Source organism: Nonomuraea sediminis, assembly GCF_018531495.1.
Taxonomy (GTDB): domain Bacteria; phylum Actinomycetota; class Actinomycetes; order Streptosporangiales; family Streptosporangiaceae; genus Nonomuraea; species Nonomuraea sediminis.
The window spans coordinates 1-56,497 of sequence record NZ_JAHDTI010000028.1; the positions used below are offsets into that span (position 1 = coordinate 1).

Genomic DNA, 56,497 nt, shown 5'->3' on the forward strand with positions numbered 1-56,497 from the left:
GACTCCGGGATACCGGGGCCTGTGAAGCGTCAAGCATCCTGTCCCACAGTCTCGCCCGCGCCCGCGCTGCGAGCTGCTGCGTAAGCAGCACAGGAATCCTCCACATTCATGCGGAGGAGCACGTCAAAAGCGGCAACTGCTGTCCATGCTGGACGTCCACCCCGGGCACGCGGTGCTCGACGTCGGCTGCGGGCCCGGCACCGACCTGGGCGAGCTGGCCGACGCCGCCGGCCCGACGGGTTCGGTGATCGGGGTCGACCACGACCTGGTGTCGGCGGAGACGGCCCGCGAGCGGCTCGCCGTACACGAGATCGTCGATGTGCTCGTGGGTGACGCGCACGCGTTGCCGCTGGAGGACGGGTCGGTCGATCGGGCGCGGACCGATCGGGTGCTGCAGCACGTGGCCGATCCGCGGCGGGTGCTGTGCGAGATCGGGCGCGTGGCCCGGCCGGGGGCGCGGATCGCGCTGGCCGAGCCGGACTGGGACGGGCTGCTGATCGACTCGGCGAACCTGACGGCCGGCCGTACGCTGACGGGCTTCATCACCTCGCAGGTGGTGCGTAACGCCACGATCGGGCGGGCGCTGCCGCGCCTGTGCGCGGAGGCCGGGTTCTCCGTCACCTCGGTGGTGGCCTCGGCGCCGGTCATCACCGACTTCGACGCCGCCGACCAGCTCCTCGGCCTGCGACGCAACGCCCGGCGCTGCCTGGGCGCCGCGGCGGAGGACTGGCTGACCGAGCTGGCCGCCGGACCGTTCCTGGCAAGCTGCCTGATCTTCCTGGTGGTCGCGGTCAAGGCCTGAGGCCGCGGACAGGCGAAGCAGGTGATCTCCGCCATAGCTACTTTCCCATGAGGAAAGTGGCATGCTACTTTCCTCATAGGAAAGTACTTCGACGCTCAGGGGAGCTCATGCACCCGCACGATGCCCAATCCGCGCTCGATGACATCAACAGGCTCCAGGGCAGGACTCGCGACGAGATCGTCCACCACTACTTCGCTCTCCCCTACGTGCTTCTCAGCGCGCTCATCTTCTTCATCACCTACGCGTCGTTCGACTTCCCTCGGCCTTGGCACGACATCACCATGGTGGTGGGGCTGGGACTGTGGGCTGCGACGGCGATCCTGCAGCGCCGCCGATCCTCCGTCCGCAGGAAGTCGCCGATCTCCGACCTCGAGTTGGTCTTCTACATCGGATGGGGGCTCGCTTTCGCCGGCCTCTTCTTCGCTTTCCGTCTCGGCGCCGAGGCCGTCGGCCTGCCGTTCCACAACACCATCGGCGCCGCCGCGGCTGCCGCGGTATGGGTCCTGGCGATCCCGCCCTCCCGTCGCATCCTCACCGTGATCATGAACAGGAACAGGGGAAGTTGAGGGTTCAGGGTAGGAAGGCGTGCGCGTTCTCGGTCGCCCACTGGGCGAAGGTGAGTGCCGGTCGACCGGTGACCTTTGTCACCGCGTCGGTCACGGTCCGGCCGATCTCCTGATCGCCGCCGTACACCCGTAGCAGGAACTCCACCTTCGTCCGTGCGTCGACATCGCCCATCACCTGGAGCAGCAGCAGGTCCGGCGGCGTGCCCTCCTCGATCCACTCCCGCCGCGTCTGCTCCGGCGTCAGCTCGACGAAGGCCAGGTCGCGGCCCGTGGCCTCGGCCAGGATCCGGATCTTGTCACGCGGGGTCAGCACCTCGGGCCCCGAGATGCGGTACGCCTGCCCGCCGTGCCCGCCCTCCGCCAGTGCCACCGCCGCGATGGCCGCGATGTCGGACTCGTGCACCGGCGCGCTCTTCCGCCCGCCGTACGGCTCGCGGATGACGCCCTCGGCGCGCAGCCTGGGCGCCCAGTCGTTGAGCGTGTTGCTCATGAACTCGATCGGCTGCAGCTGCGTCCACTCCAGTTCGCTGGCCCGTACGGCAGGCTCCAGCGAACCCTCCTCCCAGCCGCCCAGTATCGTGACCCGCCGGATCCCGGCCCGCACGGCGGCGTCCGCGATCTCCTGCCCGATGCCGAGCGGCCGGTACCCGTCGCCGAAGTTGATCAGATGGGCGGCGGTGACCCCCTCGAACGCCTCGGCCATGCGCGCCGCGTCCGTCATGTCCCCCGCGACGACCTCCACCCCCTCGGGGAACCGCGCGACGTCCGGCCGCCGGGTCACGGCCCGCACCTTCTCCCCCGCGTCGAGCAGATGCCGCACGACGAACCGCCCCACGGTCCCTGTCGCGCCGGTAACCAGAATGGTCATCTCGAACTCCTCTTGGTCGGTGACACATCCCAAGAGAGCCGCCCGCCGCGAAGTGTGACGCGTTGAGACCTAAGTCACATGAAGCAGCCGGCAGGTCGGTCCTTCGGCCGATACTCATGATCGAGTTCGCGGGGCATCGTTGCCTGGCATGAACCATGCCCTCCTGGCACTTCTGCTGGCGTTGTCTCCGACTCCGGCGCCCGCCTCGCCGTCCATCGCGTGGCACGCCTGTGGCGAGCATCAGGCGGAGTGCGGCGCCGTCGAGGTCCCGCTCGACTGGGACTCTCCGACTGGCCCCACGATCAAGCTCTCCGTCGTTCGCCACAAAGCCACCGGCGAACGCCTCGGCACCCTCTTCTTCAATCCCGGCGGCCCCGGCGGCCAGGCCGCGATGGTGGTGCGCGACTACCCGGCCTACGCGGTGAGCAGCGAACTACTCCGCCGGTTCGACGTCATCGGCATAGACCCGCGCGGAGTCGGCGAGAGCTCGGCCGTCACCTGCAAGCTGCCGGTCCACGACCCGGCCGTGTCAGAGTTCCCCAAGACCCCCGCCCAATACCGCGAGCTGGTGGCGCACAACCGGGCCGTCAGCTCCAGCTGCCTGGCGGGGACCGGTCCCCTGCTCGGCGAGATCGACACCACGAGCGTGGCTCGTGACTTCGACGCGGTCAGAGCCGCGTTGGGAGAGTCGAAGATCAGCTTCCTTGGCAAGTCGTACGGCACCATGCTGGGCGCCGAGTACGCGCGGCTGTTCCCCGGCAGGGTCCGGACGATGGCGCTCGACGGCGCCGTGGACCACAGCCTCGACTCCGAGCGGCTGGTCACCGACGCCACCGTAGCCGTGGAGGACTCCTTCGAACGCTTCGTGGACTGGTGCGCCCAGGAGCAGACCTGCGCGCTGCACGGCCGCGACGTGGCGCGGGTGTGGGACGACCTGGTGGCCGAAGCCGAGCGGGAGCCGATCCCGGTCAAGAACGGTCGTCCGATGACCGCGGAGGAACTGCGCTACGTCGCTTACGTCTTCCTCGATCAGCTTCCCGAGTACGGCGGAGGCCTGGCCACCGGCATCGTCCAGGCCGAGAACGGCGACGCGCAGATCCTCGCCTCAATGCGTGGCGCCGCCCTCGACGACGCGGCGAGCACCGCGGCCTATCGGTCCATACTCTGCCTCGACATCGCCCACGGCATCGACGGCTATCGTGACCTCCGCGCCAGGCTCGACCGCGTCAGGAAGCTGTCGCCACACATGAAGGGCACCTCGGAGTTCTGGGACATGACGGCAGGCTGCCTCGGCTGGCTGATCCCGCCGACGAACCCGCAACGCCCGCTGGAGGTCCGCGGCGTGCCGCCGGTGCTCGTGGTCGGCAACACCCACGACCCTGCCACTCCGCTGTCATGGGCGAGGAGCCTGTCGTCCCGCATCCAGGGCTCCGGGCTGCTGACGAACGACGAGAACGGCGGCAACGGCCACAGCTCCTACCTCAGGGCACCGTGCGCCACGGCCCGCATCGACGAGTACCTGGTGTCGGGCAAGCTTCCCCCTACCGGCACCGTCTGCCGATAGAAGGGCGGCCGGCACAAGGCTCCCTAACCGTCTCTTCAAAGGTCAGTGTCGCTTTCCGAAGTCGCCTGCACGGATGCGCGAAGTGGTCTGGTGATCTTCGGCTAGCGGGACGGGCGTGGGCCCGCCCGCGCGGAAATGCTCTTTGGTCGAGAAGCTGCAGATGCCTGGAGCGTTCAGCGTCCTCTACGCATGTAGGCGCGGAGCGACAGCGGGACGAAGATCACCAGCAGCGCGGCCGACCAGAGCAGGACGGCGGTCACCGGATGCGCGAGTGGCCAGGCCGCGTTTCCGGACGGGGCGCCAGGGTTGCCGAACAGCTCCCGTGAGGCGGCGGTGAGCGCGCTGACCGGGTTCCAGTCGGCCAGGAAGCGCAGCCAGCCCGGCATGCCGCCGGTCGGGACGAACGCGTTCGACAGCATCGTGAACGGCAGGCCCAGCGGCACCATCGCGTCGGCGACCTGATCGTTCTTCACCGCCAGGCCCACATAGACGCCCACCCAGCTCAGCGCGTACCGCAGCACGATCATCAGCAGGAACGCCTGGGCCGTGGGGATCAGGCCGCGGTGCGGCTGCCAGCCCACCAGCAGGCCCGTGCCCACCATGATGGCCAGCATCAGCAGGCCGGTCAGCAGGTCGGCGCCGGTCTGCCCGAACGGCACCGCCAAGCGCGCCATCGGCATGGAGCGGAACCGGTCCATCACACCGCGGGAGGCATCGTTGGCCATCCGCGTCATGACCCCCAACCACGCTGAGAAGGTCACCATCGCGAACAGGCCGGGCATGAGGTACTCGCGATAGTTGCCGCTGTCCGGCACCTGGATCGCGCTGCCGAAGACGTACCCGAACAGCACCACCATGACGGCCGGGAAGACCAGCGCGGCGACAATCTGCCCCGGTTCTTGCCGCAGCCGTCCCAGCTCGCGGCCGACCAGGGTCAGCCCGTCGGTGAACGTCCAGCCCAGGCGACGCAGTGGTGAGGTGAGGGCGGTCATCGGACGGGCTCCTTACGGTCGGTGAGGCGCAGGAACACCTCGTCGAGGGTGGGGCGGCGCAGCCGCACGTCGGCCGCGGCGACTCCCGCGTGGTCAAGCTCACGCACGATGTCGGCGAGCCGGAGCCCGCCGACGGGCAGGACGACGCTGAGCCCGTCGGCGCCCGTCGGCGCGGGATCGGTGCCGGCGAGGGCGTTCAGGACGGTCATCGCCGCAGACAGCGCGGCGGGGTCTTCGAGGGTGACGTCGAGGCGGTCCCCGATCGTGGCCTTCAGCTCGTCGGGCGTGCCGGTGGCGATCACCTGCCCGTGGTCGATGACGGCGATGTCGTCGGCCAGGCGGTCGGCCTCGTCCAGATACTGCGTGGTGAGCAGCACCGTGGTGCCATCGGCCACCAGCTCGCGGACGCTGTCCCAGATCTCGCCGCGGCTGCGCGGGTCCAGGCCGTTGGTGGGCTCGTCCAGGAAGAGCACCTTGGGGCGCAGGATGAGGCAGGTGATCAGGTCGAGTCGGCGGCGCATGCCACCGGAGTAGCCGAGAACCGGGCGGTCGGCCGCGTCCATCAGGCCGAAGCGCTCCAGCAGCTCGTCGGCCCGCCGGTGCGCCTGGCGGCGGGATAGGTGGTAGAGGCGCCCGAACATGCGCAGGTTGCCGCGGCCGGTGAGCTTCTCGTCCACGGCGGCGTACTGGCCCGCGAGCCCGATCTGCTCGCGTACTTTGCCGGCCTCGCGGACGACGTCGTATCCGGCGATGCGGGCGTGCCCGGCATCGGGATCGGACAGGGTAGCCAGGATGCGCACTGCGGTCGTCTTCCCGGCGCCGTTCGGCCCGAGCACGCCGCAGACCCTCCCTCTCGGGACACTCAGGTCCAGGCCCCGTAGCGCATGGGTGCCGCCGAAGGACTTGTGCAACCCCTCGGCGACCACGATCGGATCCGTCATGATCCCTCCATTGAGTACCTTGTACGCGATATCGGGAAGGCTAAGCGATTGGGTACCATGTACGCAACCGAGGGGGTGAAGCGGTGACCGACGCCGAGTACGTGAACATCTGGATGCGGCCAGAACGCCTGACCTACGGGCGGAAGCCCTCCTACAGCCGCGCGCAGATCACCGAGGCGGCGATCCGGATCGCCGACGCCGAAGGGCTGGAGGCCGCCACCATGCGGCGGATCGCCGCCGAGATCGGCGCGGGCGCGATGTCGCTCTACCGGTACGTCCCGAGCCGCGACAACCTGGTCGAGCTCATGGCCGACCGGGTGATGGGCGAGATCGACGTCACGGGCATGCCCTCGGGCGACTGGCGCGCCGACCTGACCCGCTACGCCGACGGGCTGCGGGCCATGTGGCTGAGGCACCCGTGGATCGCCACCGTGCAGCGGTCACTCCCCAGCCTCGGCCCCAACCAGCTGCTCTTGATCGAACGGCTGATGGGAGTGCTCGACGCCTTCGTCTCCATCGACGAGAACCTCGGCCTCATGGCCGTGCTGAACGGCTACATCGAGGGCACCGTCCGCGAGGAGATCAGCTCGGCCGAGGAATTCCGCCGCAGCGGGCTCAGCGAGTCGGAGTGGATGGCGCGGAGCTACCCGTACGTCGACCAGCTGGTGAAGAGCGGGGATTACCCGATCTTCACCAAGATCGTGATGGAGGCGCGCCAGCCGCACCTGAGCCGCGACGACCAGTTCCGGTACGGGCTCCAGCGCGTCCTCGACTGCATCGCCGGGGCCCTCCCATCAATGGCTGAGTCTCCGATGTCGGCACACGGAGAGGGGCGGGAAGGTCAGGACGGGCCAGGGCAGAGTCGTAGTCGACCACCCAAGAGGGCATCAAGAGCGAAATAGACTGTCCGCGCGGCAGTGTGACGGCCGCGGTGGCGATGCCTTCGAAGGTGAACCGGTCCAGCGCGGCGACAGCGTCAGGGACCGGGCGAGGGGTTATGAGGGGGTTACTCGGGTTCGCCGATGAGCTCGATCTCGATGGCGAGCACGGCCAGGCCATCGCGACCGGGTGACCACCGCCCCGGACGGGAACGGGCCCTAGCGCGAACTCGCCCGGAGGGGTTTGCGCGTCCTCAGAAGAGCTAGGAGCTGGGCAGTCTTGCGTCATGTCGTGATCAGGTGCGCGGGGCTCACGGGTGGGGCGCCGTGGCCGAGTAGTGCTGGAAGGTCCACCAGGAGGACGTCGCCTCTGCGGCGTGCTGTACTGATCAGATCGGGGTGGAAGCCCTCGAGCGAGAACACCGCCAGGATGGCGTCAGCGGTGTTGTGCTTCTGCTGAGCCAGCAGCGTCTTGACCTGGTCCAAGCGGTCCAGGTCGGCCACGCCTCTCTTGGTGATCGTCGCCTTGGCCTCGCCTAGCAACCGGATCCGTCCGGAGCCCTTGTCGACCGCCACCACGTCGACCTCGTGCCTGGCCTGGCCGCGACCGTCGTTCACAACCGTCGAGGCGACTCGGGTCGCGCCGATGCGCGGGCGGAGCCACTCCCTGGCGCACTCCTCGAAATGCGGTCCGAGGATGCGTGAGGTGAAGGTCGGGCGGCTGTTGAGCCAGGCCTGTCCAGGCAGTCCCGCCTCGACCAGGTCCCGCTGGGCGACCGTGACGAGGTTGTGGAAGCGGACGATGGGGTCTGCCACCGTGATGAGCGGCCGCCGATCCCACAGAGGATCGCTCTCGTATCTTAGGAAGCCCGCGCTGACCAGCGCCTCGATGGGGCGGGCCAAGGAGGTCCTGTCACGTTCGACAAGCCCGCCGATCTTCGCAGGGCTGGTCGCGCCGCCGGCGACCGCGTTGATGATCGCGTAGTGCAGGGCGCTGCCGGTGAACCTCGGGTCCTCCCTCAGCAGGTATTCGGTCTCGCTGCGCGAGTAGAGCGCCTGGCTCGGATCCATGACCGTCGCAGGCACCCACTCGTCCAGCCCGGTGAGGCTCTGCGGCGGCGGGACGTTGGCCAGGTTCCGATAGCCGGGCGAGCCACCGAGAATGGCGTGCAGGCGCAGCGCGGTGCCGGCGTCCTCGATCCCCCAATGGCGAGCCGTCGTGGCCGGATCGAAGGGCTGCAGGCGCAGATCGACGGCCGCCCGCCCACGCAGCGCCTTGGCGCCGGACAGCAGCTCGTTCATGACCGACATGGCCGACCCGCACACGATCACCCGCCCGCCGCCGTCCCTGGCCCTCGACTGCGACCCGTCGTAGAGGTACTGCAGGAGCCCGGGCAACTCCGGGGAGTGCGCCATCCAGTACGGCAACTCGTCGATGACCAGCAGCCCACGGGAGCCCGATCGTCGGACGACCAGATCGATCGCGGTGCTCAGGAGCGTCTCCCAGTCGGCGTCGCCGACGAGCTCGGTCCCGATCCCGGCATACCTGGCGATGTCAGCAGCGAACCGCCGCCGCGCGACGGCGACCCCCTCCTCGGCGACCGCGGTCACATACAGGCCGTCGCTCTCCTGCGCCAGAGCACGCAGCAGATAGCTCTTCCCGACCCGCCGCCGCCCCGACACCACACCCAGCCGCAACTGCGGGTCGACATGGTTGACGAACTGAGCGAGAGCGGCCCACTCGGCATCTCTGGCCAGGACCTGGGCAGGCTTCTGTGCGGGTGTCACCTAATTAGTATGTCACCAAGCATACAAATTAGGTAGCACGCAAGCAGACATGAAATCACCGCAGGTCACGAAGCAAATGCATGTTTCCCACAGTCCGCAGTGGCCTCGCATGTTCGCGCGCCATGCCCACCCCAGCGGCGCCCATCTAGGTGACCGAGGTCAAAGCCCCCGCCAACCGCTACCAGCGGGAACTCGCTGACGCCCCGGGAATCGATCTCGTATCTAGAGCCTGTCTCAAAGTGAGGTCAGCCAGTCGTTGAGAACGGTGATGTGTACGGTGGCCTCGTAACGAACGGCGAGTTTGTCGTAGCGGGTGGCCACGGCGCGGTGCCTCTTGAGGCGGTTGATACCGCACTCCACAGCGTGCCTCAGGCGGTAGTCATCGCGGCTGAAGGCCGGTGGCCGTCCGCCGTGACGGCCTCGGTTCCTGCGGTGCCGGGCTTGGTCGACCTTCACCGGGATCGTGCAGCCGATACCCCGTTGACGCAGATAAGCGCGGTTGGCATGGCAGCTGTAGGCCTTGTCGGCGCGGACCCGATCCGGAATAGTCCGTGCTCGGCCCGCTCCCATCCTCGGCACGTTGATCCTGTTCAGGACGGGCTGGAACTGCGGGCTGTCACCCCGCTGCCCGGCGGTCAGGAGCAGGGACAGCACCTTCTGCCGCTGCTCACACGACAGGTGGATCTTCGTGGTCAGACCGCCCCGCGACCGCCCGAACGCCTGGTCGGCGGTGACGCCGCCCGCCGATTCCTTCTGCGCGAGCAAGCGTGCTCCGGCCGCGTGCTGATGGGCCCGCACGATCGTGGAATCCACACGGACATCCCAGGCGATCAGGCCGACCACATCCGCCCGGACCTGTAACGCGGTGATGATGTGCTGCCACACCCCGCTGCGCTGCCCAGCGGCGAACAACGAGTAGAGCGCCTGCCAAGACCCGTAGCACTCCGGCACGTCCCGCCATGGCGACCCGACCCGCACCCGCCGCCGGATCCCGTCGATCAGCTGACGCTTGGTCCACTGCGATGGCCGCCCCGGACCTTTGGGTGTGGGCAGCAGCGGTTCCAGCCGCGCCCACTGCGCATCGGTCAGGTCGAACCGCCGCGTCACCGCTACGGTGGCCACGAGGTCTCCGGATATGAGGTTCGTCTTGGTCGATGAACCCTCTATCGGAGACCTCCCTGCCTATCCGGCTATGACACGCCGTTGATCGCCTTTGAGACAGGCCTAGGCGCGCTTGGGCCAGATGAGGCCCTGGTCGGTCCAGACGACACCCTTGTTGCGGCAGAGGCAAAAGGGGTGGCCGACGGGGTCGGTGTAGACGCGCCAGCCGTAGCCGTCGGGGCCGATGGAGTCCTGCTGCAGGGACGCGCCGAGGGCCAGGACGCGGCTCTGTTCGGCCTCGATGTCGTCGACTTCGAAGTCGAGGTGGAACTGCTTGGGGTGCTCGCTGTCGGGCCACTGCGGGGCGCGGTAGTCCTCCACCGGGTTGAAGGCCAGTTCGATCTCGCCGAACTGGATACCGGCCCAGTTCTCGTGGCTGCCCTCCTTGACCGGGCGACCCGTCACCTCGGAGTAGAAGGCCGCCAGTTTCATCGCATCCGGGCAGTCGATGATGAAGTCGGTGAGTCGCAGCATCCCGCGATCCTGTCACAAGATCAAATAAGCTGGACTTTGAGACAGACCCTAGGCGTCGCCGTACAACTCTCGCATGCATTGAGCGATTCGGGGCAACCTTCGCGAGCTCTCCTCGTCATCGTCCAGTTCCCATTCCTCGTCGCCCGGGTCGGGGAGCGCACACAACTCGTACCCACGAGCCATGAGGACCTCGGCGAGACCTTCCTCGGCTGTTCCTGTCACTCGTTCCCAGGCTTCGTCAGCCACGTAGTCCAAGCATTCGAACTCCGGCCAGTCATCGTTGGTCCATGTGTGATGCTGCCGCATGATGGCCAGCAGGCGGTGGACCTCCGGTACATCGGCCAGGGCATCTGGATCTTCAGCCACCCGCTCGAACACCTCACGACCCAGGCCCACGAGCCACATCTGGAAGTACCAGAAGCCGTCCCCGGAGCCGCCTCCAAACAAAGCGCGCATGGCGCCCCACATCAACCACGTGTCCACCCGACGCCTGGCCACGAGCAGCCACGACGCGAAATCCACGATCTCCTCGGCTGAACGGCGCTCCAGCCGCTCCCTAAGCCACGCCAGGCGTGCTTTCTTCCCATCCGTCTCACGCCCGGACTGCTCGATCAGGTTCCAAAACTCATCGATGTCCACGCCGAGCGATCATGGCAGTCAACCACCCACCGGCCAAGAGGCCCCGTGACCGCAAAACTCGCCATGATCCGCGCGGGTCAAACCGGCCTTTCTTTACAGGCGGCCAGCCGAGCTGAGCGAGCTTGGCCTGGCCCAGTTCGCGCTCTACCTGATCCACGACCGGAAGGAGTCTGGTGCTCAGCGCTGTCTACTGAGCCGGCAGGCCGCGTCGGCCGATCCAGCCTGCTCGCCGCAGAACACCTCCTTGACGAGCCTCTGCGTCGCCTTCTGGAACGTTTCTGCCAGGGGCAATGCGGCGTCGTCCACATAGTTCAGCGAGGCGGTCAGGGTCTTGTTGCCGTCGGGCGTGCTGTACATCAGCGCCGGACGCCGACCGGGTCAGATTCACAACTGGCCAGGTCCGCGTGAACTCAGCGCGTTCAGCGACCAGACGGCCGACCAGTTGGGAGCCTGTTAGCGAGCGGTTGGGCAAGGGTGGTTCACGTGCCGATTGGGGCAGCAGATCATGCCTACCGTGATGAAGTGGCCACCGCTCAGCCACTCACCCCACTGCACATCCACGCCGCGCGGCAGCAGATCAGTTGCCAGTGCTTCGCGGCTGTCCAGCGGGATCGAATCGCCAGATCCAGCGGGCGGGGCATACTCGCGCGTCATCCATTCCACGGCCTTGTTCAGGTCATCGAACGTCTCCGCGATCCGGCTTGCCGGTTTGGCCAGCCATTCACCGGTCCGCATCGGCGGCAGGAGCGAGGTTATGAAGTCCGGTGAGGTGGGCCGTCGTTCAGCCTCACGAGCCAGGTCAGCACCGTGCCCGAGCCAGGTGTATGCGTGCCAGTGCAACGGTCCCCCGTACAGTCGAATGTGGGACGGCTCCCTGCCTGATTCAGGCGGGCAGGGAGCCGTCTGCGGGTGGCGGTACTAGATGGTCCTCAACCCGGCGGCGCGAAGCTCGGCACCGGTGAAGCGGAGAGTCCCGGCACCGGGGTTCTTCGAGTCACGCAGCGCGAACGCGTCGTTCTCCCCCGGAAGCGGGGCGATCTCCACGCAGGATTCGCCTTCGCCGTCCTCGTTGTTGTTGCCGCCGCACATGCGGCGGAACTCCAGCGGGCCGGGGTCCTTTGTGTACAGGTCCATCTGTCTGCCCTCCTTCACGCTCGGGCCGGATGGCCCGAGGTGGTGGCACGGCTGTGGCCGCGTCCGAGTGCAGCAGCCAGCCGTGCGTCTAGGCGCGCGGCGGACGAGCACGCGCCGCCTGCTCGTCCAGTCGCGCTATAAGTCCGTTCAAGTCCCCCGCGAGAAGCACCGGAAGTAGACCCCGCGCATACTCGTCGGATGACGGGACTCTCCAGCGCGCCGCCGCAACCCCTATGGCCAGGTCGGGGAAGAACTCCCACTGTGAGCCGTACTTCACTTTCAGCTCTTCGAGCGTCACGGCTAGCTCACCGCCCTAGGATGTGCGCGCCCGCGTGGCTGACGGGTGACTAACTGGAGTGGGGTGATCCCCTCGACGCAGGCAATCCGCCGACGCAATGCCTGGGCATCCTTAGCGCATACCACGTTGACCCTGTCGGCTTGGGCGGCGATCCGCATCGCGATGTAGCCCCCACCGGCTCCATCCATCACGATCCAGCCCTCGATCACGAAGGGTTGCGGGTTGTCCCACCGCATCCTCGGATCACCGCCTTGCCCTCGACCTGACGCGAGCCCTTCCGGCTCCTGGTTGGTCATGCACTGGGCTCACGCTGGCGGGCCATCGGCAGGGGTGCCGTGTTAGGCCGCTTCTCCAAGACGCCGAACTCTTCGGCCAGTTCCAGAAAGCCGTCTATACCCAGCGCGGTAGGCGCCGTGGAATCGACGACACCACGGGCGATCAACTGCTCTCGGTACTGCTCCCGAGTCCACGATGGCCGGGGAAGAGACTCAGCGGACGGACCGATCTCGTCCAGCTCGGCGGGCGTGAGGTGACCCACGTAGATCTCAGGGGCTCGAGAAACGGCTGGTGTCGTGTCTCCAGGGGGCATGCATCGACGGTAGGAGCAGGCACTTCGGTGGCTCTACGAACTTGTACGAACTTGCGTGTGTCAGCCCAGACCGGCGATTGCCGCCGTGATCAAAGCGCGCGCCTTTCTCCCATAGACAGCACTGGCCGCCAGTTCAGTGAACCCCTTGATGTAGAGCCCGATCTCGTGTGGTTGGGTGACCGTCACACCCGCAGAAAGGAGCTCAACGAACACCCGCTGGTCGTCGTAGATCGAGAAGGTTTCCATGGTCCAAAGCCTCCGACGTACGTCAGAGGGAATGATCCCCAAGGAGATGGAGGGCAGAGACATTCCCTCCAGGAGCTGGCCAAGCTGACCCGCCATGACATCGTCACCAGCGATTCGATCGTGGAGGACGGACTCCTCCAGGAGGATGGCGAACCGGTGGTCTCCCTCGTACAGGAGACGGCTTCGGGCCGTCCGTGCGGTGATGGCTTCGTCGATGTCGCGGGGAGCATCGTGGAACTCGGCGAAGGCCGTGAGTACGGCCCGCATGTAGCCGGGGGTCTGAAGGGGCCACGGCATGAACTGTGAGCAGTAGAAGCGGAACAGTCGGGTTTGCTCGTACAGGGACACCCGCGTCTCTTGCAGGCGCTTCATGCCGCTGCGCTGTAGCCGCTTCCACTCGACATACATGCTGTCGGCGCTGCGGCTGGCCGCTATCAGATCGGGGATCTCTTCCTCAACGCCGCAGATCTGGCACCACACGCGGATATCGGCGTCGGAAGGGAGCGTGCGGCCGTTGATCAGGCGTGAACACTTGGACTCGTCCCACCCGGCCGCCTGAGCCAGCGCCCGAGCAGTGATGCCGGAGTCACGAAGGATCTCCCGAAGCCGCTTTCCGATTGCCAGGCGGGCCTGCTGGGCGCTGGACGACGGTGAGGTTGCCACGTGCCGAGATCAGCTGGGTTGGTACTCGACGTGTTCGATGCCGCGCTCCCATACGGCCTCGAACGCTGTGGCGCACAGCTTGACCACGGCGGGATCATCAGAGAGTTCGTAACCGGTGGCCTCTCCATTTCCGGAGTGAAGGCCGAACCGCACAAGCTGTTCGTCGAACAGCCAGAAGTCGTTCCCTGGGAGCGCGAGGTCTGAGGCCCGCTGACGGGGGAGCCAGCGAACCAGCTCACCACCGGCCAGATTGGCATGCGGTGTCGCGGAATGCTCGTATCGGACGTAGTCGCTGACGGGCTCTGAAACGATCCGCGCGCGCCGAACTCCTACACCGCGTTCCACTGTCCTCCGGATCAGATTGACCCACGGAGCGTCGAACTCGGTTCTGTCGAAGGGTTTCCCTTCCAGCCAGGCGCGATACCCGGGGCTTGAGTAGCCGTACCCGTCGCGCATTTCGAGGTGCAGCGCCGAGCGCGTGCAGCGCCCGAGCAACTCATCCAACGTCGGGGCCGCGTTCACCACACGCCTCCAGGAGGTAGCCACGCATATGCGCTGGAAGCCTAACGATCATTTCGCCCGGCGCGAGCGGACTTCGTGCGACGACTTGCTCCACCTCAGACGGATCGGTGACCACGATCCCTTGGATGACGAAGCTGCCGTCTTTGTCGTCGACCCAGACCGAGGGGCAACCTCCGTGCTCGCTGGTGCCGTCGATGCCGATGAACCGTAGCGCCATGATGGCCTCCACTGCTCCGGATGTGTGCGAGCTTGCACACAGGCGAGCTTGAACGGCGTTCGCGAGGTCGTCAAGGGCGAGACCTGGACTCGGGTCATCGCGGGTCAGCACAACGTCAGCCCCGGTGCTGACAACAGCCCTGATCAAGCCAGAACAACAAGAAGGGGTTCAGTGGCGGGGTCCGATGTCCTGGACCACCCGGACGTAGGCGCCGGAGGGGCGGCGCCAGCGGTTTGCGCGCCGGCAGGCGCGCCATCAGAAGGGCGCCTGAGCGAAGCGAAGACCTGCAGGGGTCGGGGCTGGGCCCGACTGGAGACACGCCTGAGCAACAAGCGCGAAGCGCCGACCGCGATGACCACGCCTTTGGGAAGAGCGCCTGAGCGAAAGCGAAGACCTTGCCCTTGGGAGTTGTACGGCGGGCCACCCCGGCCCGCCGTACCGGGTGCTACTTGGCGTTGGACTTGAGGTAGTCGGCGTTCATCTGGGCGATCGTGTCCAGGGGGATGCCCTTGGGGCAGACCGCGGTGCATTCGCCGGTGTTGGTGCAACCGCCGAAGCCTTCGGCGTCCATCTGGTCGACCATGGCCTTGGCGCGCGAGAGGCGCTCCGGCTGGCCCTGCGGCAGCAGCGACAGGTGGGTGATCTTGGCCGCGGTGAAGAGGGAGGCCGAGCCGTTGGGGCAGGCCGCCACGCAGGCGCCGCAGCCGATGCAGGTGGCCGCGTCGAAGGCGCTGTCGGCGTCCTCCTTGCGGACCGGGATCGAGTGGGCGTCAGGCGCCGAGCCGGCAGGGACCGAGACGAAGCCGCCCGCCTGGATGATGCGGTCGAAGGCGGACCTGTCCACGACGAGGTCCTTGACCACGGGGAAGGGGGCCGCGCGCCAGGGTTCGATGGTGACGGTGGCGCCGTCCTCGAAGTGGCGCATGTGCAGCTGGCACGTGGTGGTGGCCCGCTGCTCGCCGTGGGCGACGCCGTTGATGACCATGCCGCACATGCCGCAGATGCCCTCGCGGCAGTCGTGGTCGAAGGCGATCGGGTCGTCGCCCTCGAGGATTAGCTGCTCGTTGACGACGTCCAGCATCTCCAGGAAGGACATGTCGGGCGAGACGTCCTTGGCCTGATATGTCACCATCCGACCGGCATCGGATGGGCCGTTCTGGCGCCAAACGCGAAGGGTCAGATTCATCCCAGGGCTTCCTTGTCGTTCGTGCGGTCGGGAAGGGCGGTCACTTGTAGCTCCGCTGGCTCATCTTGACGTACTCGTACTCGAGCTGCTCCTTGTGCAGCACCGGCCCCTCGGCAGAGAACTCCCAGGCCGACACGTGGGCGAAGTGCTCGTCGTCGCGCAGGGCCTCGCCATCGGCGTCCTGGGACTCGGCGCGGAAGTGGCCGCCGCAGGACTCGGTGCGCACCAGCGCGTCCAGGCACATGAGCTCGGCCAGGTCGAAGAAGTCGGCCACCCGGCCGGCCCGCTCCAGTACCTGGTTGAGCTCCTCGGAGGTGCCGGAGACCTTGACGTTGCGCCAGAACTCCTCGCGCAGCGCGGGGATGAGCTCCAGGGCCTTGCGCAGCGACTCCTCGGTGCGCTCCATGCCGCAGTAGTCCCACATGATCTTGCCCAGCTCGCGGTGGAAGGAGTCGGGCGTACGGTCGCCGTTGACGGACAGCAGCCGGTCGATCTTGCGCCGGACCCGGATCTCCGCCTCGGCGATGGCCTCGTCGTCGACCTCACCGTAGGGACCGTTCGCGAGATAGTCCCCAACAGTGGTCGGAAGCACGAAATATCCGTCGGCGAGCCCCTGCATCAGAGCCGAAGCCCCGAGCCGGTTGGCCCCGTGGTCGGAGAAGTTGGCCTCACCGATCACGAAAAGTCCGGGAATAGTGGACTGGAGGTCGTAGTCCACCCACAGCCCGCCCATCGTGTAGTGGACCGCAGGGTAGATCCGCATCGGCTGCGAGTACGGGTCCTCGCCGGTGATGCGCTCGTACATCTCGAAGAGGTTGCCGTACTTGGCCGCGACGGCGTCGCGACCCAGCCGGGAGATCGCGTCACGGAAGTCCAGGTAGACCCCGAGCCCGCCGGGCCCGACCCCGCGCCCCTCGTCACAGACGTTCTTGGCCGCCCGCGAGGCGATGTCCCGCGGGACCAGGTTCCCGAAAGCCGGATAGATCCGCTCCAGGTAGTAGTCGCGCTCCTCGTCAGGGATGTCGCCCGGAGCCCGGGAGTCCCCGGCCGCCACCGGCACCCACACGCGCCCGTCGTTGCGCAGCGACTCCGACATGAGCGTCAGCTTCGACTGGTACTCCCCCGACACCGGGATACAGGTCGGGTGGATCTGCGTGTAGCAGGGGTTGGCGAGGTACGCCCCCCGCTCGTGCGCCCGCCAGATCGCGGTGGTGTTGCACCCCTTGGCGTTCGTGGACAGGAAGAACACGTTGCCGTACCCGCCGGACGCCAGGACCACGGCGTCGGCCAGGTGCCGCTCGATCTCGCCGGTCACCATGTCTCGCACGATGATGCCGCGCGCCCGCCCGTCGGAGACGATCAGGTCGAGCATCTCGTGCCGGGTGTACATGGTCACGGTCCCGGCCGCGATCTGCCGCTCCAGGGCCTGGTAGGCGCCCAGCAGCAGCTGCTGTCCCGTCTGGCCGCGGGCGTAGAAGGTACGGGAGACCTGGGCGCCGCCGAAGGAGCGGGTGTCGAGCAGCCCGCCGTACTCGCGGGCGAACGGCACGCCCTGGGCCACGGCCTGGTCGATGATGTTCACCGAGACCTGGGCCAGGCGGTAGACGTTGGACTCGCGGGCGCGGAAGTCGCCGCCCTTGACGGTGTCGTAGAACAGCCGGTAGATCGAGTCGCCGTCGCCGCGGTAGTTCTTGGCGGCGTTGATGCCGCCCTGCGCGGCGATGGAGTGGGCCCGGCGCGGCGAGTCCTGGTAGCAGAAGGACTTGACGTTGTAGCCGAGCTCGCCCAGCGTCGCGGCGGCCGAGCCGCCGGCCAGGCCGGTGCCGACCACGATCACGTTGAGCTTGCGCTTGTTGGCGGGGTTGACCAGCTTGGCGCCGAACTTCCGCTTCTCCCACCGCTCCTCGATCGGACCGGCGGGTGCCTTGGTGTCCCGGATCTCAGGACCCTCGGTGTAGTTCACTTGATCACTCCGAACGTGACGGCCAGCGGCGGGGCCAGGAAGCCGAGGACGAGGACCGCGGAGATCAGCGCGGCACTGGCCTTCAGCGCCTTGTAGCGGGCGCGGTTGGCCCAGCCGACGGTCTGGAAGACGCTCCAGATGCCGTGCCGCAGGTGGAGGCCCACCATGATCACGGCCGCGATGTAGATGAGGGTCACCCACCAGCGCGCCGGCTCGAACCCGGCGACCATCCGGTCGGCGGGCGCGGCGTCATACCCCTTCGGGTTGACCACGCCGAAGCTGAGGTCGAGCAGGTGCCAGACCAGGAAGAGCGCGATGGTGACGCCGCCCCAGCGCAGGATGTGCGTGGAGTAGCCGGAGGCCTGCGACTTCTTGGCCACGTACTTGACCGGCCTGGCCTTGCGCGCCTGGCGGGTGAGCGAGATGGCCGCCCACACGTGCAGGACGACCGAGGCGACCAGCACGGCCTCGATGATCGTCAGCACCGTCCGGTAGGGCAGGATCGGCTCGAGCAGCGTGCGCAGCGCGTCGGCGTAGTCGTTGAAGGATTCCTTGCCCAGGAAGATCTTCAGGTTGCCGAGCATGTGGAGCAGCAGGAAGGCCACCATGACGGCGCCCGTGACGGCCATCACGACCTTCTTGCCGTTCGACGAGCTCAGGAACCCACGGCGCTTGTGAGGCGTTGGAGCCTTGGCGACAGGTGTCGCCTTCTTGGGGGAGGTAACCGGCGCGGTTGCGTGCCCGCGCTCAATCGTGGCTGTCACATCTTCCGACGCTAGATATCCAGGCATGATCCCGTCCAAGTCATCACACGCCTGGTTTCCATAGCCTCCGGCTATGATGCTTGGTTTGTACGGCCAGCCGTACCAAACCCACCTGGGAGATTGCGACCAAAGTCACATGCAGTTGCAGCAACTCGCCTACTTCGTGGCCGTGGCGGAGGCCCGGCACTTCACGCAGGCGGCCGAGCGCATGCGGGTCGCCCAGCCGTCGCTGAGCAAGCAGATCAAGGCGCTGGAGACCGAGCTGGGCGCCCCGCTGTTCTCGCGGGCCAGGGGCAACGTGATGCTGACCCAGGCGGGCGAGGCGCTGCTGCCGCTGGCGCGCAGGATGCTGGCCGACGCCGACACCGCCAGGCAGGAGGTGGCCGAGCTGGCCGGGCTGCGCAGGGGCCGGGTGCGGCTGGGCGCCACGCCGTCGCTGTGCGCGGGGCTGCTGGCCGACGCGCTGGCCCGCTTCCACAGCGACTACCCGGGCATCGAGCTGCTGGTGGAGGAGGGCGGCTCGCGTGACCTGGTGCGGGCGCTGGCCCGCGGGCAGCTCGACCTGTCCCTGGTGATCACCCCGTTGCAGCACGACGACCCGTCCCTGGTGACCGAGGAGATCCTGCGCGAGAGCCTCGTGGTCGTCGCGCCCACCGGCGGGCAGGAGCCGCGGCGCAAGCACCTGCACGTCGAGGACCTGCGGGGCAAGTCCCTGGTCATGTTCAGGCGCGGCTACGACCTGCGCGAGGCGACGCTCGCCGCCTGCCGCAACGCCGGGTTCGAGCCCCGGTTCGCGGTGGAGGGCGGCGAGATGGACGCCGTGCTCCGCTTCGTGGAGGCTGGGCTGGGCGTGGCGGTGGTCCCGTCGATGGTGCTCGAGGGCCGGCCGGGGCTGCGCGGCACCCCGCTGGCGGGGCTGAACCGCACGATCGCGCTCGCGCATCGCAAGGACGTCGAGCCGACCCGCGCGGCGCAGGCCTTCCGCACGGCCTTGCGGTCATTTCTGGTCGAGGCCGGTAACGACGGCACGCTTCCGGAAGGCGTGGAGCTCATCGCAGAATGACTCCAACGGCGAAATCTCTCTGAAGAGGCGCATGTGACGTCAACCCTTTCCGTACCGCTCACACTGCTCCTCATCGAGGACGACGCCGGTGACGCGTTCCTGGTCGAAGAGCTGCTCAAGGAGGCCGAGGCGCCGCCCAGGATCGTCTGGGCACGCACCCTGACCGAGGCCAGGCCCAGGCTGACCAGCGAGATCCAGTGCGTGCTCGTGGACCTGTCACTGCCCGACGCCAGCGGGCTCGAGGCGCTGGAAGAGGTCCTGCGGCTGGCCCCGCACGCGGCCGTGCTGGTGCTGACCGGCCTGCGCGACCTGCACATGGGCGTGGCGGCGGTGCAGGCAGGTGCCCAGGACTACCTGGTCAAGCAGGACGTCGACGCGCGATTACTGGCGCGCGCCATCCGCTACGCCATGGAGCGCAAGCGGGCCGACTTGGCTCAGCTGCGCCTGGTGGAGGCCGAGCTGACGGCCAAAGAGAACGCGCGGCTGGAGAGCGGCCTGCTTCCGGTGCCGCTGCTGCACACAGGCGCGCTCGAGCACATCACGCGCTACCTGCCGGGCAGCCAGAGCACGCTGCTGGCCGGCGACTTCTACGACACCGTGCAGACCCCCGACGGCTCGGTGCACATCGTGGTCGGCGACGTGTGCGGCCACGGCCCGCAGGAGGCGGCGCTCGGGGTGGCGCTGCGCATCGCCTGGCGCACGCTCGTCCTGGCCGGGCAGACCGGCGACCTGCTGCTGCACACCCTGGACGCGCTGTTACGGGTCGAACGCAAGGCGCCGGAGATCTTCACCACGCTGTGCATGGCCACGATCTCTCCCGACCTGCGCCACGCCAGGATGCGGGTGGTCGGCCATCCGCCGCCGGTGCTGGTCCGCGACGGCGCCGTGGACGTGGTCGCGGAGGCGCCGTCGGGCCCGCCGCTGGGCATCTTCCCCGACGCGGGGTGGAAGGTGCTCGACGTACCGCTGGGCGAGCGGTGGTCGATGCTGCTGTACACCGACGGGCTGATCGAGGCCGCCATGGGCGAGAACGCCGAACGGCTCGGCGTCGAGGGACTGGTCGGCCTGGTGCGCGAACACGGCACGATCGATCTCGACCGGCTGATCCGGCATGTGGGAACGTTGAGCGACGATCTCGCCGCGGTACTCGTGCGCAGGAGTTCACCATGAGCATCGGCCCGCTGCCCCCGCCCAAGGAGCCGACCGGGCTGGGCAGGCTGCCCCTCGCCCGCTGGTTCATCGTCACGGGCGCCCTCGTGCTGGTGGCCTACGCCGTCGGCGTGGTGGTCACGCTGATGATGGTCGGCCGGGTCCGCGACGTCGGCCCGCGCCCTGAGGTCGCCGCCGCGCTCGACCAGGTCACGGTGACGCTGGTCGTGCTGTTCTCGGTGCTGCTGGTGGCCGGGGTGGGGGTCGCGGTGGTGGTGCGGCTCGCCGTACTGAAGCCTCTCAAGCAGCTCACCGAGCAGGTGCGCGCGGTGGCCGCGGGGGACTTCGACCACCGCCTGGACGTCGACAGGCCGGCCGAGCTGGCGGAGCTGTCCAGCCACATCGACTCCATGCGCAGGCGCATCCTCACGGGCTGGCGGCACGCGGAGGAGCAGTCGGACGAGCTGCGCCGCTCCAACGGCGAGCTCGAGCAGTTCGCCTACGTGGCCAGCCACGACCTGCAGGAGCCGCTGCGCAAGGTCGCCAGCTTCACCCAGATGCTGGAGCAGCGGTACGGCGAGCAGCTCGACGACCGGGCCCGCCAGTACATCTCCTACGCCGTCGACGGGGCCAAACGGATGCAGGGCCTGATCAACGACCTGCTCGACTTCTCCCGCGTGGGCAGGGTGACCGGCGAGCGCGTGGTCACCGACACCAGCCAGGCGCTGGCGACGGCCCTGGAGAACCTGTCGGCCAGGATCGACGACACGGAAGCCGTGGTCACCTGGCACGACCTGCCCGAGGTGATCGGCAACCGGGTCCAGCTGACCCAGCTGTTCCAGAACCTCGTCGAGAACGCCGTCAAGTTCCGTTCCGAGCTGCCGCCGCGCATCAGCATCGCGGCCAGGCAGGTGGACGGGATGTGGGAGTTCAGCTGCTCCGACAACGGGATCGGCGTCGAGCCGAAGTACGCCGACCGGATCTTCCTGATTTTCCAGCGGCTGCACCCGCGGGACGTGTATCCAGGCACGGGGATCGGCCTGGCGCTCTGCCGCAAGATCGTCGAGTATCACGGCGGGCAGCTGTGGCTCGACCGTGAGGCGGAGGGCCCGGGCGCGACGTTCCGCTGGACACTGCCTGCCGCAGGAGACGAACGATGAACGACTGGCGCCCGATCGAGGTGCTGCTGGTTGAGGACGACCAGGGCGACATCCTGCTGACCAAGGAGGCCTTCGACCTCAACAAGGTGCGCAACCGGCTGCACGTGGTCAACGACGGCGAGCAGGCGATGGCGTTCCTGCGCCGCGAGGACGGCTACGCCGACGTGCCGCGGCCCGATCTGATGCTGCTCGACCTGAACCTGCCCAGGATGGACGGGATGGAAGTGCTCGAGGCGGTCAAGGCTGACTCCGAGCTGCGCACGATCCCCGTGGTGATCCTGACGACCTCCGAGGCGGAAGAGGACATCATCCGCAGCTACCGCCTGCACGCGAACGCCTATGTCTCCAAACCAGTGGACTTTGAACAGTTCATACGCGTTGTCAGGCAAATAGATGACTTTTTCGTAACAGTGGTAAAGCTTCCGAGTCACCATGATGGTGGGACGTGACAGGAATCACAGTGGGTCATCGAAAAAGTGAGTGACCCTTCTCACAAATACCCATGCCATCGTCGTAACGTATCCCCCACCAACGCGCGCCGGAACCGCTGTGCCGTACGCGCATTCACAGAACGAACCCGGACCCACCCCAGCGCAGGGTCCGCGGGAGGTGGAGAGGTCCGCGATGACCCAGACGACGCCCGAAGCTTCGGTCAGAAGGCAGCGAGCACAAGTCAAGGTGCGCACGCTGCGGACGGACAGATGGTGGCTGGCACCGCTCTTGACATTCCTCGGGCTCAGCTCGTTCCTCGTCTACGGCGTGTGGGCGATCATCAACACGAACTACTACATCGATCCTTATATCGCCCCGTTCTCGTCGCCGTGTCTGGCGACATCCTGTCCCGAAGGGGCGCGCCTGTTCGGCCTGGCGCCCTTCGGTGACTGGTACACGCTGCCGCCGGGACTGCTGATCCTCGGTCTGCCGGGCGGCTTCCGTCTGACGTGCTACTACTACCGCAAGTCCTACTACCGCTCGTTCTGGCTGTCGCCGCCGGCGTGCGCGGTGCAGGAGCCGCACGGCAAGTACTCCGGTGAGACCCGCTTCCCGCTGATCATCCAGAACATCCACCGGTACTTCTTCTACGCCGCGATCGTCATCGGCGCGATCCTGAGCTACGACGCGATCCTCGCGCTCATCCACAAGCCGATCGGCCTGGGCACCTGGATCCTGATCATCAACGCGATCCTGATCGTGACCTACACGATCTCCTGCCACTCCTGCCGGCACATCACCGCGGGGCGGCTCAACCACTTCTCCAAGCACCCGCTGCGCTACAAGGCCTGGACGTTCGTCTCCAAGCTCAACGCCAAGCACCAGCCCCTCGCGTGGGCCTCGATGTTCTCGGTGATGGGCGCCGACCTGTACGTCCGGCTGGTCGCCATGCACGTCATCAACTTCCCGTACGCGTAAGGAAATTCAGGACAGTGGACATCGAGCGTCACGAATACGACGTCGTCGTCATCGGCGCGGGCGGGGCAGGGCTTCGGGCCGCGATCGAGGCACGCCAGCAGGGCAAGCGGACGGCCATCGTCTGCAAGTCCCTGTTCGGCAAGGCGCACACGGTCATGGCGGAGGGCGGCGCGGCCGCCGCGATGGGCAACGTCAACCCCGACGACAACTGGATGGTGCACTTCCGTGACACCATGCGGGGCGGCAAGTTCCTCAACAACTGGCGTATGGCCGAACTGCACGCCAAGGAGGCACCCGACCGCGTCTGGGAGCTGGAGGCCTGGGGCGCGCTGTTCGACCGCACCAAGGACGGCAAGATCAGCCAGCGCAACTTCGGCGGTCACGAGTATCCGCGCCTGGCGCACGTCGGCGACCGTACCGGCCTGGAGCTGATCCGCACCCTGCAGCAGCGGGTCGTCGCGCTGCAGCAGGAGGACTACGAGACGCACGGCGACTACGAGGCCTACATCAAGGTCTACGCGGAGTGCACGGTCACCCGGCTGCTGAAGGATGGCGACAAGATCGCCGGCGCGTTCGGCTACTGGCGCGAGACCGGCAACTTCGTGGTCTGGGACGCGCCCGCGGTGGTGCTTGCCACCGGCGGCATCGGCAAGTCCTACGTGGTCACCTCGAACTCCTGGGAGTACACGGGCGACGGGCACGCGCTGGCGCTGCTGGCCGGGGCCAACCTGATCAACATGGAGTTCATCCAGTTCCACCCGACGGGGATGGTCTGGCCGCCGTCGGTGCGCGGGATCCTGGTCACCGAGTCGGTCCGCGGTGACGGCGGCGTGCTGCGCAACTCGCTGGGCGAGCGCTTCATGTTCAACTACATCCCCGACGTCTTCAAGGACAAGTACGCCACCACCGAGGAGGAGGGCGACCGCTGGTACACCGACCAGGCCAACAACCGGCGCCCGCCGGAGCTGCTGCCGCGTGACGAGGTGGCCCGCGCGATCAACTCCGAGGTGAAGGCCGGGCGTGGATCGCCCCAGGGTGGCGTCTTCCTCGACGTCTCCTCCCGGCTCCCCGCCGAGGAGATCAAGAAGCGGCTTCCGTCGATGCACCACCAGTTCAAGGAGCTGGCCGACGTCGACATCACCGCCGAGCCCATGCAGGTGGGCCCGACCTGCCACTACATCATGGGCGGCGTGGAGGTCGACGCCGACACCGGCGCGGCGGCCGTGCCCGGGCTGTTCGCGGCCGGCGAGGTGTCGGGCGGCATGCACGGCTCCAACCGGCTGGGCGGCAACTCCCTGTCGGACCTGCTGGTCTTCGGCCGGCGCGCCGGGCTGGGCGCGTCCGAGTACGTCGACTCGCTGGCCGCGCGCCCGTCGGCCTCCTCGGAGGACGTCGAAGCCGCGCACGCCGAGGCCCTGGCCCCGCTGGGGCGGACCGGCGAGAACCCGTACGAGGTGCACCACGAGCTGCAGCGCTCGATGAACGACCTGGTCGGCATCATCCGCAAGGCCCCGGAGATTTCCGAGGCCATGGAGGTCATCGAGAAGCTCAAGGAGCGCGTGCAGCTCGTCGGCGCGGCCGGCTCGCGGATCTACAACCCGGGCTGGCACCTGGCGATCGACCTGCGCAACATGCTGCTGGTGTCGGAGTGCGTGGCCCGCGCGGCGCTGCTGCGCGAGGAGAGCCGCGGCGGCCACACCCGCGACGACTTCCCCGGCATGAATCCGGAGTGGCGGCGCAAGCTGCTGGTCTGCTCCACGGCCGACGGCTCGTCGATCGAGGTCGAGGAGAAGATCCAGCCGTCCATGCGTCAGGACCTGTTCGACCTGTTCGACGTGGCTGAGCTGAAGAAGTACCTCACCGATGAAGAGCTGGGGAACGAGAAATGAGTTACAAGGCGAAGTTCAAGGTCTGGCGCGGTGAGGGCGGCGAGGGCAAGCTCGAGGACTTCACCGTCGAGGTGAACGAGGGCGAGGTCGTCCTCGACATCATCCACCGCCTGCAGGCCACGCAGGCGCCCGACCTGGCGGTGCGCTGGAACTGCAAGGCCGGCAAGTGCGGCTCGTGCTCGATGGAGATCAACGGCAAGCCGCGCCTGGGCTGTATGACCCGGATGTCGACCTTCACCGAGGACGAGACGATCACGGTCACGCCGATGCGGACGTTCCCCGTCATCAAGGACCTGGTCACCGACGTCTCCTTCAACTACCAGAAGGCGCGCGAGGTCCCCTCGTTCACCCCGCCCAAGGACGTGCGTCCCGGCGAGTACCGCATGCAGCAGATCGACGTCGAGCGGTCCCAGGAGTTCCGCAAGTGCATCGAGTGCTTCATGTGCAACAACGTCTGCCACGTCATCCGCGACCATGAGGAGAACAAGCCCGCCTTCTCCGGGCCGCGCTTCCTCATGCGGATCGCGGAGCTGGACATGCACCCGTATGACGTGGCCGACCGCCAGGAGTCCGCGCAGAAGGAGCACGGCCTCGGCTACTGCAACATCACCAAGTGCTGCACCGAGGTCTGCCCCGAGCACATCAAGATCACCGACAACGCCCTCATCCCGATGAAGGAACGCGTCGTCGACCGCAGGTACGACCCGTTGGTGTGGCTGGGCAACAAGATCTTCCGCCGCCCCAAGTAACCACCCCGCCGGCGCCTCCTCTCCGCGGAGAGGGGGCGCTTCTTCATGCCCGTACGGCAGGCCCAGCGCGCCCGCTCCGTACGGCGAGCGCCACGAGCCCCCAGGGCCCGCTCCCAGGCGCCGCGTCGGCGGGAAGGTGTACGGCGGGAGCCCGGCGCCCTGTACGGCGGCGAGCCGAGGCCTGAGGGCCACGACAAGCGGGCGGCGTGACGGCGAGCAGGTGGCACCGACTCGCCGGAAGCGCCGGTCTCAGGCCCTCATCGCACGACGGCGGGCGGCCGGTGGGGCGGCCTGCCGTACAGAGGCTTCAGGAAAGATCCTGCGGGCGTTCGGCGACGATTGTGGAGTCGTGCTCGCCGATCGTCGGGCGTTCGGCGACGATCGTGGAGTCGTGCTCGCCGACCGACTGCCAGGGCTCGGAGTCGCCGGATTCGGCGGCGGAGGCGGGGCCGAAGGGGTGGTCGTCCCAGGGCTCCTGATCGGCGGGGATCAGCGGCTCGAACGGCGCCCGGTACTCCGGCTCGGCGGCCGGCTGGGTCGGGGTCTCGTGGCTGTAGGAGTCGAACTCGTCCGGGTGCAGCACGACGGGCGGCTCGGTGGGCGCCGGCGGGTAAGGGTCCGGATAGGTCGGATACTGCGGCGGCTGCGCCGGGTAGGTCTGCACGGGCACGAAGCTGATGATCGGCGCGTAGGCCGTGCCGCCCGGGTAGCCGGGCGCCTGGAAGCCGGCGGTGGTGTAGCCGGGCCCGGCCGGGTAGCCGTTGGGCTGCTCAGGTCCCGGGTAGTGCGGACCCGCCTTGCGGATCGCCGCCGCGTGGGCCATACGGCGCAGCCGGCCCTCGAAGATGAGCACCGCGAACAGCACCAGCAGGACCAGCACCAGCGCCGGGATGCTGAGCTTCTGCGCCAGCGTCCGCTGGTCGAACTCCGGCGTCGCCGCGTGCAGTTCGAGCTGCACGGAGTCGCTGGCAGGGCTGCTGCCGGCGGGCGAGGCGGGCGGCGTGGAGCTGAAGCTGTCCTCGGGCGCCACGGTGGGCAGCTGCACGCTCTGTTCGGGAGTCGTCGGCGGCGCCGTGGTGGCAGGAGGTACCTGGACGTTCTGCGACGGGAGCGGCTGCAGGGGCGGCGCGGTCGTGGACTTGGTGGTGGCGGGGGCCGGGTTCGTGGACTTCTTCGGCGTCGGGGTCTTCGTCTTCTGCGTCGGCGTGATCGTCTTGGTGATCGTCGTCTCGGGGTCCGGCTCCTGGGTGATGGTCGTGGTGACCGTCACCTCGGGCGTTTCGCAGACCTGGTCGGCGTCGCAGGGCGGGACGCTCGGGTCACGGGCGAGCACGGCGGAGCTGGCGTTCGCGCTCTGGGCGACGAACGGGGCAGACACCACACCCGCTAACCCGACGGCGAGGACAAGCGCGGACACGGCCGTCGCTCGCGTGCGTGCCACCGGTGCCCTCCGCGCAGTTCCGAAAGCAAGGTCAAGGGAATAATAGTCGGGTCAAAGTAACAGTAAAGTCGGAATTACAACACCTTTCCGCGAATCCGCGATCTCTGCGCCCTGACCACCAGCCACAGCGCCCCGAGAAGTACGGCGATGCCGCCCGCGGCCACCGGAAATCCCTGGGCGGGCGTCATCAGGTTGAACTGCTGGTCGGCCTCGGGTCGCGCGGCGGCGACGATGGAGATCTGCATCGGCAGCGGGTCCCCCTCGCCCTGCGTGGCCGGCCCGCCGGGCGCGATCCGGGGCAGGTCGAGCGTCTTCATCGCGCCCCCGATTCCCGGCACCTGCGTGTCGGCGGGCTCGCCCTGCGGTGCGTCCGCATCCGCGCGCACGCTCGGAGCACGCAGGTGGTGCGACCCGAGCCTGCCCAGCGGCGCGGGCGCATGGAGCGGCGCGGGCGCGGCGACCGGGGCGGGCGCGGTGATGGGGGTGCGGGGTCCGGCCGGGACTCTGTGGCTCGAGGTGGCGGCGGTGTGAGTGGTGTGCTCGCGCGCCTGATGCCGGTGTTCGGCCGTGCGGGGGGTCACGGGGTCGCAGGTGCTCGCCGTATCGGTGAGGTCCTGCGGGTCGAGGAGGGTGGCCGTGCCGCTGATCGTGTACGGCGAGACCTCGGCGGGAGCCCTGACCAGCCGGGTCACCACCGGCAGCGTGGCGCTCCTGCGCAGCGTGTCGACACCGGAGCCGTCGCGTACCTCGGCGGTGGCCGCCAGCATGACCTCCGTCGCCCCCTGCGGCACGGTCAGGTCGACGTCCACGGTCCGCTCGCCCGAGAGATCGCCGAGCCTGCACACCCGGGTCTGGTCTGCGGTCGCCGCGGCCTGGCTCGTGTCAGCCGTAGCGTCAGGCGGGGCGTCGGGCGCGCAGCTGACCGTGGCCAGCGCCTGCTCCGGCTGGGCCGCCAGGGACAGGCTGGCGTCCTGCCCCGTGCCCTCCAGCCGTACCCGGAACCGCAGCACGTCCCCCGTGCGGGCCCACTGGCCCAGGTCGTCCGGATTCCCGATCCGGTCGAAGAACAGAGACACGCCGTCGTCGTCCGCGCCCGCGGGCACGGCGGGCGCCCCCGTCAAGATCAATGCTCCGACAGCGACCGTGAGCCAGCCGTCTCTGAACATGCCGCTTCCCCCCGAACGCGGACACACTTAGTAGTGGTTATGTCACGCTTCGCGGTCACCTAATCCTCAGAAAGGAGTTTCTCCACCGCGGCCATCACAGGAAGGTCCCCGGTCAGCCAGTCCACCGAGTAGTACTCCCCCGGCGCCAGCCACCGCACCGCCAGGTGCTCCTTGGCCTCCGGCTCCCCCGACACCACCCGGGCCAGCCAGACCCGCATCAGGTACCCGGGGGCCAGCGGCCACTCGCCGCCCACCCGCTCGCCCACCTCGATCTCCACGCCGAGTTCCTCGCGGCACTCGCGCACCAGCGCCTCGACGTCGCTCTCGCCCGGGTCCACCTTCCCGCCAGGGAACTCCCAGCCGCCGGCCAGCGCGGGCGGCTCGCCCCGCTGGGCGGCCAGCACCCGCCCGCCGGAGGCGACGATCACTGCGGCCACCACGGTCTGCGTCATAGGGAAGCATTCTCCAGCTTCTTGAGCTGCTCCAGCACGTCGGGGTTGGCCAGCGGCCGGGTGTAGCCGACGATGTTGTCACGCTCCTGGTACGTGGTGACCTTGATCGGGCCGCACAAGGTGCAGCGCGCCTCGATCATCTTCCCCTTCGCCACGATCATCCCGACGTGCCCGGGACTGTTGGGGCCCGTGCCGGGTCCCGCGTTGAAGAAGACCAGGTCCCCGGGCTGCTCGCTGCCCGCGTCGATCTTCACGCCGAACGGCCACTGGCCGAACGTGGTGCGCGGGATCGACAGCCCCGCCGCGCGGTAGGCCGCGTAGATGATCCCCGAGCAGTCGAACGCGTCGGGCCCCGTGCCTCCCCACAGGTACGGCTTGCCGCGCTGGGCCAGCGCGAAGGCCAGGATCTTGGCCACCACGGTGCTCGGCGCGGCCTCGACCAGCGGGTCGTCGCAGGAGGAGTCGGCCTGCGGCGGCACCGGGACGTCGCCGTTCTTGGCGTACTTGCGGGCGATCTCGATCACCTGGTCGACGTACCACCAGGCCCGGTTGTAGACGAACAGGGCCCGCCGGACGTTCTCGGGGGCTCCGTTGCGCTTGAGCATCTTGGCGGCGCCCAGGATGGCGTCGGCCGGGTTGTAGATGTCGCCGATCCCGTCGCCGTCGCCGTCGGAGGCGTAACCGCTGAACGTGGAGTCCATCCTGATCTGCGGCTTTCCGCCCCAGGTGCTGATCAGGAACTGCATGGGCCCGGCCGCGCCCGCCTCGTTGGTGCCGCTCTGCACGCCCGGCATCGTGGAGCGGCCGTGGTCGGTCTCCCGCTTGCCGACCCCGGCCAGGATGTTCCACTGCACGCCGATCTGCTTGCCGAACTTCTTGTACAGGTCCAGGTACTTGGGCGGGATGTCCGATCCGGCGGTGTCCGAGGCCTCCTCGACCGGCGTGCCGTTGCAGTCGGTGGAGCTCCCGCCGCCGCCCAGGATCGAGGGGACGGCCGTCATCAGCATCGGCGAGATGATGATCAACGCCAGGAAGAGCGCCCCGACGACGCCGATCACCAGGGCCGTGCGCGGCTGGGAGACCTTCACCCCTGGGTGTCCCCGTCTTGCCCGTCGTCGGCGGGCTGCATGTCGAAGACCCGCCAGTCGTTGCCCGCCTCGGAGACCGTCACCGCGTAGTCGTCGGCGAGTTGCTTGGTGCCGCTCTTGGCGGTCAGCTGCTGGGTGCCGGTGACCACGAACACCACGGAGGTCTTGCTGACCTGCCTGATCTCCTTCATCTTGGCCGTGGAGGTGGCCACGACCTGGTCGGCCCGGTTCTGCTCGACCGTGCCCGGCGAGGTGAGCGTCCTGGCCAGCACGTTGCCCAGCTCGGGCGTGGTGAACACCTTCACCCTGGCCAGGTAGGCGGCCGGGTCCTCGTCGTAGCGGAACGTTCCGTAGCTGGCGGTGAACCGCTCGGCCAGGTCGGCGGCCGCCGCCAGCTCCTGCTTGGACATGGGCAGGTAGGAGTAGATGTCGAAGGGCGCGCCGCTGGCGGTGGCCAGCGGCTTGCTCGGCGGCGCCGCCGAGGAGCTGGTGGTACGGCCGGCCGCCGGCTGCTCCGTCGACGGGTCGTCCGAACTCGGCCACATCGTCAGGTAGATCCCGACGGCCGCCACGATCACCACGATCGCGGCGAAGGCCACCCCTCGCTTGTCACCTGCCTGGGCCATGATCAGTCCTTGTCGGGATTGCTCGGCTTGAGCCAGAACGGCACGGCGGGGTCGTCACCGCCCCCGCCGTTGCTCTCACGCGAGGGCAGCCACAGCGGCGGCGGCTCCGCGGAACGCGGCGACGGCACGTCCCTGCTCCCGCCGCCGCCGAAGAGCCCGCCTCCTGAGCGCGACCCACCGGAGTTCCCGGACCGCGACCCGCCGGACCCGCCCGAGCCGCCGAACAGCCCGCCGGACCGCCCCGACCCGCCGGATCCCGAGCCCGACCCGGACCCGCGCCCGCCCGAACCACCGGACCGCCGCCCGGACGACCCGCCTGAACCGCCTGAACCGCCTGAGCCGCCGAACAACCCGCCCGAACCGCCGGACCCGCGCGAGCCCGAGCCGCCGAAGAGCCCGCCGGACCCACCGGATCCGCCGGAGCGCGTCCCGCGGGATCCCGAGCCGGCCGAGCGCGTGCCCGAGCCGCCGCGCGAAGCCCAGCCGCCGCCCGAGCGGCCGCCGAACCAACCGCTCCTGACCGTGCCGCCACCGGACCCGCCGGACGCGGAGCCCGCCCCCGCACCGGCGCTCGGACCGGCCGGCCCGCCGGACGCGCCCGCGGCCGTCCTGGTGCCGCCGAGGTTGAGCGGTGGCGCGGCGCCTGTCCGTGGCGCGGCGGTGGCCCTGGTGCCCGACTTGCCGTCGGGATTCAACGGCGCGGGCGTGGCGGGAACCCTGGTGCCTGAGGGCGTGCCCTGCTCGCCTTCCTCGCCACGCATCCGGCCCTGGGCGACCGCCGCAGCCGCGGCGCCTGCCGTACCGCCTGTAGCGGCGGCGGCGACCAGCGGTTCGGCCTTGCGCATGCCCCAGCGGCCGATCCTGGCGGCCGCCACCGGCGGCAGCGAGACGGCCGAGCGCTCGAGCACCGGCGAGGAGGCCGCCTCGCCCAGCATCCGGGTGGTCAGCGTGTGCCCGCTCATCGAGGCGAACAGGTGCTGGAACGGCCTGCGGTAGAAGAACACCGCGATCGTCAGCAACGCCATGAACAGGATCTGCAGCCCCCACGGCATGGCCGTGGAGATGATCAGCGCGTAGCCGTACACCAGCACGCTCAGGACCAGCGCCAGCACGGCCTGCCGCAGCAGCGTGCCGACCAGCATCTCCACCCAGCGCATCGCGATGATCCGCCCGGAGCCCGGATGCACGCCGATCAGCAGGAACACCGGACCCAGGATCAGCAGCAGCAGGAAGCCCACCTTGAGCACCAGCAGCGACACCGCGACCAGGAAGATGAGCACGCCCGCCACGCAGGCAGCGATCAGCGCCCCGATGGCCACGCCCAGCCTGCTGGTCCAGTCCTTGCCCTGGAAGATGGCGAAGCGCGGGTCGTTCTTCAGCTTCTCGGCCAGCGCCGCGTACTTGGCCTGCGCGGCGGCCGGGTCGGGCGCGCCGCCCTTGGCCACCTCGGCGGCGGGGATCGACTGCATCTCCAGCATGGTGCGGCCGAAGTCGCGCACCACGGGCTGGTTCGGGTCGGCGGTGCCGAACTCGCCCATCAGCCACGGCTTGCACACCAGCGTGGACCACAGGGCGTCGGAGTTCTGCGCCACGGTGGGCGTGCCGACCTGGGCGTAGCCGCCGGCCTTGACCTGCGGGCTGGTCTGGCCCGGCGGCGGCAGGCAGGAGGCGCCGCCGGCACCGGGCAGGCCGGAGAAGGCGGAGTTGACCACCTCGCCGGTCTTGTCCGTGACGAGCTTGCCCAGCCCGGTGAAGTCCTGCGGACGGCTGAAGAACCAGGTGGCCACCGTGACCGCGAGGACCATCCAGATGACGCCCTCGGCGGTGGTCGTGGCCCGTTTGCGGAGCAGGCCGTACCAGGCCAGCCAGATGGCGCCCAGGATCACGATCGGCCGCAGGTACGGCCAGTACATGGCGTCCGACAGCCGCTGGACCATCGTGTCGACCACGTCCTTGATGGACTGCAGCGGCCCCTCCGTCGCCGCGGCCTGGTACGTGGTGATCGTGAGCCGGTCGATGGCCTTGGCCCACAGGAAGATCGTGTTGGCCCAGGAGTTGCCCAGCACCGCCCCGATGTCGGAGCAGCCCAGGTCGTAGGTGTGCCAGAACTGGCCGGACATGCCGAACTGCTCGTAGTTCGTGGTCGGCGCCTGCGGCGTGCCGGGGGCCGTCGGCGCCTGCATGAGCCCGTCGACGCCGCTGCCGATGAGCTCGGGCGCCAGGTCGGGTGACAGGTCACATGGCCCGGCCGAGGCCGGTTGGATCCCTCCGATCACGATCGGGACGATCAGGATGCCCGCCAGCAGTGCCAGGGCGAGCGCCAGCCGCCTGGGTAGCCGGACCTTCATGACCGCACCTCCTGCGCGCTGCCCACTCCCCCTCGATGATCATCATGCCTGCTGTCGTCAGGTTTGTCGTGCGTCGGGTTCGTGTCCAGCCAACGGAGCAGCTCCTCGGAGATCAGGTCTACTCCGATGCGCCCCGCTCTGCCATCCAGATCGCGGAAAATGCATTCCCCGTTGCCGAGCGAGCGCAGCACGGCCTGATGCTCTTCCGAAGCGTCCACCCCGAGTAGCGACATCACGTGACCCACCTCGACCCGCTCGGTCGAGCGGAACGCGAACACCGACGACAGACAGTTGGTGACCTGCTCGTTCAGCAGGTCACCCGCGTTCTGGGAGACCAGCACGAGCGCGGTGTTGCGGGAACGGCCCATCCGGCTGACCTCGGGCACCAGCTTGGCGCCCTCAGGCGTGGAGGTGATGGCCCAGGCCTCGTCCAGGAAGATCGCCTTGGGCGCGCGCCGGTCGAGGCCGTTCATCAGGCGGCGGGCGAACTGCGAGACCAGGTAGAGCAGCGCCACGGACAGGCGCTGCTCGTAGGAGTAGTCGTCGCGGCCGGTCGCCACGTCGGGCAGCGTCAGCCCGCCCAGCGTGAACACCGTCGTCCAGCCCTCGCTGTCGATCTGGTCGCCGCCCGAGGGGTCGAAGCAGAGCGTGGCCAGGTGCATCTCCGACATCGAGCGCAGCACCGCGCCCAGGTTCTTCGAGGCGGGGTCGTCGGCCTGCTCCAGGTGGTCGACGACCTTGCCCAGGGATGGGTCGTCGCCGTTGGAGACCGCGGCGACGGCCTGGATCATGGCCGACTCGCGTTCCTCCGACATCCTGGGCAGCAGCAGCCGCAGCGTCTCGGTGGCCATGGTCTTCTTGGCCGCGATGTCGTCGCCGAAGGAGAACGGGTCGAGCAGCCCCGGCGCGGCCGAGCCGAGCGGGATGATGCGCGCCTTGCGCTCGCGCTTCTGCAGCAGCTGCACCAGCGACTCGGCGTCGCCCTTCGGGTCGATGACGGCCACGGTGACCCCGCGCAACGCCATCTGGTAGATCATCAGCAGCGCGAGCGTGGTCTTGCCGCCACCCGGCTCGCCGGTGATCGCGATGGCCGTCGGCCGGTTCCTGGTCGCGGCGACCAGCGGGTCGAAGTGGACGATGCTGCGGGCCCTGCCCACGGTCTCGCCGATGTACGGCCCGCGCCACCCCTCGGTGCCGTCGCCGAGCGTGTCGCCCAGCTCCACCGTGGCGGTGGCCATGCCGCCCGCGATGGTCCGCAGCGGCTGGCGCTGCGCGTAGGCGTTGACCCGGACCTTCTCGCCCGGCAGCGCCTCGCAGAACAGCGAGAACTGGTCACCGGTGGAGTTGACCACGTCGATGCCCATGTCCCTGTAGTGCTCCACGACCGCCTCGACGCGCTGGACGCAGATCTCCTCGGTCGGCGCGGCCACGATCAGCCTGTGCCAGCCGTACACGAAGGGCAGGCGTTCCTTGGTGATGCCGTGCTCCAGCATGCGGGCGGCGTCGATCTGCTCGGCCAGCGCGATCGGGGCCTCCGCGCCCGCCTCGCGGATGTGGATGTCCATGTCGCGGGCGTGCGCCAGCTTGCGCGCCACGTCCTTGGAGGCCTTGACCGGCGGGATGAGGCGCATCCTGCTGGAGATCTCGACCGGGAAGGGCAGCTGGTCGGCGAAGTGCATCCACGGCTCGCCGTCGGGGAACGGCATCAGGTCGGGGAAGCGCGCGAACGACAGGTGCGCCACGTAGGAGTCGCCCTGCGGCTGCACGATGCGCAGCAGCGACCTGCCGTTCTGGATCTCGCCCTCCACCAGCGACTCGATCTCGCCCTTGCCCCAGCGGCGGCGCGGGCTCGCGCTGGGCGGCGGGTCGCCGAGCGCGCCGTTCGTGGCGTGCTGGAACAGCCACGCCACCTCGACCGAGGTGGCGTGACGGGCGTAGAGGGCGCTGGAGGCCAGAGCCCGGCCCAGCCGTTCCGCCTGTTCGGTCCAGCGGGTGATCTCACCGTCGGGGACGTGGTCGTCGTCGATGCCGAGCGCCTTCTCGGTGCGCTGGTAGAAGCCGAACAGCTGGGAAAGGACGCCCGCGCCGAGCTGCTTGCCACGAGGGCCGAGCCGTACGCCCAGGTAGACCTCCTTGGACCAGAAGTCCTTGGACCAGACGTGGCGGTACATCTCCTCCAGGTAGTCGCGCCAGCCGGGGCCCTCGTCGGAGGTGGCGTTCAGCGCCATCGCCCACTCGGCGGCCGGGTAGGTGCGGTGCGCGACCCGCAGGTGGACCTCCGCGTCCGGCATGCGGATCGCCGCCAGCGCGATCGTGATGTTGGTGGCCAGCGCCTCGCGTTCCTCAGGGGTGACGAACTCGTAGCTGACCGTCGGCAGACGGAAGTACGCCCACGCCGAAGTCTCGGTGAGCAGGATCCGATCGTCGAAGTAGCGGACCGCCAGCCGCTGGTGCGTGCGGGACGCCCTGCTCATGCCTTACCGCTCACCGATTCGGGTCCCCGGGGGATCACTGGCCAACTCCTCTTCACTCGCACGGGAAGACCTACCTGCCGTCTGTGCTGCGAATCCCGCGACCACGACCCCGGCGAGGGCGAGATAGGCCCGCCGCCCGGCCGCGCGCAACTGCCCTGGCTCGACCACGTCCGCGCCGCCCGGCGCCAGGTCGTCCTCCCAGGGCACCCGGACGATGGCCCTGCACCTGCCGCTGGCCACCGACTCGGCCTGCTCGACGTCCGACATGCTGCGCCTGCTGACTCCGTTGACCACCATGACCGCGCGCCTGCGCAGGTCGGCGCAGCCGTGGCCGTCGAGCCACTCGTAGGTCATGGCGACCGCCTCGGCCGCCTCCTCGCTGGCCGGCACGACCAGGACCAGCTGGTCGGCGTACGGCAGGACCCTGGCGGCCAGCGCGGGCGCCGGGTCGACGACGGCCAGCTTGTAGTACCGGTCGATCAGGTGTACGGCCTGGCCGAGGCGGTCGTCGGAGAACAGGCTCCGGTCCGCCAGCCGGCGCTCGGCCTCGGCGTCGGAATCGGAGCCGATGACCTCGAGCCCCGAGGGTGTCCTGGTGGTGTAGCCGCGCATCGTCAGATAGCCGCTGACCCGGTCGAGCCCGGACAGCAGTGAGGTGAGCGTCTCGGGGGACTCGGGCTTGACCCGGTTGGACAGCGTGTGCGCGCCCGCGCTGGCGTCTACGGCCAGCACCCGGTCGTCGCGGTAGCGGGCCAGCGTGTGGCCGAGCATGAGCGTGGTCGTGCTCTGGCCCGCTCCTCCTGTGCAGCCGAGTATCACGATCCTGCGGCTGCCGCTGAAGACGGCCCTGGCTCGGGCCTCGTCGATCTCGGAACCGTCGCTGCGCACGCCGCTGCCGCCGACCACGACCTGGGCGATGCGCCGCCATCCGCCGGAGTCGCGCCCGACCACGGACTCGACCCGCCGCACGCGCGCCTCGCGCTCGGCGCCCGGGCGGGGCCCGGGTACCTGCCCCGAGCCGCCCTCCAGCACCAGCGGCGGCGCCTCCCCGGACCGCTGCCCTGACCGCTGCGGGGCCGCCGCGCGGGGTTGCGTCTCCGCGCCCGTCCCAGCCCGGGAGTCGGCCCGTGTCTCCGTGCTGGTCCCGCCTGGTGTCTCCGCGCCGGTCCCCGCCCGGGAGTCAGCCCCTGTCCCTGCCCGCGGTTCCGCGTCCTCGTGTGTCCCGGGGCGTGCGTCCTTGTTCTCGGTCTCGACGCGCGCGGCCTGGCCCTGCGTGCCGTCGCCTCGCGGCTGTCCGGTGCGCGCCTCGTCGTGGGCGGTCGGGGTGGCCTCGAGGGGGTTCGCCGCCTCGCCCGTCCTGCTCGTGCGGGTCGGCTCGTCGCTTCCGGACGGGCGGGAGATGGGCTTGGCGTCAGGCCGCAGGATCGGCCACACCGGGCGGGCGTCCGGAGTGGCGCTCTGGCGGGGTGGCTGGCCCTTGCGGTGCTGCAGGCGCGCGGCCTCTTCCTCGCGCGAGGACGCCTCGGTCTCGGCCTCCGGAGCGTCGGCGCTGGCCGCGAGCCGCCGCAACCGCCGCAGCGCCTCGGTGTCGATCGGCTTGCCTGTCCGCTCGCCCTTGCGCCCGCGCTCGGGCCCCTTGCCCTCGGCACCTTCCGGTACGGCAGGCGTCTCCTGTACGGCGGGCCGCTCCACACTCCGACGCGCCGCAGGCACCGACGCAGCCCCCGCCTCGCCCTGGGAAGCGCGGGCCGCCTCGACCTGAGACGCGGATCCCGCCTCGACCTGAGACGCGGATCCCGGCTCGGCCTGAGACGCGGATCCCGCCTTGGCACGGGAGGCCGTGACCTCCTCGGTCTGGAAGGAGGCGGATCCCGCCGCGGTGACCGCCTCGGCCTGGGAAGCGGTTCCTGGCTCGGTCTGAGACGTATGGCCTGGCTCGGCGCGGGAGGCGGTGTCCGGGGCGGACTGTGGAGCGGGGGTGACCGGCTCGTCGTGGGAGATGGGGGTCGGTTCGAGCTGGGGCAGGGAGAACGGCTTGGACCGGGAGGCGGTGTCCGGGGCGGACTGTGGGGCGGGGGTGACCGGCTCGTCGTGGGAGGCGGGGGTCGGTTCGAGCTGGGGCAGGGAGAACGGCTTGCGCCGGGAGGCGGGGGCCGGGTCCGCCGGGGAGGCGGTGGTCGGGGGGGCCTGCCGTACCGGGGAGTCCGGGTCGGATCGCCGTGTCCGGCGGGCGGGGCGGTCTGCGGTGGGCGGGTGGTCCTCGGCGGGGCGGCGGACACGGCGGTCCGGGGAGGCCGGCCGTACCGGGGAGTCCGTGGCGTGGGCCTTGGAGGTGCCGAGGGCGGGGGCGGCGCCGCGGCGGGGAGCGCCCCAGGTGGTGGGCTCGGCGAGGGGTGCCTGGACGGCGGCGGCAGCGGCGGCCGCGACCGCGGGGCGGACCTCGCGCACCGCGGGGGCGGCGACCCGCTCGCGCTGGGAGTGGCGGGCCTTGCGCGGCTGCTTGGCCTTGACGCGGACCTTGGCGGGCGTGGCGCGCCAGACCCGGCCGGAGAAGGTGATCGACTCGGGCTCGGAGCGGGGGGCCAGGCGGTACCAGGCGCGCGGCTCGCCGAGGTAGCGCAGCTGCGACTCGAGCAGCTCGGTCAGGCGCTTGCCCTCGATGACCGGGCGGGTGGACAGCCACGTGACGATGCCGGGCGGTACTAGGAACAGCACATGCCAGGGCATCGCCACGGGCACGTGCAGCAGCAGGAGCAGCAGCGACCACGGGACGAACACACCCACGAAGACACCGATCCAGACGATCGGAAGCGGCATCGGCAGCCGTAGGTCGTACAGCTTGTAGAGCCGCTTCTCAATTCGCCAGATATTGGTATACGTGGGCAGGTCCACGCAGTCCTCCTCTCCACCGCTCGCTCGTTCAATGACCGCCGGGGAGCGGTCTCAACCCTTACTTGATGCCTAGAGCACCGGCGATCGCCTTCGCCGTCACCTCGATGATGTTGGGAACGTAGAAGATCACGCCGATCGCCACAGCCAGTATGAGGAATTGCACGAATCTCGTGATCTCGCGGGTGAAGAGGAAGAAGAGCGCGACCACGGAGACCACGACGAGGAAGAGGGGCGCGAAGAAGGCGCGCAGGAAGTTGGCGAGCCCCTCGGTGTTGACGCCTGTCGGGACGGGCGACGGCGACAGCTCGATCAGGTTGAGCACTAGGGTTTTCAAGATCACTTCGGGTCCTCCCGGGGGGTACCGATCAGCAGCGCGGCCGCGACTCTAGCCAATGGCGCGTCCAGCGCCGCGGATGTCGTGGACGTACCATTTGTCGCCCTGCTTCTCGACGGTGAGGCGGTAGGCCTGCTCGAGGTGGCCGCCGGCCGCGCTCTGGTCGGAGGCGGTCGGGTCGGTGGATGGCACCGCGCCCGTGGGCACGGCCCAGACCACGACAGCCTGGATCTCTCTTGTGGCACCCCCCACAGGCACCACGACGCTCTTGAGCTGTCCGAAGGTGAGGGCACCGCCGAAGTTCGGCGGCAGGCTGCTGCCCGGGGCCATGTAGCGCTGCAGCCTTACCGTGTCACCCTCGGCGTAGGCCTTGAAGAAGTCCTCGAGTTGAGGCTTGATCTCGGCGGCCGCCGCGTCGTCACCTTCCGGCTCGGCGACCTGAGGGAGGTCGGCCGCCGAGGGAGCGGGCAGGAGGGCGGGACGGCCTGAGACGACGAAGCGCCTGCCCGCGTCCTTGCCCGAGTAGTAGATGGGCACCGACAGCAGCAGGCGGCGGTTGCCGGTCTGGAACGCCACCGAGACGACGGCGTTGCGGGAGTCGATGATCTCGATGTCGTAGGGCTGGATGGCGGAGGCGCCCATCTTGCCGTAACCGTCCCAGCCGAACTGCCGGTCGGCGCCGTCGGGGAGGAAAGCAGCCAGCTTTCCTGCCCTGCTCTCGGCGGTGGTGGCGTCGAATCCCAGGTAAACGCCCGCGAACTGGGCGGCGAACGCCATCCCGCTCTCGCTGGGGAATCCCTCGCTCGCCTTCTCCGCGCCATTCGCACTCGGCGCACTGCCCTGCGTAAACCGCTCAAATGGTGCACGGACCCCATTAACCACGATAACCAGAATAAGCGCCCAAAGAATGACTCGGCCGGTCCACACCAGCCAGCGTCCTCCACCGCCCGACCAGCCCCCTCGGCGGGGTCTGCGCGAGGACGGTGGGTCGTCGAAGTCGGCCGGGTCGAGGCGTGCCGAAAGCTCGGGGTCGCCAGCGATCCGAGGACCGTGCTGGACGGTTGACCTACGAGCCATCACGCCTCCGCTCGCGCCGATCCCCCCGGCTGGCGCGGTGTCGTCCGTTGTCGATCCCCATCATCCGGTGAAGCAGTCACCTTATCCGGTCTCGTCATTGTTCCAGGAAAGCCACGCCCATGCTGCAGGCATCGCCGCTCCCGGGCAAACCGAGTCCGCATGGCGGACCCGAGCGACCTCCTTCTGCCATCGTCAGTCGAATAACCATTTGACCAGGGCAAATGCGGACGAACGGATAACCTGGCGGCCAGGGATTGGTGTCCAAATAGCGCAGGGACTGTCCCGACCCACGCATTTGGTATATGACCCGCCCCTCAACCTGCACCTCCACCACGCCCCGTACGGCCCGCCCTGCCACCCCCACGCGACCTGCTGGAACGCCGGACACACGCAGGTGAGCAACCACCCACCCACCTCCAGCCCCACCCGGGAAAGCCCTGCACGGCCCGGCCACCACAGACCGGGACACGCACGCCCCCCGCCGCCACAGACCGGGCACACGCACGCCCCCGCCGCCACAGACCGGGCGCACACTCGCCCCGGCCGCCACAGGACTGGCACGCAGTCGCCTGGACACCGCGGGCCTGGCACACACCACCCCCCTGGCCTAGCCACCGCAGGCCAAGCACACCAACCCCTGACTCGGCCACCGCAGGCCGGGCGCACACCACCCCCTGGCCTGGCCACCGCAGGCCAGGCACGCCAACCCCTGACCCAACCACCGCAGGCCTGGCACGCACCGGCCACGGTCTGCCACAGGCGCACCCATCGAGCTGCCCGACCTGTTGCAACGGCGACGCGCAAGAGGACGGCCCGCCGCACACATCCAAACGCCCCATAGGCGTACAACCCGCCCACCACCGTGCGATCGGGGCACGCCGGACACGGCTTCGGGATCGTGGAGTGCCGGATGCGGCCTTGGAGGCGGCACACATCGGGGTGCTGCCTTGGATCTGGGGAGAGCCGGTTGGGGCGCTGTGGAGCGGACTGTCGGGCCGCGCCGGGGGATCTTGCTGGGGGGGCGCCGCCCGATGGGTCAGGCGGGCTCTGGGTCCTCGGGGGGCGCGGGGCGGCGGCTCTGGAGGTCTACTACCGGGGCCGGGGCGCCGGACTTCACGGCGCGCTCCAAGGAGCCTCTCAGGTCGGCGAGCATCGTCGTGGTGTCACGGCCGCGCAGGCGCGTGACGACCTCGTTGCGCTCGTCCACCTTCCTGCGCAGGTAGGCCTCGCGATTGACGCGCAGGCCGTACATGAGCTCAACCCGAAGCAGGGCGAGCTCCTCCTCGAGGCTGATACCCGCGAGCGTGGGTGCGGGACGTCGTTTCCGGATGATGCGACGGATCATGAGGCCCTCCCGAGTCAGCGTGAACGCCGTGACGATTCGACGCGTAGGGGAGCAAAGTGGTTGACGCAGCAGACATTGAAGCCGAACCTATTCCCGCTCCCTCCCCCGAATGCCCGCCGTACACGCCCCTCCCGGGTCGCCGTACGCGGGGCGCCGGACTCCGCCGTGCGGGTTCTCGCCGACCCGGCGCTGGGGGCGCGGGTTGGGGTTCGGGGCTTGTTGAGGTTGTCCGGACGCGACGGTCTTAGCCTCGGCGGGTACGGCACTTGTGGCCCGCCGTACGCAGGCGTGGCCCGCCGTACACGAGCCCGCATCGCCGTACACGAACGTGACCCGCCGGACGCAAAGCTGCGCCGCCGAGCATGGCCGCCCTACACGAGCCTGCCGTACGCGAGCCTGCCGTACGTGTGCCCGCCGTACGCGAGCCCGCCGTACGCGAGCCCGCCGTACGCGAGCCCGCCGTACGAGTCCTCGCCGCACACGAGCGTGAGCCGTCGTGCGTGGGTGTGGGGCGTCGGGTGTAGGTGTGAGGGGTTAGACGTTGAAGCGGAATTCGACGACGTCGCCGTCGCGCATGATGTAGTCCTTGCCCTCGATGCGGGCCTTGCCGGCCGCGCGGGCGTTGGCGATGGAGCCTGCTTCCATGAGGTCGTCGAAGGAGACGACCTCGGCCTTGATGAAGCCGCGCTGGAAGTCCGTGTGGATGACGCCGGCCGCTTCGGGGGCCGTGGCGCCCTTCTTGATCGTCCAGGCGCGCGTTTCCTTGGGGCCCGCCGTGAGGTAGGTCTGCAGGCCGAGCGTCTCGAAGCCGACCCTGGCCAGCTGCGACAGGCCCGACTCATCCTGGCCGACGGACTGCAGGAGTTCGAGGGCTTCGGCGTCGTCCAGCTCGACGAGCTCCGACTCGATCTTGGCGTCGAGGAAGACCGCCTCGGCGGGGGCGACCAGCGAGGAGAGCTGGGAGCGCAGGGCCGTGTCGACGAGTTCGTCGGCGTCGAGGTTGAAGACGTACAGGAAGGGCTTTGCCGTCAGTAGGTGCAGCTCGCGCAGTTCGGCCCCGTCGAGGCCGGACTCGAAGATGGTCTTGCCGGTCTCCAGCACGCTCTGCGCCGCCTCGGCGGCCTCGAGCTGGGCCTTCTTGTCCTTGTTGTTGCGGGCTTCCTTCTGCAGGCGCGGGATGGCCTTCTCGACCGTCTGCAGGTCGGCCATGATGAGCTCGGTGTTGATCGTCTCGATGTCGCGCTTGGGGGAGATCTCGCCGTCGACGTGGGTGACGTCGGGGTCGGTGAAGACCCGGATCACCTGGCAGATGGCGTCGGTGTTGCGGATGTTGGCCAGGAACTGGTTGCCCCGCCCCGCTCCCTCGGAGGCGCCCTTGACCAGGCCGGCGATGTCGACGAACTCCACCTTGGCGGGCAGGATGCGCGCGGACCCGAAGACCTCGGCGAGCTTGGGCAGCCGGTCGTCGGGTACGCCCACGATGCCCACGTTGGGCTCGATGGTGGCGAACGGGTAGTTCGCGGCCAGGGCGTTGCCCGTCTTGGTCAACGCGTTGAAGAGCGTGGACTTGCCGACGTTGGGCAGGCCGACGATGCCGATGCTGAGACTCACGTCCAGGGAGTTTACTTGCTCACGAGGTGCAGACAGGTCACGGGACGGTAGGCGCCTCTGGCCTCGAGGTAGCTGTCGGAGTTACGAGGGCAGCGCTCGACCGAGGATTCGAGCGAGGTCACCCGGGCCCAGGCCAGGGAGGACGAGCAGGCGACCTGGGTGATGGCGGAACGCGTGGTCGAGGCGTGGGGCGGGCGGGCCACGCAGGCGCCGCGGGCCAGCACGTGGCCGCCGCTGCCCAGGCAGGCCTCCTCGTGGTCGACCAGCGAGAGCGCGTCCAGGGTGCCGCGCGGGCAGTCCTCCGCGCGCCGGACCACCGCGACGGCCCTGCCGTACCAGCCGCTGCTTGCGCAGGGGCGCTCGCCGCCGTCGAGAGCGATGCAGTCACCCGGCCTGACCACCCCTCCACCGCCGCCGGGCTCGCCGGGGTGCGGGTCGAGGAAGTTGCGCACGCAGGCCGTACGGCTGCCGCCGATGCGCAACACGTCGTCCGAGTCCGGCGGGCAGGCACTGTCCGTCACGGCCAGGACCTCGGCGACGCCGCCGTTGCAGGGGGTCAGGTCGTAGCGGGACCCGGTCCTGCTCACGCAGGCGCCCGGCGACCACAGCAGCGTCTGCCGGGACACCGCGATCGTCTGCCCGGGCGGCGCGCTCCTGGAGGCGACGACGAGGCCCGTCAGGGCGACCACCGCGGTCAACACGACGAGGGTGGCCGCGACGGCCGCGACCACTTTCGGCCCGGTAGTCATATGGACACTGTGAGTGATGGCCGACGCGCCGCACAAGCGGAATGCGCAAGCGTGCCGGGAACATCCTGCAATCATCGATGGAGTGGACGTCGTCTCGCTTCTCATCGGGCTCGTGATCGGTGTTGCCATCGGTTTCCTACTGGCCAAGACCAGGACGGCGGAGGCGGGCGCCCGCGCCAGAGCGGCCGAGGAGAAGCTGGCCTTCGTCGAGGAGCAGCTGACCGAGCGCTTCCAGGCGCTGTCGACCCGCGCGCTCGACGTCAACAACCTGCGCTTCCTCGAGCTGGCCGAGTCCCGGCTCGCCGCCAGCAGGGCGGAGGCCACCGGCGAGCTCGAGCAGCGCAAGCAGGCCGTGGAGCACCTGGTCGGGCCGCTGAAGGAGGCCCTGTCCCGGGTGGAGGAGCAGCAGCGGGTGGCCCGCACCGAGCTGGCCAAGCAGGTCGAGTTCGTACGGCAGAGCAACCAGGAGCTCCGCTCGCAGACCAACGCCCTGGTCAGGGCGTTGCAGCGGCCGGAGGCCAGGGGCCGGTGGGGCGAGCTGCAGCTGCGGCGCGTGGCCGAGATCGCCGGCATGCAGCGCCACTGCGACTTCGACGAGCAGGTCACCGAGGGCGCGATGCGGCCCGACATGGTGGTACGGCTGGCGGGCGGCAAGAACATCGTGGTCGACTCCAAGGTCTCGCTGGCCGCCTACCTGGAGGCCGCCGAGCAGTCCGACGAAACGCTGGCCACGGTCCGGCTCGACGCCCACGCCCGCCACCTGCGCGAGCACGTGGACAGGCTGGCGGCCAAGGCGTACTGGCAGGGGTTCAACCCGTCGCCCGAGTTCGTGGTGCTGTTCATCCCCGGGGAGGCGTTCCTGGCTCCGGCGCTCGAGCGCGATCCCGGGCTGCTGGAGTACGCGATGGGCAGGCGGGTGCACATCGCCACCCCGACCACGCTGATCACGATGCTGCGCACCGCGCACTACGCCTGGCAGCAGGCTGCGCTGAGCGAGAACGCCCGGGCGGTCTTCGAGCTCGGCAAGGAGCTCTACGAGCGGCTGTCGTCGCTGGGCAGGAACGTCGACGCGCTGGGCAAGTCGCTGACGCGCGCGGTGGAGAACTACAACAAGACGGTCGGATCACTGGAAAGCCGGGTCATGGTCACCGCCAGAAAGCTCAACGAACTGGGCGTAGTGGACGGCGACCTCGACTCCCCCGAATCGCTCGACGGTCTCCCGCGGCCGCTCGCCTCCCCTGAACTGCTGGAAACCACGTCTCTGATTTCGCACGCGAACGGTAAGTTGGCCAACGGGTCGCAGTAAGGGGGGCGGGGCCAGTGAGTGAGAAAGGCAGGCGGTCAGCCGTGCGGTTGACGGCCCGTGGTGCCATCGCGCTCTCCCTTGTCATCACTTTGGCGGGATATATCCTCGCGGACCGGCTGGGCCTGCCGTGGCTGGTCGGCGTGCTGTTCCTGCTCGCCTCGCTGGTGGGGGCGCTGCTGGTCAACCGGCGGGAGCTGCTGTCGCTGGTGGTGACGCCGCCGCTGGTCTTCTTCGTGGCCACGCTGTTCGTGGAGCTCGGGCGGGCGATCGGCGCCTCCTCGATCGCCGGGTCGCTGGCCCTGGGTTTGTACACGTCGCTGTCAGGCGGCGCGCCGTGGCTGTTCGCGTGCTCGGCCGTGGTGCTGGCGGTGGCCTGGCGGCGCGGGCTCCGTGACAACGTGCGCGACCTGCGGGAGGAGCTGCGGGTCGACGCCGAGGTGCCGCGGCCGCGCAAGGAGCAGCAGCCCGTGTACGCGCCCGAGCCCGAGGGGTACTTCGAGTCGCGCGTCTACGGCACGGCTCGCACGGAGGAATAGGGCTTTTCCGGTGTACGGCCGGCGGTGCCACGGTCAGGGGCGCCGTGACGGCGGGCAACCGTCACCGACTCGCCGCAAGCGCCGCTCGCGGGTCCTCAGCCGGAGTACGGCGGGCGGCCGGTTGGGCGGCCTGCCGTACCACTCTTCAGACCCGTTCCTTTCGGAGTACGGCGGGCGGCCTGCCGTACTTCTCTTCAGACCCGAAGGTCCTTGCGGAGTACGGCGGGCGGCTGCCGTACCACTTTTCAGACGCGGAGGTCCTTGCGGAGCTCGTGGGGCAGGGCGAAGCGCATGCGCTCGTCGACCGGCTGGACCTCGCGCACGTCCTCGAAACCGTGGCGGGCCAGGTGGGCCAGCACCTCCTCGACCAGCTCCTCGGGGACCGAGGCGCCGCTGGTCACGCCGACCGTGGTGACGCCCTCGAGCCACTCGTCGCGGATGTCGGCGGCGTAGTCGACCAGGTAGGAGGCGTCGGCGCCGTAGTCCTTGGCGACCTCGACCAGGCGCTTGGAGTTCGAGGAGTTCTGCGAGCCGACCACGATGACCAGCTGCGACTCCGAGGCGATCTCCTTGACCGCGATCTGGCGGTTCTGCGTGGCGTAGCAGATGTCGTCGCTGGGCGGGTCGATCAGCGTCGGGAAGCGCTCCTTGAGCCGGGAGACCGTCTCGTTGGTCTCGTCGACCGACAGCGTGGTCTGCGACAGCCACACCAGCTTGCTCGGGTCCTTGACCTGGATGCGGTCGACCGCGTCGAGGCCGTCGACGAGCTGGATGTGGTCGGGGGCCTCGCCGGAGGTGCCCTCCACCTCCTCGTGGCCCTCGTGGCCGATGAGCAGGATGTCGTAGTCCTGGCCGGCGAAGCGGCGGGCCTCGTTGTGCACCTTCGTCACCAGCGGGCAGGTGGCGTCGATCGTGCGGAGGCTGCGCTGCCTGGCCTCGTCGTGGACGGCCGGCGAGACGCCGTGGGCGGAGAACACCACGATCTCGCCCTCGGGGACCTCGTCGGTCTCCTCGACGAAGATGGCGCCCTTGGCCTCGAGCGTCCTGACCACATGGGTGTTGTGGACGATCTGCTTGCGCACGTAGATCGGAGCGCCATACTGCTCCAGAGCCTTCTCGACCGCTACCACGGCTCGATCGACTCCGGCGCAGTAGCCGCGCGGCTTGGCTACGAGGACGCGTCGGGTGGTGGGGGTCTTGGACTCCATACCTCCTTATGCTACGTGGAGCGGCTGACAGGACCGCGCGTGCATCGCTGCTCGCGCTTTGCCAGACTGGCCGTCCAATACTGACCTCCCAGGGAGACGTCATGTCCCTCAGCGACGTGATACGCAACATCGCCAAGACAGTCACCGACAAGGACGAACTCAAGGAGAAGGCGAAGGACCTTCCCATGTTCGTCGTCCAGACCACGCTGAACGCCGCGGGCCAGGCGCTGCTGCTGGTCGACAGGGTGAAGAACTCCATCAAGGGCCTGGCGGCCAAGGACGAGGAGGAGGTGCACGAGACCGAGCTGGAGGCGCCCGAGGAGAAGCCGGCCCGCCGCGAGCCCGTCATCTTCGCCCCCCGCCCGTCCGACGCCGAGCCGAACGGCACCGCCAAGGCCAAGCCCGAGCCGGTCATCTTCTCCCCCGCGGGCAAGCCCGCTCCCGCCGAAGAGACCAAGCCGCTGGTCACGGAGACCCCCGCAGCCCCCGAGCCCGCAGCGGTCGCCACCGAGCCCGTCGTGGCTGAGGAGCCCGCCCCGGCTGCCACCGTCGTGGCTGAGGAGCCCGCCCCCGCTGCCGCCGTCGCGGCTGAGGAGCCCGCCCCCGCCGTCGCCGCCGACGAGCCTGCCGCCTCAGTCGCCGAGGAGCCCGCTGTCGCGGTCGCCGACGAGCCGAAGCCCGCTGCCAAGCCGAAGGCCGCCGCCAAGCCCAGGGCGGCTCGCAAGCCCGCGGCCAAGAAGGCGCCCGCCGTACAGGAGGAGCCGCTGCCCGGCTACTCGGAGCTGACCGTGGCGTCGCTGCGGGCCAGGATGCGCGGCAAGACGGCCGAGCAGATCAAGGACTTCCTGTCCTACGAGCAGGCGACGACCGCGCGGCCCGAGGTGATCAAGATGTTCGAGAACCGCCTGGCCAAGCTGGAAGCCGGAGAATAGTCGGCCGTTCCCCGTAGTCTCGGGCCATGACCTCGAAGACCTCGCCCGAGTCGCCGCTGCCGATCCGCACCGTCCTGCAGATGGTGGGCGGCTGGATCGGCAAGCTCGGCACGGTCTGGGTCGAGGGCCAGATCACCGAGCTCAGCGCGCGCGGCGGCACGGTGTTCCTGACGCTGCGCGACCCGGTGGCCAACGTCTCGGCCAGGGTGACCGCGCCGCGCGGGGTCTACGAGGCGACCGTGCCGCGTCCCGTCGACGGCGCTCGCGTGGTGATGCACGTCAAGCCCGACTTCTGGATCAACAGGGGCTCGTTCGCCTTCACCGCGCTCGAGATCAGGCCCATCGGCGTGGGCGAGCTGCTGGCTCGCCTGGAGAAGCTGCGGCAGTTGCTGGCCGCCGAGGGGCTCTTCAACGCCGACAGGAAGCGGCGCCTGCCCTTCCTGCCGGGCACCGTCGGGCTCATCTGCGGCCGTGACTCGGCCGCCGAGCGCGACGTGCTCGACAACTCGCGGCGCCGCTGGCCCGCCGTACGGTTCAAGGTCGAAGAGGTGGCGGTCCAGGGGCCCTACGCGGTCGGCGAGGTCACCGAGGCGCTGCGCAAGCTCGACGGCGACTCCTCCGTGGACGTCATCGTCATCGCCCGGGGCGGCGGCTCGCTCGAAGACCTGCTGCCGTTCTCGGACGAGACGCTGGTGCGGGCCGTGGCGGCCTGCCGTACCCCCGTCGTCAGCGCCATCGGGCACGAGCAGGACAGCCCGCTGCTCGACCTCGTCGCCGACGTGCGCGCCTCGACGCCCACGGACGCGGCCAAGAAGGTCGTCCCCGACGTCGGCGAGCAGCTCACCCTCGTCCGCCAGCTGCGCGACCGGGGGCGCAGGGTGCTCGGCGGCTGGCTCGACCGCGAGATGTCCTGGCTCACGTCGACCCGCTCGCGCCCCTCCCTGTCGGACCCGGTCCGCGAGCTCGAACGCCGCGCCGAACAGGTCGACGCCCTCCGCGACCGCGGCCGCCGCTCGCTCACGAGCTCGCTCGACCGCGCCTCGGACTCCCTCACCCACCTCCGCGCCCGCCTCGTCTCCCTCTCCCCCGCCGCCACCCTCGAACGCGGCTACGCCATCGTCCAGTACCCGTCGGGCGAGGTCGTCCGCCTCGCCAAGGACGTCCCCCCCGACTCCCTGCTCACCATCCGCCTGGCGGACGACCGCCTGACCGTCCGCACCGAACCTCCCACCCCGTAGCCCCACCCTGTCGTCAACACCACGTACGGCAAGCCCCCGCGCAGGGGAAGACCTACGGCTCGCCACCAACTGCGCCGGGTCGGCGAGAAGAGGTACGGCGGAGCCCGGCGAGACGACTTATGAGCACACGTGGCAACGTCTGGGCGGTGCGGGACCGGTCGAGACGATGGCAGGACGCCCCTGCAGGGGCGGCCTGGGATCCAGAGGCGCGCCTGCTCGCTGGCCGCCGCACGCCGCCCCTGCAGCGGGCGGGCTTGGCAACGCGGCGGCGAGAGGGTGTACGGCGGGCCGCCGCGCCACATGTGAAGCGCGACAACCACAGAGGCCGGGAGATGTCGCGGCAAGGCAGCAGCGAGGCTCGACCACGGCGAGGCATGGCGACCGCCGGAACGATGCACTCCTCGTGTTCACCCACGTCACGCACAAAGACCCGCGACCCTGCACGGGGTCGGCGGAAAGGCGTACGGCGGGACACAGACCGCGACTCTGCGCGAGGTCGACGGAAAGGCGTACGGCAGGGCACATACCCGCAACCCTGCGCGGAGTCGACGGAAAGGCCTACGGCGGGACACAGACCCGCGACCCTGCGCTGGGTCGGGGGGAAGGCGTACGGCGGGGCTTCGGCGGTCCGCGCCGGCGGGTTGGGGGTTGGTTAGGGGGCGGTCCAGGTGAGGCCGGGGTATGGGGAGGTGAAGCCGTAGGAGCGGTAGAGGGGTTCGCCGTCCGAGGTGGCGTGCAGGTCCACGCGGGAGACGCCGTTGTCGCGGTACCAGGTCATGAGGGCGTCCATGATGGCCCTGCCGTGGCCTCGCCTGCGGTGTGCCGGGTCCGTCGTCATGCCGAGGATGTAGCCGAAGCGGCCGTCCGGCAGACGCGGGCCCGGGAAGCGTTCGAAGATGAAGCCGATGCCGCAGGCCGCCAGCGTCCCGCCCGGGGCGTCGATGACGTACACCGCCACGTCCGGGTCGCCAAGCCGGTTCTCAAGGCTCGCCGCGTACGCCTCCTCCCACCCTTCCCGAACGCCCGCCATCCCCGCCTCGGCCTGATCGCCCGCCATCCCCGGCTCTACCTCCACGCCCGCCATCCCCGGCTCGGCCTCCATCCCCGCCATCCCTGGCTCGGCCTCCATCCCCGCCGTCGCGGGCTCGGACGAGCCGCCCGCCGTACCAGCAGCCTCGGACGAGCCGTCCGCCGTGGCGGCAGCCTGAGACGAGCCGCCTGCCCCGGCAGCATCGGACGAGCCACCCGCCGTAGCGGCAACCTGGGACGAGCCGCCTGCCCCGACAGCCTCGGACGAGCCGGCCGCCGAACCAGCAGCCCCGGACGAGCCGTCCGCCGTGGCGGCAGCCTGGGACGAGCCGTCTGCCGTGGCGGTCTCGGAGGGGCCGTAGGAGGGGGTGCCTGCCGTACTGGGTGAAGGGGTGTCGGCTGACATGCGGACGGCGAGGAGTTGGCGGAGGCGGACCAGTTCGGGGATGTCGGCTTTGGTGGCTGGGCGGACGGGCATGCTCCTCCTCCGGCGGGCCAGGGCGCGGTTGTCGGATCCTGACTCTATGGTGGAGCGCGTGGCAGATGAGAAGGCGCCCTCGTACGAGCAGGCCCGCGAGGAGTTGACCGAGGTGGTGCGGCGGTTGGAGACCGGCGGGCTCACCCTGGAGCAGTCGATCGAGCTGTGGGAGCGGGGCGAGAAGCTGGCCGCCATCTGCGAGGAGTGGCTCCAGGGCGCCCGCGTCAAGCTCGCCGCCGCCATGGCCCGCCGCTCGGAGCCCACCACCCAGGACGACGACGCCCCCTTCTAGCACCAGACCGCATACGAGCGGCCTGGCTTCCTGGGGCGCGCCCTGCAAAGGGCGAGCGGGCGATGCCTACGCGCCACGAGAGGTGCGTGCCGGCGGCTCCCCGATGGGCCGGGCCGGTGACGCAGGATCAGTGGGTGTGCGTCGAGCCGAGCTCGGGTGCTTGAAGTCAGCGCAAGCCAGTGAAGGCGTCAGAGCTGGCCGGACCGGTGACGCGGCCGGACGGGTCCGGGGAGCGCGTCGCTAGGCCTCGGCGTACCTGGAGTGCGCGGCGCGAGCCGGTGAAGGCGTCAGAGCCGGCCGAGCCAGTGACGCAGGCTGGACGAGCCCGGGGACGCAGGCTGGACGAGCCCGGGGACCGCGTCGCGGCGGCGTACCTGGAGTGCGCGGCGCGAGTCAGTGAAGACGTCAGGGGCGGCCGGGCTGGTGACGTGGGGTGGACGGGTTCGGGGAGCGCGTCGGGCAGGGCTTGAGTGTAGGCGCACGGTGTGGAGAGCGCGTGGTCCGAGGGGCGTGCGGTGCGGGACAGGGTGGGATGGGCGCCGCGGTGGGCTCGGGGGCGCGGCGCTCGGGGCGGGGTCAGGCGGCTCGGTGGAGGGCCAGGACCGGGATGTGGCGGGTGGTCTTGGCCTCGTATTCGGCGAAGCCGGGGGCGATGGCGACCATGCGGGCGTAGAGCTGGTCGCGCTCCTCGCCGTCGATGAACTCGGCCTTGGCCTCGAAGGTCTCCGTGCCGATCTCCGCCGTGGCCGACGGGTGGGCGCGCAGGTTGTGGTACCAGGCCGGGTGGTGGTCGGCGCCGCCGTTCGAGGCGATGATCACGTACCTGTCGCCGTCGGGAAGGTACATCACGGGCGTCGTGGTGGGCTTGCCGCTCTTGGCGCCCTTGGTCGTCAGCAGCACCAGCGCGGAGCCCTCGAAATAGCCGCCGACCTTGCCGTCGTTGGCCCGGAACTCGTCGATGACCTGCTGGTTGAAGTTGTCTGCCATGCTCGACTCCTTAAGCGGAGGGTTCTCCGATTCAATGGAGACTCTAACCGGAGAATCCTCCGGTTACAACCGCTATCCTCGTACCCGAGGGGAGAGGGATGCCGAAGCGCCAGCCGCTGCCGATCGTCGGGCAGCCACAACCGGAGCGCGCAGACGCCGCGCGCAACCGGCAGAAGATCATCGAAGTGGCGGCCAGGATCATCGACGACCGCGGCGCCGAGCAGCTCTCGCTCGACGAGGTGGCCCGCGAGGCCTGCGTCGGAGTCGGCACCGTCTACCGCAGGTTCGGCGACAGGAGCGGCCTGGTCTACGCGCTGCTCGACGAGCGCGAACGCCGCTTCCAGCAGGCGTTCCTGAGCGGCCCGCCACCGATCGGCCCCGGCGCGCCGCCCGCCGACCGCGTCAGGGCCTTCCTGCCCGCCCTGGTCGACCGCGTCGTGGACCAGCTCGACATGTTCCTGCTGCTGGAGTCGGGCGACGGCAAGAGCAGGTACGGCGGGCCGTACCGCGTCCACCACACGCACCTGGCCACGCTGCTGGCCCAGGCCAAGCCGGGATGCGACCCCCACTTCCTCGCGGACGCGCTGCTCGCGCCGCTGAACGCGAGCCTGATCTGCTTCCAGCGCGACGAGCGCGGCATGACGGTCGACGACATCAAGCGCGGTTTCGCGACGCTGGCCGAAGCGGTCACGTCCTAGGTCATCAGCAACAGCAGGTTGCCCTCCGAGTCACGGATCGCGGCCATCCGGATCTCGGCGCCCGGGCTGCCGAACGTGCCGTCGTCGGTGAAGATCAGGTGCGGCTCCTCCACGATCTCGACGCCGCGCTCCCTGAGGCGGGCGATGTCGCCGTCGAGGTCGTCGGTCCGCAGGTAGAGCAGGGCCGGCGGCGCGCCCTTCTCGATCAGCAGCCGCGTGCCGTCCAGGTCGAGGAAGACCAGCCCAGGAGGGTCGAACGTGGCGATGTGCCGCAGCCCCAGCACATCTCGATAGAACGCGGTCGCCCGCGCCAGATCCTCCGCATGCTGCGCCACCTGCCGCAGTCCCCTCATACCGCGAAAGTAGACTCAATTTTCTGCCTCTGTACGGCAAGTTCCTACTTCTGTACGGCAAGCCACCGCCACCGACCGCCCACCGCACTTCGGCTGAGGACCCGCGCCCGGCGCTTCCGGCGAGTCGGCGCCACTCACCCACCGCCACGGCCCCCGGAATCCACCTCCCGCGGCCATGGTTCCCCGCCGCACAAGGCGCCGCCTTCGCCGTCCCACGCCCCGCCGACCCGGCGCCCGGGAACCGGCTCGGGCCCACTCCAGACGGGCCCCGTCCGCCACGGCACCCGGATCCGCGTCCCGCAGTCATGGTCCCCCGCCGCACAAGGCGCCGCCTTCGCCGTCCCACGCCCCGCCGACCCGGCGCCCGGGAACCGGCCTGGGCCCACTCCAGACGGGCGCCTTGCGCTGTGACGATGAAGAAGCGTCACCGACCCGCCAATCCGGCGCCTGGGAAACGGCCTGGGCTCCACTCCAGGCGGGTCCCATCGACGAGAAGCGGCACCGACCCGCCGACCGGGCGACCGGGGCTTGGGCCCACTTCAGGTGGGTCCTGTGCGCCGTGACGGTGAGAGAGCGTCATCGACTCGCCGGAAGCGCCGGGCGCGGGTCCTCAGCGCACGACGGTGGGCGGCCGGTGGGGTGGCCTGCCGTACAAGAGAAATGCCTGGCGTCTGAACAGAGAGTGCCTGGCGTCTGAGAAAGGGTGCCTGGCGTCTGAAGAAAGAGTGCCTGGCGTGTGAGAGAGGTCAGCTTCGGGGCTGGAGGGCGGTGGCCAGGTCGGTGAGTTCGGGCCAGTCGGCGGTGCCGGTGATGACCAGGGTGACGTCGGGGCGGGTGAGCACGAGGCTGCGCTGGTTCTTGTCCTCGCGGAACCGCTTGTCCCACGTGGCCCCGTTGATCTGCGCGGTGCCGACCGACTTGTCGCTGTTGGCCATGCGGTTGGCGAAGTCGGCCGCGGGCTTCTCGTCGCTCTGGACGAACATGGCATGCTGGCGCTTGGCCGTGGCATACCCCAGGTAGAGCACCTGCGCGCCGTTGGCCCCCTTGGCGATGCGGTTGCTGTTGGGCACCCACCCCGCGGGATCCTTCGTGGGGGCCCAGACCTTGTACGGCACGCTGTGGCCGAAGTTGGCGACGGTGATCGAGTAGTCAAGCTTGGGGATGTGCTCCTCCCTGCTCTGTGGCGTGACGAGCAGGAAAAGGGCGGCCGCAGCCACGCACACGAACAGGGCTACCGCATAGCCCCAGAATCCCTCGGTGAACCGTCGCACATCTGGCGAGGTTACCCGCTGGCAGGGCCGCCTGCCGAAGCGACCGGTCGGATCTGGCCGATGATCGTGAGCACTTCCTCGGCCAGAGCGCGGTTGCCGGTCGGCACGACCTCGTTGACGGCGGCCGCCAAGGCGCCGGTGATGACCAGGACGAGGGCCGGGTCGTCCTCGAACAGCACCGCGTTTCGCCTGGCCCAGGTGCGCAGCCGGTCGCGCATTACGACCTCGAACCCAGGGGGCCCGTCGCCGCGTAGGAACAGCGCGGCCACGTCCTGCTCCTCCAGGCATCCTTCGAGGTAGGCGCGGGCGGCGTCGATGAACACCCGCATCGGGTCGGTCTCGCCCCTGGCGCGGGCCTCGCGGGCGGCGTCCTTGGTGCGCCGCGCCTGGCGGGCCTGGAACTCCTCGAACAGCGTCAGGTAAAGATCGGCTTTGCCGGAGAAGTGGTGGTAGAGGCTGCCGACGCTGGCGTCGGCCTTGGCCACCACGTCGGTCACGCCGGCCTCGGCGAATCCCTTGCGGATGAAGACTTCGCGGGCAGCCGCGAGGAGCGCGGCGCGGGTGGCGGCCCCCCGCCCCGTAACCGCCTGATCCACGTCGCTCATTCGATCTCCTTTGTGCCGGACACGAACCTGATCGCGCACTGTGTATCGACCAAAACCCGCGCCGGGAAACGGGAGTAAGCCAAGGCAGGCACATTATCCTCCGCTGACCGGGAAAGAGGGGACAACTACCATCGACTTCAGTTGTCCACTTGGGAGGCCGCATCATGTCCGATCAGACGTCCGTACCCGCAGCCCTGGCCACAGGCGAGCACGCCCCTGATCGCAACCTGGCACTGGAGCTGGTTCGCGTCACGGAGGCGGCCGCGATGGCGGCGGCCCGCTGGGTCGGCAGGGGTGACAAGAACGGCGCCGACGGCGCCGCGGTCAACGCCATGCGCCAGCTGATCAACACGGTGTCCATGAACGGCGTGGTGGTCATCGGCGAGGGCGAGAAGGACCACGCCCCGATGCTCTACAACGGCGAGCGCGTGGGCGACGGCAGCGGCCCCGACTGCGACGTCGCGGTCGACCCGATCGACGGCACCCGCCTGACCGCGCTCGGCATGCCCGATGCCGTGAGCGTGATCGCGGTCAGCGAGCGCGGCTCGATGTACGACCCGTCGGCCGTGTTCTACATGGAGAAGCTGGTCACCGGCCGGGCCGCGGCCGACGTGGTGGACATCGACGCGCCCGTGGCCGACAACATCAACGCCGTGGCCAGGGCCAAGGGCTGCTCATCCGCCGACGTCACGGTCGTCGTCCTGGACCGGCCCCGCCACGAGCGGCTGGTCAAGGAGATCAGGGAGACCGGCGCGCGGATCAAGTTCATCCCTGACGGCGACGTGGCCGGCGCGATCATGGCGGCCCGCGAGGGCACGGGCATCGACCTGATGCTCGGCATCGGCGGCACCCCCGAGGGCATCGTGGCCGCGTGCGCGCTCAAGTGCCTGGGCGGCGTCATCCAGGGCAAGCTGTGGCCGCGCGACGAGGCCGAGCGCCGCAAGGCCCTGGACGCCGGGCACGACCTCGGCCAGGTCCTCACCACGAACGACCTGGTCACCTCCGACGACGTCTTCTTCGCCGCCACCGGCATCACGCAGGGCGAGCTCATGCAGGGTGTGCGCTTCCGCAGCGGCGTGGCGGTCACGCACTCGCTGGTGATGCGCGGGCGCTCGGGCACGATCCGCAAGGTGGAGAGCGAGCACCAGCTCTGGAAACTGCGGGCCTACAGCGCGATCAACTTCGACAGCGCCGGTTAGCGGCGGCGCTTGCGGCGGGGTGGCTCCTTGACCTTGACCTCGCCGGCGAAGTTCGTCGTGCGGACCTCCACCACCGGGGCGTCCGGCGCGGTGGGCTGCTTGGTCAGGCGCTTGGTCTCGCCCTTGGCGACCCGGATGACCTCCAGGTCCTCGGGCACATGGATCTCCAGCCCGCCGAAGACCAGCGTGGCGTTGATGATGATGCGCCGGTTCTGCAGGATCGCGTCGCGCAGGTCGAGCGTGGTCGTGCCGAACATGGCCGTGACGCTGAGCTCGGCGGGCACGACCCAGCGCCCGCCGCGCTGCTCCTTCTTGAAGATCGCCGAGACGGGGCGGCCGTCGAGGTTGAGCGGCTGCTGGTCGGCGGGCAGCAGGTCACCGGTGAGCTGGGCGAGGTCGCCGAGGGTGCGGGCGGAGTACAGCACGCCCAGGCGCTCCTCGAGCTCGTCCAGCGTGATGCGCCCGTCGGCGTGCGCGTCCTGCAGCACCTGAGCGATGCGCTCGCGGTCGTCGTCCGAGGCCCGCAGCTCGTGCGGCGGCGGCACGGCTCCCTCCTTGGGACGGCGCGCCGCGACCAGCTCCTCGGCCAGCCGCTCTCCAACTTCTTGCAGGCGGGGTAGCCAGGATCCCGGGCGTTCATTCACACTTCCGACGATATCCGGCAGGCGGGGGATTCGCTGACTCTGACGGCGTGTCAGGCGATTCGCGCAAGCAGGTCGTCCACTTCCTCGGCCAGCGAGCGGTCCACCGGGGCGTGCCGGTTGAGCAGCCGGTACCACATCACCCCGAAGATCATGTCGACCACGAGCTCGGGATCGATCCCCTCGGGTAGCACGCCCCTCTCCAGCACCTCGCGCAACGCCTGCCTGCGGTGCCCTATGAGACGTTCACGCAGCTTGGCGGCGAAGACGGGATCGGCCTGGGCGTCGGCCATCAGCCCCACGATGATCGGGCCCGTGGGGCCGCCCGCCACGGTGAACGTGCGGTCGAGGAAGGCCACCAGGTCCGCCCGGGCGTCGCCGCTGCCGGGTGGGGGCTCCACCTTGGGGCCGACCAACTCGGTGACCGCCTCGAGCAGCACCTCGGC

55 protein-coding genes (1 of these 55 cut by a window edge) are annotated in these 56,497 nt (G+C 69.5%); 18 read left to right on the plus strand and 37 right to left on the minus strand.

The features are described from left to right. Positions 1-145: 145 nt before the first annotated feature. Together KIK09_RS55535 and KIK09_RS55540 are read left to right on the plus strand one after the other, a co-directional pair. Positions 146-802 (plus strand): methyltransferase domain-containing protein, encoded by a 657-nt coding sequence (locus KIK09_RS55535; protein ID WP_214327655.1) that lies wholly within the window; start codon positions 146-148, stop codon positions 800-802. 107 nt (positions 803-909) lie between these two features. After that, the gene (locus KIK09_RS55540) at positions 910-1,368 is read left to right on the plus strand and encodes a hypothetical protein (protein WP_214327656.1); all 459 of its coding nucleotides are present in this window, start codon (positions 910-912) and stop codon (positions 1,366-1,368) included. Positions 1,369-1,372: 4 nt separating this feature from the next. On the opposite strand, the gene KIK09_RS55545 is transcribed toward KIK09_RS55540, so the two are convergent. Then, complete coding sequence (locus KIK09_RS55545) at positions 1,373-2,236, minus strand: SDR family oxidoreductase (RefSeq protein ID WP_214327657.1); 864 nt, start codon at positions 2,234-2,236, stop codon at positions 1,373-1,375. A 148-nt stretch (positions 2,237-2,384) separates the two neighbouring features. Between KIK09_RS55545 and KIK09_RS55550 the strand changes: the two genes are divergently transcribed. Next, the gene (locus tag KIK09_RS55550; protein ID WP_214327658.1) at positions 2,385-3,800 is read left to right on the plus strand and encodes an alpha/beta hydrolase; all 1,416 of its coding nucleotides are present in this window, start codon (positions 2,385-2,387) and stop codon (positions 3,798-3,800) included. 173 nt (positions 3,801-3,973) lie between these two features. Here the strand turns inward: KIK09_RS55550 and KIK09_RS55555 are convergent, their stop codons facing one another. Together KIK09_RS55555 and KIK09_RS55560 are read right to left on the minus strand one after the other, a co-directional pair. Beyond that, the gene (locus KIK09_RS55555) at positions 3,974-4,792 is read right to left on the minus strand and encodes an ABC transporter permease (RefSeq protein WP_214327659.1); all 819 of its coding nucleotides are present in this window, start codon (positions 4,790-4,792) and stop codon (positions 3,974-3,976) included. Beyond that, positions 4,789-5,733: an ATP-binding cassette domain-containing protein gene (locus tag KIK09_RS55560; protein ID WP_214327660.1), complete on the minus strand. Its 945-nt coding sequence runs from the start codon at positions 5,731-5,733 to the stop codon at positions 4,789-4,791. The genes KIK09_RS55555 and KIK09_RS55560 overlap by 4 nt, the downstream gene beginning before the upstream one ends. A gap of 83 nt (positions 5,734-5,816) precedes the next feature. On the opposite strand from KIK09_RS55560, the gene KIK09_RS55565 reads away from it, so the two are divergent. Continuing rightward, the gene (locus KIK09_RS55565) at positions 5,817-6,635 is read left to right on the plus strand and encodes a TetR/AcrR family transcriptional regulator (protein WP_214327661.1); all 819 of its coding nucleotides are present in this window, start codon (positions 5,817-5,819) and stop codon (positions 6,633-6,635) included. 261 nt (positions 6,636-6,896) lie between these two features. On the opposite strand, the gene KIK09_RS55570 is transcribed toward KIK09_RS55565, so the two are convergent. The 13 genes from KIK09_RS55570 to KIK09_RS55630 form a co-directional block, all read right to left on the minus strand. Continuing rightward, a complete protein-coding gene (locus tag KIK09_RS55570; protein WP_214327662.1) occupies positions 6,897-8,399 on the minus strand; it encodes an ATP-binding protein in 1,503 nt (500 codons plus the stop codon). Positions 8,400-8,633: 234 nt separating this feature from the next. After that, on the minus strand, positions 8,634-9,521 hold the full coding sequence (locus KIK09_RS55575; RefSeq protein WP_308164865.1) for an IS5 family transposase: 888 nt from the start codon (positions 9,519-9,521) through the stop codon (positions 8,634-8,636). 102 nt (positions 9,522-9,623) lie between these two features. Then, positions 9,624-10,034 (minus strand): VOC family protein, encoded by a 411-nt coding sequence (locus tag KIK09_RS55580; RefSeq protein ID WP_214327663.1) that lies wholly within the window; start codon positions 10,032-10,034, stop codon positions 9,624-9,626. Positions 10,035-10,082: 48 nt separating this feature from the next. After that, positions 10,083-10,673 carry a DUF4240 domain-containing protein gene (locus tag KIK09_RS55585; RefSeq protein ID WP_214327664.1) on the minus strand — a complete coding sequence of 197 codons (591 nt, stop codon included), beginning with the start codon at positions 10,671-10,673 and terminating at the stop codon, positions 10,083-10,085. Positions 10,674-10,850: 177 nt separating this feature from the next. Further along, positions 10,851-11,030, minus strand: coding sequence for a hypothetical protein (locus KIK09_RS55590; RefSeq protein WP_214327665.1), 180 nt, complete (start codon positions 11,028-11,030; stop codon positions 10,851-10,853). 96 nt (positions 11,031-11,126) lie between these two features. Next, complete coding sequence (locus KIK09_RS55595; RefSeq protein WP_214327666.1) at positions 11,127-11,408, minus strand: hypothetical protein; 282 nt, start codon at positions 11,406-11,408, stop codon at positions 11,127-11,129. Positions 11,409-11,591: 183 nt separating this feature from the next. Next, a complete protein-coding gene (locus tag KIK09_RS55600) occupies positions 11,592-11,807 on the minus strand; it encodes a DUF397 domain-containing protein (RefSeq protein ID WP_250575397.1) in 216 nt (71 codons plus the stop codon). 947 nt (positions 11,808-12,754) lie between these two features. Then, positions 12,755-13,603, minus strand: a complete 849-nt coding sequence (locus KIK09_RS55605) for a helix-turn-helix domain-containing protein (protein ID WP_214327667.1) — start codon at positions 13,601-13,603, stop codon at positions 12,755-12,757. A gap of 9 nt (positions 13,604-13,612) precedes the next feature. Next, complete coding sequence (locus tag KIK09_RS55610) at positions 13,613-14,125, minus strand: DUF6879 family protein (RefSeq protein ID WP_308164866.1); 513 nt, start codon at positions 14,123-14,125, stop codon at positions 13,613-13,615. Beyond that, positions 14,100-14,342, minus strand: a complete 243-nt coding sequence (locus KIK09_RS55615) for a hypothetical protein (RefSeq protein WP_214327669.1) — start codon at positions 14,340-14,342, stop codon at positions 14,100-14,102. The genes KIK09_RS55610 and KIK09_RS55615 overlap by 26 nt, the downstream gene beginning before the upstream one ends. Positions 14,343-14,787: 445 nt before the next feature. Beyond that, the gene (locus KIK09_RS55620) at positions 14,788-15,528 is read right to left on the minus strand and encodes a succinate dehydrogenase/fumarate reductase iron-sulfur subunit (RefSeq protein WP_214327670.1); all 741 of its coding nucleotides are present in this window, start codon (positions 15,526-15,528) and stop codon (positions 14,788-14,790) included. 40 nt (positions 15,529-15,568) lie between these two features. Further along, positions 15,569-17,491 carry a fumarate reductase/succinate dehydrogenase flavoprotein subunit gene (locus tag KIK09_RS55625; RefSeq protein WP_214327671.1) on the minus strand — a complete coding sequence of 641 codons (1,923 nt, stop codon included), beginning with the start codon at positions 17,489-17,491 and terminating at the stop codon, positions 15,569-15,571. Next, positions 17,488-18,255 carry a succinate dehydrogenase cytochrome b subunit gene (locus KIK09_RS55630; protein ID WP_308164867.1) on the minus strand — a complete coding sequence of 256 codons (768 nt, stop codon included), beginning with the start codon at positions 18,253-18,255 and terminating at the stop codon, positions 17,488-17,490. The genes KIK09_RS55625 and KIK09_RS55630 overlap by 4 nt, the downstream gene beginning before the upstream one ends. 136 nt (positions 18,256-18,391) lie before the next feature. Here KIK09_RS55630 and KIK09_RS55635 point away from each other — a divergent pair, with 136 nt between their 5' ends. The 7 genes from KIK09_RS55635 (at position 18,392) to KIK09_RS55665 (ending at position 25,675) form a co-directional block, all read left to right on the plus strand. After that, the gene (locus KIK09_RS55635) at positions 18,392-19,318 is read left to right on the plus strand and encodes a LysR family transcriptional regulator (protein WP_214327673.1); all 927 of its coding nucleotides are present in this window, start codon (positions 18,392-18,394) and stop codon (positions 19,316-19,318) included. A 33-nt stretch (positions 19,319-19,351) separates the two neighbouring features. Continuing rightward, positions 19,352-20,488: a PP2C family protein-serine/threonine phosphatase gene (locus tag KIK09_RS55640; protein WP_214327674.1), complete on the plus strand. Its 1,137-nt coding sequence runs from the start codon at positions 19,352-19,354 to the stop codon at positions 20,486-20,488. After that, entirely contained in the window at positions 20,485-21,627 is a 1,143-nt protein-coding gene (locus KIK09_RS55645; protein WP_214327675.1) for a sensor histidine kinase, read from the plus strand. The genes KIK09_RS55640 and KIK09_RS55645 overlap by 4 nt, the downstream gene beginning before the upstream one ends. Next, the gene (locus KIK09_RS55650; protein ID WP_214327676.1) at positions 21,624-22,076 is read left to right on the plus strand and encodes a response regulator; all 453 of its coding nucleotides are present in this window, start codon (positions 21,624-21,626) and stop codon (positions 22,074-22,076) included. The genes KIK09_RS55645 and KIK09_RS55650 overlap by 4 nt, the downstream gene beginning before the upstream one ends. Positions 22,077-22,347: 271 nt before the next feature. Then, positions 22,348-23,037 (plus strand): succinate dehydrogenase subunit SdhC, encoded by a 690-nt coding sequence (sdhC, locus tag KIK09_RS55655; protein WP_443678899.1) that lies wholly within the window; start codon positions 22,348-22,350, stop codon positions 23,035-23,037. A gap of 14 nt (positions 23,038-23,051) precedes the next feature. Continuing rightward, positions 23,052-24,926, plus strand: a complete 1,875-nt coding sequence (locus KIK09_RS55660) for a fumarate reductase/succinate dehydrogenase flavoprotein subunit (protein ID WP_214327678.1) — start codon at positions 23,052-23,054, stop codon at positions 24,924-24,926. Continuing rightward, positions 24,923-25,675, plus strand: coding sequence for a succinate dehydrogenase/fumarate reductase iron-sulfur subunit (locus KIK09_RS55665; RefSeq protein WP_214327679.1), 753 nt, complete (start codon positions 24,923-24,925; stop codon positions 25,673-25,675). Before KIK09_RS55660 ends, KIK09_RS55665 begins: the two co-directional genes overlap by 4 nt. 307 nt (positions 25,676-25,982) lie before the next feature. Here KIK09_RS55665 and KIK09_RS55670 read toward each other — a convergent pair whose 3' ends face one another. The 13 genes from KIK09_RS55670 to KIK09_RS55730 all read right to left on the minus strand — a co-directional run bounded on the left by KIK09_RS55670 (position 25,983) and on the right by KIK09_RS55730 (position 43,278). Further along, a complete protein-coding gene (locus tag KIK09_RS55670) occupies positions 25,983-27,116 on the minus strand; it encodes a hypothetical protein (RefSeq protein WP_214327680.1) in 1,134 nt (377 codons plus the stop codon). 74 nt (positions 27,117-27,190) lie between these two features. Then, entirely contained in the window at positions 27,191-28,282 is a 1,092-nt protein-coding gene (locus tag KIK09_RS55675; RefSeq protein ID WP_214327681.1) for a hypothetical protein, read from the minus strand. Positions 28,283-28,341: 59 nt separating this feature from the next. Further along, on the minus strand, positions 28,342-28,734 hold the full coding sequence (locus tag KIK09_RS55680) for a (deoxy)nucleoside triphosphate pyrophosphohydrolase (RefSeq protein WP_214327682.1): 393 nt from the start codon (positions 28,732-28,734) through the stop codon (positions 28,342-28,344). Further along, complete coding sequence (locus tag KIK09_RS55685) at positions 28,731-29,822, minus strand: C40 family peptidase (RefSeq protein ID WP_308164868.1); 1,092 nt, start codon at positions 29,820-29,822, stop codon at positions 28,731-28,733. Before KIK09_RS55685 ends, KIK09_RS55680 begins: the two co-directional genes overlap by 4 nt. Next, positions 29,819-30,448, minus strand: coding sequence for a hypothetical protein (locus tag KIK09_RS55690; RefSeq protein ID WP_214327683.1), 630 nt, complete (start codon positions 30,446-30,448; stop codon positions 29,819-29,821). Before KIK09_RS55690 ends, KIK09_RS55685 begins: the two co-directional genes overlap by 4 nt. A gap of 2 nt (positions 30,449-30,450) precedes the next feature. Next, complete coding sequence (locus tag KIK09_RS59805; RefSeq protein ID WP_214327684.1) at positions 30,451-32,796, minus strand: type IV secretion system protein; 2,346 nt, start codon at positions 32,794-32,796, stop codon at positions 30,451-30,453. After that, on the minus strand, positions 32,793-35,270 hold the full coding sequence (locus tag KIK09_RS55700) for an ATP-binding protein (RefSeq protein ID WP_214327685.1): 2,478 nt from the start codon (positions 35,268-35,270) through the stop codon (positions 32,793-32,795). Before KIK09_RS55700 ends, KIK09_RS59805 begins: the two co-directional genes overlap by 4 nt. 3 nt (positions 35,271-35,273) lie before the next feature. Next, on the minus strand, positions 35,274-38,162 hold the full coding sequence (locus tag KIK09_RS55705) for a conjugal transfer protein (RefSeq protein ID WP_214327686.1): 2,889 nt from the start codon (positions 38,160-38,162) through the stop codon (positions 35,274-35,276). 58 nt (positions 38,163-38,220) lie between these two features. Further along, positions 38,221-38,484: a hypothetical protein gene (locus KIK09_RS55710; RefSeq protein WP_372455843.1), complete on the minus strand. Its 264-nt coding sequence runs from the start codon at positions 38,482-38,484 to the stop codon at positions 38,221-38,223. A gap of 63 nt (positions 38,485-38,547) precedes the next feature. Further along, positions 38,548-39,273, minus strand: coding sequence for a conjugal transfer protein (locus tag KIK09_RS55715; protein WP_250575398.1), 726 nt, complete (start codon positions 39,271-39,273; stop codon positions 38,548-38,550). A 1,336-nt stretch (positions 39,274-40,609) separates the two neighbouring features. Next, positions 40,610-40,918 carry a hypothetical protein gene (locus KIK09_RS55720; RefSeq protein WP_214327689.1) on the minus strand — a complete coding sequence of 103 codons (309 nt, stop codon included), beginning with the start codon at positions 40,916-40,918 and terminating at the stop codon, positions 40,610-40,612. A 534-nt stretch (positions 40,919-41,452) separates the two neighbouring features. Next, positions 41,453-42,529, minus strand: a complete 1,077-nt coding sequence (gene ychF / locus KIK09_RS55725) for a redox-regulated ATPase YchF (RefSeq protein ID WP_214327690.1) — start codon at positions 42,527-42,529, stop codon at positions 41,453-41,455. An 11-nt stretch (positions 42,530-42,540) separates the two neighbouring features. Continuing rightward, the gene (locus KIK09_RS55730; protein ID WP_214327691.1) at positions 42,541-43,278 is read right to left on the minus strand and encodes a hypothetical protein; all 738 of its coding nucleotides are present in this window, start codon (positions 43,276-43,278) and stop codon (positions 42,541-42,543) included. Between the two features lie 73 nt (positions 43,279-43,351). Between KIK09_RS55730 and KIK09_RS55735 the strand changes: the two genes are divergently transcribed. Both KIK09_RS55735 and KIK09_RS55740 read left to right on the plus strand, forming a co-directional pair. Continuing rightward, the gene (locus tag KIK09_RS55735) at positions 43,352-44,584 is read left to right on the plus strand and encodes a DNA recombination protein RmuC (RefSeq protein ID WP_308164872.1); all 1,233 of its coding nucleotides are present in this window, start codon (positions 43,352-43,354) and stop codon (positions 44,582-44,584) included. Between the two features lie 89 nt (positions 44,585-44,673). Beyond that, positions 44,674-45,120 carry a DUF6542 domain-containing protein gene (locus KIK09_RS55740; protein ID WP_250575399.1) on the plus strand — a complete coding sequence of 149 codons (447 nt, stop codon included), beginning with the start codon at positions 44,674-44,676 and terminating at the stop codon, positions 45,118-45,120. A gap of 245 nt (positions 45,121-45,365) precedes the next feature. Here the strand turns inward: KIK09_RS55740 and KIK09_RS55745 are convergent, their stop codons facing one another. Then, positions 45,366-46,328, minus strand: coding sequence for a 4-hydroxy-3-methylbut-2-enyl diphosphate reductase (locus tag KIK09_RS55745; RefSeq protein ID WP_214327694.1), 963 nt, complete (start codon positions 46,326-46,328; stop codon positions 45,366-45,368). A gap of 101 nt (positions 46,329-46,429) precedes the next feature. Here KIK09_RS55745 and KIK09_RS55750 point away from each other — a divergent pair, with 101 nt between their 5' ends. Then, positions 46,430-47,260, plus strand: coding sequence for a DUF8129 domain-containing protein (locus tag KIK09_RS55750; RefSeq protein WP_214327695.1), 831 nt, complete (start codon positions 46,430-46,432; stop codon positions 47,258-47,260). A gap of 26 nt (positions 47,261-47,286) precedes the next feature. Beyond that, entirely contained in the window at positions 47,287-48,498 is a 1,212-nt protein-coding gene (gene xseA, locus KIK09_RS55755; protein ID WP_214327696.1) for an exodeoxyribonuclease VII large subunit, read from the plus strand. Between the two features lie 652 nt (positions 48,499-49,150). On the opposite strand, the gene KIK09_RS55760 is transcribed toward xseA, so the two are convergent. Then, the gene (locus tag KIK09_RS55760; protein ID WP_214327697.1) at positions 49,151-50,005 is read right to left on the minus strand and encodes a GNAT family N-acetyltransferase; all 855 of its coding nucleotides are present in this window, start codon (positions 50,003-50,005) and stop codon (positions 49,151-49,153) included. 46 nt (positions 50,006-50,051) lie between these two features. On the opposite strand from KIK09_RS55760, the gene KIK09_RS55765 reads away from it, so the two are divergent. Continuing rightward, positions 50,052-50,297 carry an exodeoxyribonuclease VII small subunit gene (locus KIK09_RS55765; protein ID WP_214327698.1) on the plus strand — a complete coding sequence of 82 codons (246 nt, stop codon included), beginning with the start codon at positions 50,052-50,054 and terminating at the stop codon, positions 50,295-50,297. 576 nt (positions 50,298-50,873) lie between these two features. Here the strand turns inward: KIK09_RS55765 and KIK09_RS55770 are convergent. Next, positions 50,874-51,284, minus strand: a complete 411-nt coding sequence (locus tag KIK09_RS55770; RefSeq protein ID WP_214327699.1) for a nitroreductase family deazaflavin-dependent oxidoreductase — start codon at positions 51,282-51,284, stop codon at positions 50,874-50,876. 98 nt (positions 51,285-51,382) lie between these two features. Here KIK09_RS55770 and KIK09_RS55775 point away from each other — a divergent pair, with 98 nt between their 5' ends. Next, a complete protein-coding gene (locus KIK09_RS55775; RefSeq protein WP_214327700.1) occupies positions 51,383-51,982 on the plus strand; it encodes a TetR/AcrR family transcriptional regulator in 600 nt (199 codons plus the stop codon). On the opposite strand, the gene KIK09_RS55780 is transcribed toward KIK09_RS55775, so the two are convergent. The 3 genes from KIK09_RS55780 to KIK09_RS55790 form a co-directional block, all read right to left on the minus strand. Further along, positions 51,979-52,335: a VOC family protein gene (locus KIK09_RS55780; protein ID WP_214327701.1), complete on the minus strand. Its 357-nt coding sequence runs from the start codon at positions 52,333-52,335 to the stop codon at positions 51,979-51,981. The two genes, KIK09_RS55775 and KIK09_RS55780, sit on opposite strands and share 4 nt — an antisense overlap. A gap of 746 nt (positions 52,336-53,081) precedes the next feature. Next, positions 53,082-53,606 (minus strand): DUF4245 domain-containing protein, encoded by a 525-nt coding sequence (locus KIK09_RS55785; protein ID WP_214327702.1) that lies wholly within the window; start codon positions 53,604-53,606, stop codon positions 53,082-53,084. An 11-nt stretch (positions 53,607-53,617) separates the two neighbouring features. Further along, the gene (locus KIK09_RS55790) at positions 53,618-54,211 is read right to left on the minus strand and encodes a TetR/AcrR family transcriptional regulator (RefSeq protein WP_214327703.1); all 594 of its coding nucleotides are present in this window, start codon (positions 54,209-54,211) and stop codon (positions 53,618-53,620) included. A gap of 164 nt (positions 54,212-54,375) precedes the next feature. Between KIK09_RS55790 and glpX the strand changes: the two genes are divergently transcribed. Continuing rightward, positions 54,376-55,410 carry a class II fructose-bisphosphatase gene (gene glpX, locus KIK09_RS55795; protein WP_214327704.1) on the plus strand — a complete coding sequence of 345 codons (1,035 nt, stop codon included), beginning with the start codon at positions 54,376-54,378 and terminating at the stop codon, positions 55,408-55,410. Here glpX and KIK09_RS55800 read toward each other — a convergent pair. Then, the gene (locus KIK09_RS55800; protein ID WP_214327705.1) at positions 55,407-56,054 is read right to left on the minus strand and encodes a DUF1707 SHOCT-like domain-containing protein; all 648 of its coding nucleotides are present in this window, start codon (positions 56,052-56,054) and stop codon (positions 55,407-55,409) included. The genes glpX and KIK09_RS55800 overlap by 4 nt on opposite strands. Before the next feature lie 50 nt (positions 56,055-56,104). Then, positions 56,105-56,497, minus strand: the 3' portion of a protein-coding gene (locus tag KIK09_RS55805) for a TetR/AcrR family transcriptional regulator (protein WP_214327706.1). It continues 159 nt past the right edge of the window; 393 of the gene's 552 nt are visible here — the last part of the coding sequence; the start codon falls outside the window, past its right edge — the gene reads right to left on this strand; it ends in the stop codon at positions 56,105-56,107.

Bases quoted from the DNA above. Each gene is read 5' to 3' on its own strand.
- KIK09_RS55715 (WP_250575398.1), bottom strand. From the start codon at position 39,273: ATGGCGTTCGCCGCCCAGTTCGCGGGCGTTTACCTGGGATTCGACGCC.
- KIK09_RS55770 (WP_214327699.1), bottom strand. From the start codon at position 51,284: ATGGCAGACAACTTCAACCAGCAGGTCATCGACGAGTTCCGGGCCAAC.
- KIK09_RS55545 (WP_214327657.1), bottom strand. From the start codon at position 2,236: ATGACCATTCTGGTTACCGGCGCGACAGGGACCGTGGGGCGGTTCGTC.
- KIK09_RS55675 (WP_214327681.1), bottom strand. From the start codon at position 28,282: ATGTTCAGAGACGGCTGGCTCACGGTCGCTGTCGGAGCATTGATCTTG.
- KIK09_RS55745 (WP_214327694.1), bottom strand. From the start codon at position 46,328: ATGGAGTCCAAGACCCCCACCACCCGACGCGTCCTCGTAGCCAAGCCG.
- KIK09_RS55650 (WP_214327676.1), top strand. From the start codon at position 21,624: ATGAACGACTGGCGCCCGATCGAGGTGCTGCTGGTTGAGGACGACCAG.
- KIK09_RS55560 (WP_214327660.1), bottom strand. From the start codon at position 5,733: ATGACGGATCCGATCGTGGTCGCCGAGGGGTTGCACAAGTCCTTCGGC.
- KIK09_RS55720 (WP_214327689.1), bottom strand. From the start codon at position 40,918: ATGATCCGTCGCATCATCCGGAAACGACGTCCCGCACCCACGCTCGCG.
- KIK09_RS55645 (WP_214327675.1), top strand. From the start codon at position 20,485: ATGAGCATCGGCCCGCTGCCCCCGCCCAAGGAGCCGACCGGGCTGGGC.
- KIK09_RS55775 (WP_214327700.1), top strand. From the start codon at position 51,383: ATGCCGAAGCGCCAGCCGCTGCCGATCGTCGGGCAGCCACAACCGGAG.
- glpX (WP_214327704.1), top strand. From the start codon at position 54,376: ATGTCCGATCAGACGTCCGTACCCGCAGCCCTGGCCACAGGCGAGCAC.
- KIK09_RS55535 (WP_214327655.1), top strand. From the start codon at position 146: ATGCTGGACGTCCACCCCGGGCACGCGGTGCTCGACGTCGGCTGCGGG.
- KIK09_RS55600 (WP_250575397.1), bottom strand. From the start codon at position 11,807: ATGGACCTGTACACAAAGGACCCCGGCCCGCTGGAGTTCCGCCGCATG.
- KIK09_RS55730 (WP_214327691.1), bottom strand. From the start codon at position 43,278: ATGACTACCGGGCCGAAAGTGGTCGCGGCCGTCGCGGCCACCCTCGTC.
- KIK09_RS55615 (WP_214327669.1), bottom strand. From the start codon at position 14,342: ATGGCGCTACGGTTCATCGGCATCGACGGCACCAGCGAGCACGGAGGT.
- KIK09_RS55590 (WP_214327665.1), bottom strand. From the start codon at position 11,030: ATGTACAGCACGCCCGACGGCAACAAGACCCTGACCGCCTCGCTGAAC.
- KIK09_RS55580 (WP_214327663.1), bottom strand. From the start codon at position 10,034: ATGCTGCGACTCACCGACTTCATCATCGACTGCCCGGATGCGATGAAA.
- KIK09_RS55750 (WP_214327695.1), top strand. From the start codon at position 46,430: ATGTCCCTCAGCGACGTGATACGCAACATCGCCAAGACAGTCACCGAC.
- KIK09_RS55540 (WP_214327656.1), top strand. From the start codon at position 910: ATGCACCCGCACGATGCCCAATCCGCGCTCGATGACATCAACAGGCTC.
- KIK09_RS55765 (WP_214327698.1), top strand. From the start codon at position 50,052: ATGGTGGAGCGCGTGGCAGATGAGAAGGCGCCCTCGTACGAGCAGGCC.
- KIK09_RS55620 (WP_214327670.1), bottom strand. From the start codon at position 15,528: ATGAATCTGACCCTTCGCGTTTGGCGCCAGAACGGCCCATCCGATGCC.
- KIK09_RS55665 (WP_214327679.1), top strand. From the start codon at position 24,923: ATGAGTTACAAGGCGAAGTTCAAGGTCTGGCGCGGTGAGGGCGGCGAG.
- KIK09_RS55595 (WP_214327666.1), bottom strand. From the start codon at position 11,408: ATGCGGACCGGTGAATGGCTGGCCAAACCGGCAAGCCGGATCGCGGAG.
- KIK09_RS55690 (WP_214327683.1), bottom strand. From the start codon at position 30,448: ATGGCCCAGGCAGGTGACAAGCGAGGGGTGGCCTTCGCCGCGATCGTG.
- KIK09_RS55780 (WP_214327701.1), bottom strand. From the start codon at position 52,335: ATGAGGGGACTGCGGCAGGTGGCGCAGCATGCGGAGGATCTGGCGCGG.
- KIK09_RS55790 (WP_214327703.1), bottom strand. From the start codon at position 54,211: ATGAGCGACGTGGATCAGGCGGTTACGGGGCGGGGGGCCGCCACCCGC.
- KIK09_RS59805 (WP_214327684.1), bottom strand. From the start codon at position 32,796: ATGAAGGTCCGGCTACCCAGGCGGCTGGCGCTCGCCCTGGCACTGCTG.
- KIK09_RS55550 (WP_214327658.1), top strand. From the start codon at position 2,385: ATGAACCATGCCCTCCTGGCACTTCTGCTGGCGTTGTCTCCGACTCCG.
- xseA (WP_214327696.1), top strand. From the start codon at position 47,287: ATGACCTCGAAGACCTCGCCCGAGTCGCCGCTGCCGATCCGCACCGTC.
- KIK09_RS55555 (WP_214327659.1), bottom strand. From the start codon at position 4,792: ATGACCGCCCTCACCTCACCACTGCGTCGCCTGGGCTGGACGTTCACC.
- KIK09_RS55680 (WP_214327682.1), bottom strand. From the start codon at position 28,734: ATGACGCAGACCGTGGTGGCCGCAGTGATCGTCGCCTCCGGCGGGCGG.
- KIK09_RS55700 (WP_214327685.1), bottom strand. From the start codon at position 35,270: ATGAGCAGGGCGTCCCGCACGCACCAGCGGCTGGCGGTCCGCTACTTC.
- KIK09_RS55760 (WP_214327697.1), bottom strand. From the start codon at position 50,005: ATGCCCGTCCGCCCAGCCACCAAAGCCGACATCCCCGAACTGGTCCGC.
- KIK09_RS55635 (WP_214327673.1), top strand. From the start codon at position 18,392: ATGCAGTTGCAGCAACTCGCCTACTTCGTGGCCGTGGCGGAGGCCCGG.